Source organism: Treponema primitia (assembly GCF_046533075.1).
In the GTDB taxonomy this organism is placed as follows: Bacteria; Spirochaetota; Spirochaetia; order Treponematales; family Breznakiellaceae; genus Termitinema; species Termitinema primitia_B.
Genome location: NZ_JAJQRB010000002.1, coordinates 1 through 48,638 on the forward strand (window position 1 = coordinate 1; position 48,638 = coordinate 48,638).

The following is a 48,638-nucleotide window of genomic DNA, read 5'->3' on the forward strand; positions in this document are numbered from 1 at the left end:
GGGATAAAATGGGCAAGAAAAGTCGAAAAAGTCGAAGGGGGGGGGGGGGGGGGGGGGGGGGTAAACGAAATTGCGACGGTCATTGGGTTATCAGGGACTGGTTTTTTAACGGGAGTTTTCATAGGATTCTCCTTTTGCATTGTCGGTCTTTATAGCTTAGGCCATCCAGGAAAGCCTGCTTAGGTCCTTTAGGGCCTAAGCTTCTCCAGGATTGCCGATTTAGGGGGGCTATGTCAATAGGCCGGGAAGGTACCCGTTTTACGGCATAACCCTGCTTACTCCCCTGCCCGGCAGTGTGATCCTGCGCTTACCCCAAAATGGTTTAAAAGAATTGTTTCCGCTTCCGCATTCCATAGTCCCTGGTTGGCGGCGCAGCTTTTATGCAGTTCAGCAAAGAGCGGTTCCTTTTCACCGAGTTTTTCAAAATCCGCAAGGGCGGTTAAGGGCATATTGATATGGGTGTAGGTAACGATTTTTCCCGCCCGTAAATCCGGCAGATTCATCACCGAAGATGCAACGGCGTCAAGACCGCATATATGGGTTACCATGACCGCCGGGCGTATTTTCTTTTCCGAGGACAGCCTCAGCGCTTCCTTAAGATCTTCGGTGTTGCCGCCGGTGCTTCCCAGGATGTGTGTGCTGGTATAATGGCAGTTATAGAGGTTCATCATGGCGGAAAAGTTTTTATCCGAAGGGCCGGCAAAAAAATTAAGGCAGCCGTCAAAAGCCATAAGCCTGTCTCCTAATTCCGCAAGTTCCCGGATAGGGACATAGACAAATACATCGTCGTAGCCCTTACCGCCGGTGATATCCATAAGAGTTTTATACTGATCGTCAAAATTACGGGGATTTACATAGTACAGTTCAACACCCTGTTTTTTTGCCAGTTCAGGTGAGATAAGTTTTTTTGCCCGTTCAAGGCGGCCGTCATCAACATCGGTAACAATTATTCTGCCTGGCTTATTACCGCCGTACAGGGGATACTCAACCGCCCCAAGCCCCATGGGACCGGCCCCGCCGAGGATAAGCACATTACCCCCTTCTTTGATATCCATGGCATGACCGTAATTCTGCTTGTTGGTGTGGTACATAATATGGTAGCCGCCTATGATACAGCTTACCGGTTCGGCCAGGGATGCATAGAAGTAGGCGTCCCCGCTATAATGAAGGAGGCAGCCTAATTCCATTACCTCATGGGGAAGAATACAATATGTAGCATCCCCGCCAAAAAATTCATAAGAATAGCCCGGGGAGGCTAAGCTTCCCTTGTAATTAAGAGCGGGCTGTTGGGCAAATTTTTCACCCACCTTGAATTCCCCGCTCCATTTTGAACCGACCTTTACGATATCCCCGGCAAATTCATGGCCGATGATAATAGGATTGGTATCCACATTCTGCGGACAGCGTTTGTGTTTTTTCCCCTGTTTCGTAAGCTTGTACGTGGACATACAGATGCTGTCGCTGATTATTTTAACGAGAATCTCATCATCCTTTATTTCAGAAAGTTCAAATTCTTCCAAACGAAGATCGTCCGCTCCGTAGAGTCTGACCGCTTTTATTTTCTGTCCCATGATATACTCCCTTAATTAATTTTTTGCAGTTTGACTTGCTTTAAAAGTTCATTTACCAGATCCGGTGAAGGCGGCCTGGTGCCTTCGGTCGTACAGGCGCCCGCGGAGGCGGCCATGGCCAGGGCGAAACACGCTTCGGCGCCGAGGCCTTTCTCAAAACCATATACCAGGGCGCCTACCATGCTGTCCCCGGCGCCGACGCTTGATTGTACCTTCACCGGAAGCGCAGGGCTTCGCCAGGTACCCTGGGGATTTACAAAAAGCGCTCCCTCCGGCCCCATGGACAGGCATACCAGACTGACCCCCCGTTCAAGTAACTGTTTGCAGAGCTGAATTAAAACCGTTTCGGAAGTCTCCCTGTCCTCCATGTTGAATAACTTTAGGAGTTCAAAGCGGTTTGGTTTAATAAAATCCGGAACTTCCGTCCCGATCGATGTAAGGGCTTTTTCCAACGCTTCGCCATCGGCATCCAAGAATACCGCCGCTCCGTTTTTCCGCAGCAGGGCGCAAAGTTTCTTATAGGTGTCTTTTTGTAAACCCCTGGGGAGACTTCCGGAAAGAACAAAAAAATTTCCCTTGGTTCCAAAACCCAGTAATTTTTTTTCCAGGGCCTCATATTCTTCTGCCGTTATTTCCGGTCCCGGTTCGTTTAATTCGGTTAAGGAGCCCCCTTTATCAACAAGCTTAAGATTGGTACGGGTCACCGATGCGATCCGCACAAAGTCATGGGCCAGTCCCTGTCCTGCAATCCGCGCCAGGAGTTCATCCCCGGCGCCGCCGCCTGCAAAACCGGCAGCCATGCTGTTACCCCCCAGGGTCTGAATCATGGCGGACACATTTACTCCCTTGCCCCCGGCGTCAAGACGTACATCCTCAAGGCGGTTCAGGCTGTTGGGCCGCATTACATCTACCCTGGCGGTCTTATCCAGCGCAGGATTTAAGCTTACCGTAATGATCATGAGGGTTCTCCGCAGAGCATAACATACATATCATCAACCGTACCTTCCCTGACAAGCTTTTTGACGTCATCGCCGGTTTCAAGCTTATCCACCACATTTCCCATGATATCAAGGTGTTCGTCCCCCTTGGCGGCAATACCGATTACGAGGTAAACGACTGTTCCCTGCCAGTCTATGCCCTCGGGAAAGGCAAGCGCTACAATACCGGTGGAAATAATATCGACCTTATAGGCTTCCTCTCCGTGGGGCAGGGCAATATGGTTGCCGATGCAGGTGGTAAAAGAATTATCCCGTTTGATCATTCCTTCGATATAATGTTCAGCGGCATATCCCGAATCTACCAGCATCCTTCCGCAGCGGCGTATAACGTCTTCCCGATCCGCCTTTGGCTGATTCATCAAAAGGTTTTCCTTTTTAAGCATTTCCATAGTAAACTCCTATTTCTTCAGTTTTTCTTTACTGTATTGGGTAAGGGTATCGGAAATTTCCGCTTCCAATAACGCCCTAATTACCTTTTCATTACCCTCCCGGATCGCATCGAGAAAAGCCGGGACATCAATAAGGGCGCTTGATATGCCGCCCATCAATTCAGTTATTTCTGCGGATGTCTTTTCGGGCAGGAGCATGACGACACAGCTTTTTGCGTTTTTAAAATAATCGGACTTGAATTTTTTCCCATTTGGTTCAATCACCGCAAACACCGGCTGTGTCACCGCAGCACTGCGGGTATGGAGTAATACAATCTGCAGATCGGGAATTACCTGGGTGGAAATATTTTCCCGTTCCATAAAACCGTTATAAACAGACTCCCTGTCTTCGGGAGCAAAATGGGCGGCGGCAAAACGAGAAAGCTCCCCAAAACTGCAGTCGTCATTTATTTTCTCAACCCTAAACCCATCAAGCAGCGCCCGGGTCTGTCTGAAGATATCTTCAAGTAGTACAAGCTGTTCGCCAAGGGATTGATTTGCCCTTTGAGTAACCATTCCCCGCTCAACGAAGGCATTAGTATTGATTGTATTTTGAATCTGCTGATAGTTTTCTTCCTGAAGGATTGGCTGGATTAAAACCACCGGCTTTCCGGTACCTTCCAGGGGAATCGTTGAAATAATAAAATCGGCCTTTTCCCAGGATTCCTTGTCATCCCAGCCGCAGACATCAAGTTCCAGTTGTCCGACAAAACGTTTGCGTATCTGCGCAGCTACCATATAGGACATTCCTATGCCGGCGACACATACAACCCCTGCCCGGAGTATCCGTTTCCTGATGTTTTTCTCCCCAAGAGAGGAAAGGGCGGAGAGAAAATGTATCTCGATATAGGTGACTTCATTCACCGGAACTTTAAATCCAAGGTATTCTTCCAGGACTTTAACGGCGGCACAGGTTTTTTGAAAGGCCTCAGGGTAATTGTGTATCAATTCTTCCTGAAGTGGGTTGGGATCATCCAAACCTTCCTTCAATCTCGTTAAGGCCGATCCTAAATGTCTGCCGAGGAGTTGTACCAGTTTCTCATTTGTTTTGAGAACCGCAGCTTTGGACGGATCAAAGCGATCTATCATTTTTAAAGTCAGTGTCCGGATTAGTTCCCGCTGTTCAACGGAACCTGTTTCTACGGGGCTTTCCTGTTTGGCCCGGCAGGCCTGTATCCGGGAAGCCAGTCCCTGTATTTCCGCATTACCGCAGTTTATTAAAAAACAGTTGGAAATATCATTTACCAATGTAAATGCAAGTTTTATCTGATAATCACCCTGGCTTTTGTTTTCACAGCTCAGCAATTTTCCTGCGCAAAAACGTTTTACCATCACCATCAGATAGACGGCAATCATGGCATAGGATTCGGCGGTCATCCATTCAAGCGTATCTCTGCGGCGTTTCAGGATCTCCCCTATTCCCTGTTCGATTTCATTGCCGGGAAAGGCAAAGGCCGCGGTATAGGATTTAGCTCCCGTATCGCCGTCGGTGACAATACGGCTCACCAGGGCGGCCCGTATTGCTTCCTCGGTCCCTTCGGGCATTACCCCAAGGCCGCTTTTCCTGGTAAGCCGTATGCCGTGCCGCTTAAACCAGGGTTCTAACTCATTAAGATCATTACTGATGGTTGATTCGCTGACCTTGAGCCGTTCGGCATAATAAAAAAGTTTTTGTATTTCTCCCGAGTTGGCAAGAATTTCGATCACCAGCAGCAAGAGACGTTCCCGCTTTGAATCCGGCTGGAGACCATAATCGGCAAGTGCGGCGCGTATTCTTTCCCGCGCCTCTTCACCGCCCGAAAACGAGATACCCCTTCCGGGAATGGAAATAAGCTCCGCCTGAAAAGAAGTCAGAACGAGGTCCGCGGTTTCCAGTTCCCGAAAGATCGTGCGGCGGCTTGTTTCCAGCATTGACGCCAAGACGTCCACCTTTACCGGCTCCTTAGCATCGTTCAATATTTCCAAGAGCCGTGCAAACCGCGCCGAAATCCCTGCCAATACCATTTTATAAATTGGACGCCAGGAAAGTTTTTGCCGCTTCTATTGCCGCAGCCTCATCTTCACCTTCTGCGGTCAGCGTAAAGGTCTGCCCGCATTTGAGCCGCATTTTCATGATGCCGATAAGCTGTTTTGCATTGGCGCTCTGTTCATCCTTTTTAATGGTGATATTACTTTTAAAAGCCAACATCTGCTTGGCTAGAAGACCCGCGGGTCGTGCATGAATCCCATTGGGATCGCTTATGGTGTGGGTGAATTGCTGCATACTACTCCCTTCCTTATTTTTTCAAACCGGCAATAAGTTCCTCGTACTCAGGAGCGCCGAGGAAATCCGTAATCGTTACAAGACGCGCCCTTGGGTTAGCGTCATGAGCCCGTCCGCCTAATTCCTTATGGCAGACAATAATATCCGCATCCGCCGGGACTTCACTTACCGGGGAATGTACCACGGTAATTTCGGTAAACCCCGCAGCCAGTATTTTCTTGCGCAGTTTTGTTGCGCCCATGGCGCTTGAACCCATACCTGCGTCACAGGCAAAGACTATTTTTTTGACCTTTATAGGGGAAGTATTCGTATTTTCCCAGGAAGTTTTTATTTCGTCAACACCGACGCCCTTTGATTCAGCCTTGTTCGCCTTGACCTTCGCCTGCGTCGCTTCAAGATCCGCTTCATCCTTTCCGAAAACCTTAAGCAGCGCCATGGAGAGTACAAAAGATACGGCGCCGCCCACCAGGATACCCAGGATATTGGGGATATATGCTCCTTTGGGGGTCATCATCAGTTCCGCAAAAATTGATCCGGGAGAAGCCGGCGCAATCAGGCCGCCCTTGAAAATACTTAAGGTAAGTACCCCGGAGAAGCCGCCGCCAATCATGGCGAGGATAAGTACGGGATTCATCAGCACATAGGGGAAATAGATCTCATGTATACCGCCAAAGAAATGAATTAGTACTGCTCCGGGAGCGCTGCTTTTGGCGCTGCCCTTCCCTACGAGACTGTAGGCCAGGAGAAGTCCCAGACCGGGACCGGGGTTTGACTCGATCATGTAATAAATAGATCTGCCCATGGCTTCCGCCTGCTGGGCGCCCAGGGGTGTAAAGACCCCGTGGTTTATCGCGTTATTGAGGAAAAGAATCTTTGCAGGTTCAACAAGGACTGAGGCAAAGGGTAAAAGATTGTGACCCACCAGCCAGCCGACACCGGCGCCCAAGGCATTGGTAATTGCTTCCGCAATAGGTCCGATACCGAGATAACAGATGATCGAAAGAATAGCGCCGATAATTCCCGCAGAAAAATTATTGACAAGCATTTCAAACCCTGCGGGAACGCGGCCGTCAACCAACTCGTCAAATTTTTTAACACAATAACCGCCTAAGGGACCGGCAATCATAGCGCCCAGAAACATAGGAATACCGGCGCCCATGATAACGCCGATGGTTGCAATGGAACCAACCACACCGCCCCGGACGCCGCCCCCGGTCAGCTTACCGCCGGTATACCCTATCAGGAGGGGTAATAAATACGAAAGCATCGGCCCTACCATCGCCCCCAGTTTTTCATTGGGAATCCAGCCCGTAGGGATGAAGAGGGCGGTGATGAGCCCCCATGCGATAAATGCTCCCAGATTCGGCATGACCATAGCGCTTAGTGAGCGCCCAACTTTTTGAACAGCCTGTTTCATTGCAACCTCCATATATTTTCGTCTGATTTGATCCTAACAGAGAAAATTCGGGATTGCAAGAAAAACACCATTAGATTTGGCACAGGAAGGGGGCGCCAAAATTGGACAGAGTTCCTGAACTACGGCAAAACCCGCTTCCGGTCCCTGGGGAACAGGCTCGCTTCCTTTACGTTTGCCAGTCCTAGTATTTTCTGGGTGAGCCGTTCGCAGCCTATGGCGAAGCCGCCGTGGGGAGGACAGCCGTATTTTAAAAGGGTTATATAATTCTCCATATCTTCCGGTTTTAGACCAAAACGGGGGAGTACCTCCAGGAAGGCGTTGTAGTCATGCTGGCGTTTCCCGCCGGTGGTAATCTCCAGGCCGCGGAACAGACAGTCGAAGCTCATGGTGGAGCTTGCCTTACCGTCCCCCAAATCCAGGGGGTAGGTATAGAAGGGCCGGTGCCGGCGGGGGAACTGGTTTACAAAGATAAGCTCTATACCGTGTTCCCGGCCGGCCCAGGTACAGAGGAACCGTTCAGCTTCAGGATTGATGTCGAAGATTTTTCCGCCCCCGCCCTTACTTTTCGCAGCCTCGGAAGTGGCGATTTTCATAGCCTCGTCGTAGGGAACCGTGGGGGCTTTGGAAACCAGGGCAGGGTCGGGAACCGTGGAGTTCCAGGCGGCCACATCATTACTGTTTTTGCGGATCACTTCCTCAAAAACATTGGACAGGACTCCCTTTTCAAGTTCTATCAAATCTTTTTCCGATTCAATGAACCCCATCTCCACATCCAGGGAAACATATTCGTTCAGGTGCCGGGGGGTATCGTGTTTTTCCGCCCGGTATGCCGGGGCAATTTCGAAGACCCGCTCCAGGCCGCTGGCAACCATGGTCTCCTTATAGTACTGGGGGGACTGGGCCAGGCAAACCTTCCGGTCAAAATATTCCACCTCGAAAAGTTCGGTACCCCCCTCGGTACCCCCCGCCACAAGCTTGCTGGTTTTTATTTCCGTAAAATCCTGGCCACGCAGGTATGCCGCAAAGGCTTCAATGATGGTTGCCTGGACCTTAAAAATGGAGCGGATTTTCGGATTCCGCAGGGATAGTGTGCGGTTATCAAGGATTGATTCCAGCCCGATCTTGGCAAGATCCCCGTTCACCTGGTAGGGCAGGTCGGGGGCGGCCCGGCTGATGATTTCCAGGGATGTCACCCGCAGTTCCGTTCCGCCCGGAGCTTTTTCGTTCAGCGCAGGGATGCCCCGCGCCCGGATCACCGATTCCAGGGTCAGGCTGGGTTTTTCGGTATCTTGTAATACAAGCTGTAATACACCGGAACGGTCCCGGAGTATCACAAAGGTGATACCCCCCAGTTCCCGGATACGGTGGACCCAGCCGGAGACTTCCGCTTCTCCGGTAAGCTTGCCTTCCAATATGTCCTTCGCGAGTGTACGCACAATTCCTCCTATGCAATTTACAGCATAATTAAAGAATTTTAACCGCAAAGGCACAGAAGGCGAAGAAGGAGGGGGGGAATTTGAGATTTTCCTTTTTCGCCTTCTGCGCCCTCGCGGTCTATATTTCTGGTTTAAATATATCAGATTATTATCTTTACCGATAGTATATTGTAATAATTACGGCTGAAGTAATTTTTCCACCTGGGGTCCGACTATTTTCGGGTCCGCCCGTCCGCCGGTGGCGGCAAGCGCCTTGCCTACCAGGTACGCCCTGAGGGTGTTGGCCCGCTTGGGGTTCCCGCCGCTTAGGAGGGAGCGGAGTTCTTCCACCGTGACCTGTTCGGCGGCAAATACGGTCTGCACAATCCCGGCGATCTTTGCGGGGTCAACGATCTGCTCCCAGCCCCGTTCCTTGATGATGTCCGCGGGGTCCTTGTCTTCGGCGAGAACCGCTTCCAGGGTCTGCTTGCCGTTTTTGCTTGAAACGGTTCCTTTGGCGATAAGGACCAGCAGCGATGCTAAGCGCTGGGGCGTCAGCTTGAAGGAACCGAATTCCGAAGCTGATATCCCGTCCCGGTGGAGTATGTGTTTGATGTCCGTAAGGAGCCAGTTGGCGATCCGCCCCGCAGCATCAGTGTTTTCCAGCCCCTGGCTGCGGGCTTGTTTGACCGCAGCTTCGAAATAATCGGCCTGGGCCTTTTCTTCGCAGATAAGGTCCGCCTGTTCTTCCGTAAGGCCGTAGTCCGCTTCAAAGCGGCGCTGCCGTTTGAGGGGGAGTTCGGTTAAAGCCTCCTCCACGGATTTGAGGAACGCCGCATCCGGGGTAAAGACCGGGAGATCCGGTTCGGGGAAAAAGCGGTAGTCCTTGGCGTTTTCCTTGGTCCGCATGATGGCGGTCTCGTCCCGGTTTTCGTTCCAGAGCCGGGTTTCCTGGGTCACTTCCTTTCCCGCATCCAGCAGTTCCCCCTGGCGGACGATTTCGTATTCCAGCCCCAGCCGCACGAAGCGGGAGGAGTTGAGGTTTTTAATCTCCACCTTTTTCCCCAGCCCCTTGCCGGGAAGGTTGATAGAAACGTTGGCGTCCGCCCTAAGGCTGCCCTCTTCCATGTTGCCGTCGCAGACCCCCAGATAGCGGACGGTACGGCGCAGCTGCTGGATAAAAAGTTCCGCCTCCTCTCCGGTTTCCATGTCCGGCTCGGTGACGATCTCCAGGAGGGATACCCCGGCGCGGTTATAGTCCAGGAGAGACGCAGTTCCGGTGTGGATCATCTTCCCCGCATCTTCTTCCAGGTGACACTCGGTGATCCGCACCCGTTTTTTGATCACCCCTTCCCGGCCCTTGCCTTCAATATCCACCCAGCCCTTCTGTCCCAGGGGGGAGGCGAACTGGGAAATCTGGTAGTTCTTGGTCATGTCGGGATAGAAATACTGTTTCCGCTCAAACCAGGTTTTTTCGGGGATACTGCAATTGAGGGATTTGGCAACCATGCAGCCCATGCGCATTGCTTCAATGTTCAGCGCCGGGAGGACCCCGGGGTAGCCCATGCATACCGGACAGACATTCGTGTTGGGTTCATCCCCAAAGGCGGAACGGCAGCCGCAGAATACCTTTGTTTTAGTCAGCAGGTGGATATGGACCTCAAGGCCGATAAAGGATTGATATTTCATAATTAGCTCCAGAATTTTTGGTATCCCGCAGGATGGGGGAAGGGGTGGCTGGCCTCGTAGCTTTCCACGATATCCAGGAGGGTTCCTTCGGCAAAGGCCCGGCCTATAAGCTGGACCCCCACGGGAAGACCGCCCTCAACGCTTGCCGGGAAGGCCAGGGCGGGAAGCCCCGCTAAGTTGGCGCAGCAGGTATAAAGATCCGCCGCCTTCTGGGCGAAGGGCGTAAGGTTGCCCGGCCCCCGGCCAAAGGCCCTGGTGGGGAACACCGGAAGGAGTATGGCCTCACAATGATGCGCCGCATCCACAGTATTGGTGAGCGAGTAATCCGAACCGCCCAGGTAGGACTCGAAGTTCCGCCTGATGCCCCCCCGGATACGCTGTGCCCGGAGGTAGTACCGGTCCTGAAAACCGGATCGCAGTACGAAGGTTCCCAGGAGTATCCTGAGCTTAACCTCCGCCCCAAAGCCCGCGTCCCGGGCCTTGTCGATCAGGTCATCGGGGTTTTCCGCCCAGTCCGGCCGCTGCCCGTAACGTATGCTGTCGAACCGGGCCAGGTTGGCGCTGGCTTCGGCGGTAGCAATGGTGTAGTAGGCGGGGACCCCATATTTAAGGCTGGGGAGCTCCACATCCAGGAGGGTATGTCCCAAAGCCTTGAGCCTGGTTTTGGCAAGCTCGAAACCCCGGGCAACCTCGTCCTCAAGCACCGCCGCTTCCGCCGCAGCCCGGAGAGCCGCTTCTTTATCCCCTTCGCTTACCCCTGTCTCGGAAGCGAGGGCTTTGGCGATGGCTTCCGGGGAAAGCACACCAATAGTGCGCGGAACAGTTTTACTGTGGGTATCGCCGTATAAGGCGGGGGCGCCTTGGGGGGCGTCCTGGGAGGTCTGATCCAGAGGGTCCCCGCCGCGGATGGCGGCAAAAACCGCCCGGCACCGTTCCGTGGTATCCGCCAGGATGCCGATGGATTCCAGGCTTGAGGCGTAGGCCACCAGGCCGAACCGGGATACCGCGCCGTAGGTAGGCTTAAGCCCCACCACCCCGCAGAAAGCGGCCGGCTGGCGGATGGAGCCTCCGGTGTCGGAACCCAGGGCGTAGGGGACAAGCCCGGCGGACACCGCTGCAGCGGACCCCCCGGAAGAGCCTCCGGCCACCCGGCTCTGGTCCCAGGGGTTGTTGGTCCGCTTGATGGCGGAGTTATCCGTGGAGGACCCCATACCGAATTCGTCCATGTTAGTCTTGCCGATAACCGCCCCCCCAAGGGCTTCCAGTTTCTGTACCGCCGTGGCGGTATAGGGGGATTTTGTGTGTTCCAGGAGTTTGGAGCCGCAGCTTATGGAAAAGTCTTTCACGGCGATATTGTCCTTTACCGCAAAGGGAAGATCCTTCAGGGCGTTTTCCGGGGCAGGCGCCGATGGTACGGCGGCTTTGCTTTCACCCGAAAATTCGATAAAGGCGCCGATTTTTTCTTCCCAGGTCTTGAAATATGGTAAATAGCCTTCCGGCAATGATGTTGCCATGTACTCCTCCGTCAGGGTATGGATTTCGGATAATCGGGATAGCGGAGAACGCGATTCCTACAGAACGTTGGGAATCACGATAAACCGGCCGTCCTTATCGCCCGCATTATTTATCAGGGGTTCGGAAACTAAGGTTTCGCCGTTCGGGGGAGTATCGGACCGGAAATGATCCGCCAGGACGGTCCGTGTCATACCGGTCATCTGGGGCGCCGCCGTTTTGTCCGTACCGCCATCGGCAAAGGCCGCGGGGTCCTTGTCCGCCGCTTCCATGGCGGCAAAAAACCCAAGCATCTGCTCAAAGGCGGGAAACGCGGCGGCCAGCTCTGTTTCACCCATATTGAGATGGGCAAGCTGGGCAGTTACCTGTAAATCTTCGATTTTCATGGGGTGATCTTTGCATATCGGGGTGTTTTATGTCAAGTATATGGTATATTTATACAAAAAGGCGAAGCGAGGCTTATACGGTTCAATTCGTACCGGGTGTCATCGTAGAAAAAGAAAAGAAAATATGAGTATAGTCAAACCAGTGGATCACTTAGATAAAACCATCATTGGCAAGCCGGAACCATGGCTTATAGCAGCGGCAGCGGAGATAGACCTTGATTTCTCCGCGTTTAGCCATGTACTTACCAACGAGCTTAAAAACCACGCCCTCAAGCGACACGGAGACCCTGCAATCAGCGGAGCGGCGGCTATAGTACCGAAAGACTGATGTATCCAGGGCAGCTATTCTGGACAAAAAAATAGCTGCCGGAGGCCATCCCGACGGTTAGGCGGAACCCGTTAGGGTGCATCACCCGGAGGCAGCCAATTCCTCCCCTTTGCTATACTTTATAGTATCGTCCTAAAAGACCGCGCCGTCAAGTACCCGATATACCAGGGTAACCGAAAAGGTTTGCTTCTCTCTAAAAATTCAGTATCTTTTAAGTGTTATGAAATGTTTCTGTTTTGTTAAGAATTTCGTTGTTCCGTTTTTTGGTATTGTTTTTCCGGTCAGTACGCTTCTTTTGTCGGCCTGTAATTCTCATATGGATGCAAATTCCCCCGGGTCCCATGAATCACCCGAAAATCCCGTGCTTCCCCCTGAAAACCCGACGCCTCCTCCCACACCTGAAACCCCCGTGCTTCCTCCTGTTGCTGTAACAAGTCCTGTTATATGGTTTGTGTCAGATTCGGATGTTCCGCAGGGTGATCCTGCGGGGAAAGCGCAAACCGTCAAGGAAGGTTTAAACCAGATACGGTCGGCCCATAAGAGGGGCGCCTTTGCGGGAAACAGGAAGGCGCTTATGGTGATTACCGGAACTATCAATGCGGCGGCGGAAGCGCCCCTCTCCAATAACAGTTTGGTAAGCATCAGCGGCGCCGGAAACTACCCGCCCCTGATTCTCCGGGGCGGCAGTTCCGGGGGAGTTCTGGACGGGGAAAATCAGGCCCGGGTTCTCAATGTAACAAACAATACCGTTACTATTGCTGAGGGGCTTAGTCTGACCAGGGGCAATTCAAAAGCCCACAATGAAAACTATGGCGGCGGCGTGTACCTCGAACAATCGGCCCTTACCATGACCGGGGGAAGCATCAGTGATTGTACCGCCGAGTATGGGTCCGGGGTCTTTATCTTTGAAGACAAACAGAGCCTTCACAGTTCCTTCAACATGACCGGAGGAACCATCAGCGGCGGGTCCGGCTCGGCGGTATATGTTGACCAACATTGCTCCTTTACCTTATCCGGTGCCGGGCTTATCACCGGGAACGGAACCGACGGTAGTACCATGGCAGGAGGCGGAGTACAGATAGAAGGGTATGGAAAATTTGTCATGGACGGTGGAACCATACGGGGCAATAAGGCGTCCGCAACAGGCGGCGGCGTAAACGTAACGGCCTTCGCCGCCTTCACCATGAACGGAGGGATCATCACCGAAAACACCGCCCCCGCTAAGGGCGGAAGCGGAGTCTTTGTATCACAATACGGCGCGGTTTTTACGAAGAACGGAGGAACCGTGAGCGGGAATTTTGGAGCGCCGGATATCGAAACCTAGTTTCGCATTAGAGTCAAATCCGATAAGTAGATGCTTGCTGTCTGTTCCACGGTACCCTTGTGCTCTTCTCTTGCCTTCTTCCCTCTGTTTTCCCTATACTTATACGTGGAGGTTCCTCATGACCATACGAAAAACCATAGATATTCCGACGAACCGGGAAGTGCATTTTGACATTGTTTTGCCGGAAACCATGCCCTGCGGTAAGCGGGAAGTTATACTGGAGTTTCCCCAGGAAACGCCTAAAACCGGGAAACCACAGACCAAAGGTCCGGCAAAATCCTTGCGGGGCATCCTGAAAGGCAGAGGCATTACCGGCGAAGAATTCGAGGAAATGCAGCGCGAGGACTTGTTGACATTCTAATCATTATCATAGAATAATAAAACTATTGAAATCTCCGGGAGGCAAAAAATGCACGTATATCAACCCATCAATAATCTCAATTCCATGGTAAAAGCCTCCGCTAAAGCCTGAACAAAGCGACATAGCTGATCCGGATTTTACGGAGAATCTTTTACCCCACAGTCTAAATATATCCTCAGTTTTATAAGCAGGGGATCTTTTCTCAATCTTATAGGAGTTATCCTTGGAAGAAATAGTGTTATCCATTTCTTCGGGTAATGGGCCCGAAGAATGCGCGCATGCGGCGGCTTTTACCATGCAGGCCATGGTAAAAGAAATTAATGAGCTTGCCCGCAGTGGGACCGATATTGCCGCTGCGGTTGAAGAAACGGAAGAATCCCGGGTTGCGGGAAATATCCGTTCAGGGTTACTAAGGGTTACCGGAAAAGGGGCTGCGGGTTTCGCCGAGTCCTGGACCGGCAGTATTCAGTGGGTATGGCGCAGCGCGTACCGGCCGCACCATAAGCGGAACAATTGGTTTGTTTCGGTTAAACCCTACTACGAACTGGAATGGGGTAAGGCCATCCGTGTTTATGACGGGGACAGTTTACAATTACTACGGAGGAGAAATTATGAGTAAACCAATAACAGTTACGGGTAAATATAACCAGGCTATCGTCTATGCCAAAGCTATTGAAGCAAATTGCGAAGACAAGATACGGCAATTTCTTGACCACCCGGTTTTTGCTGATACCAAGGTCAGGATAATGCCCGATGTCCATATCGGGAAGGGCACGGTGATCGGTTTTACCGCAAGCCGGGGGGCGGTGATTGGGCCCGCGATAATTGGCGTTGATATAGGGTGCGGCGTTACTGCCTGCAACCTGGGGCGGGGAAAGATCCGCTTTGATAAACTGGACGCCTTTATCAGGAAAAATATTCCCGCCGGCATGGGAGTCCATTCCTCATTACACGAAAAATTTGACTATATGGTTTCGTTTATTGCCGAGAGAGAAGGCATAGCCGCTAATCCCACTGATATTACAAACGCTGTTGGGAAGCTCTGTGAGAAGCAGAACCATTCCCCTGAACGGGTATTCGCTTCCCTGGGGACCCTGGGTGGCGGCAATCATTTTATTGAAATCGACCTTGACGAGGACCATAACCGGTGGCTCCTGATCCATTCGGGTTCCCGCATTTTCGGCGCCCGGACGGCGGAGTATCACGAAATCATGGCTCTCCGGGAAACCTCTGAGGAAAGCCCGATCAAATACCTTGCGGGCAGTTTTGCTGAGGACTATTACGCCGATATGGTTATTGTTCAGGGTTACGCAAAACTCAACCGGGCGCTTATAGCGGAAACGATTGCGGAAGGTTTTTTCAAGGAGGGTTTTGCGTCCCTGGAATACATCGACAGTGTTCATAACTATATTGACTTTCCTGCATCCATAATCCGCAAGGGGGCTATTTCCGCGCAAAAGGACGAGAAGGTAGTAATCCCCTTCTCCATGTCCGAAGGGGCCATTATCGGCAGGGGCAAGGGAAACCCTGAATGGAATTATTCTGCGCCCCACGGTTCGGGGAGAAAAATATCCCGTTCCCAGGCACGGAAGGGGCTTTCCCTGGATGAGTACCGGAAAGAAATGCGCAGCGTATGGTCAAGCGTGATTGGCAAGGACACCCTGGAAGAAAGCCCCATGGCGTATAAACGTCCCCGGGATGTGCTTGAGTATATCGGCGAGACGGTTGATGTTGAGCACCGACTAAAGCCGGTGTACAATTTTAAGGCGGAGGAGGATTAATGGAGGCGCAACTTGCAACGGAGTTTCCCGCGCAGTACCTATGTCAGGAAACCCTTTTCCACTCTTTCTTCACATTCTTCGCGATAAAATCATCACAGAGCTCCATGATTTGTTTTTCATCACTTGAGATGCACAGGCCAGAAGATGCTCGGAAAATTCATAATACGCAGGCGACCTGAGATCCATAATGTACCCGGGAGACCTGAAAACAAGCAGGCAAAACTGGTCCGCATCCCTTTTTCCGTGAGCCGTTCCCGCACAGCGCCGAATTGAAGCGGGTCCAGAAGTTCCCTGATCCGCTTGATTTAGGCCGCTTCCTTTTCATGGTAAAAAAGTTCTTTCGCAACAATTGTGCCCGCCGGGACAAGGTCCCGTTTTTTTAGTATCCGGGTTTCCTTAAGCTCAACTTCGGTACATATCCCGCAGATACTCCACATCCCGCAGGATGGTACGGCGGTTCACCTCGGTCCTGGCTGCTAAAACCGAAGCGTTGGGATAGCGCCCGGAATGGATCATTTCATCAATAACGAGTATACGGTTTATCCGGACTTTTTTTTCAAATTGGTGGGACGGCATAGGCACTCTTTGTCTTTACAGTGTATACCATATTCAGAGTGACTTCTAATGTCATAGTAGGCTGTTTTAGCGGGAGTCCTTAGCCTGTTTTTTCCATTCTTCGATCGTTGATTCTACATATTTACGCAAAGTATTAAAATATTTTTCTCGTTCACTAAATTTATAATTAACATGATCTTTATTCCATAAGAAAGTTTTATTAATCTTATCGGAAGTGTGTTCTCTGCCGAGCCATTTTTCGGAAATAGTATCAAATTTTCTGTTTGCTTCAGCGATAAGCGCGATAGTATTTTTTTCTATAAATGCCCGATCGCTTTCTTTAGATGATTCGTCATTAATGCTGATAACAACAATACCTAATTTTGCAACATAGTCAGAAACTTTCTTTTCAATAGCAGTTTCCTTGTTTTTCAATTCGTCATTTTTAGGATTCTTCTTTCCTTTCCATGTATCACATTTTGATTTTTGGTCTTCGATGATCGCTATTCCAACATCTTTTCTAAATGAAGAAGCTCGATGATTTCCATAACCTTCATCAGTACCTTTATGTTGTTTTAATCTTTCCCATAAAGTTACTTTTGAATTTTTTCTAATCTGGTGTGTGCCAATACGCACAATCCTGGGACAAAATCCCGTATATTTATCAGTTTCATCAAAATCAAGTATAAAATAAACGCCTTTTTCCGGCCAGTACATTTTTCCATCACAATCTTTGAAAATTCTTATACCGCCAGCATTTTCAACAATTTGGTTAAGAATGCCATACAGTTTTTTTACATCATTTATTAAATCGGCATTCTTTGCATTAGAAGACGATAAACTGTCCATTTCTGTAAATTTCATGCGATTTCCTTCCCAAGAATTAAACTAAATATACATACCTTATTTTCTTGGTTTTGTCAAGCCATTATTCCTCTAAATAATTCCTCTCGCCTTGTACGATTTTCGCTTCATTTAAATCCAATAACGGAATTATATAGTTACGTATAATTTTAGTTAATCGGGCATTCTTCTGTTCCAGGCTTCTATCAAACAGTCCCAGTGATTGAGGCCTAGTTTATTTGAATCATTTGCCCACTTGTAGATTCGGTTTGAATACCCGTCAGGTAATTCACTTCTATAAGGAATAACGTCATTTGAGTGCTCCGGTTTTTGAACTGTTATTTCAATTTCACCGACAGGGTTTTTATTAGTATCATAAATATGGGCATGAGCGGGTAATTCTTTATTACCTAATTCCCCATGTTCATCCGTAGAGCGAATTTCAATTATTAGCCCATATCCATCGCTCTTTTTACAAGGATAGGACATTTCCTGCAAATGACCTAACTTTTTTTCCTCTAAGACCCTTTTCATATCACTATCGCCCTTATAATAATTCGGAATTATATAGTTATGTATATACCGTCGACAGTTTAAGGAGTATTTAATATTGTTTGGGCATTATCTGTATAAATTACTTTTAATTGAATAGTTTTCATTTGGGCCTTAATTATAGCATCCATCCGTTTTGTCTGTTCAATATACTGAGTATACCATTTCGTTACCCACTCCGTTGGGGTAACCGGATCTTCAAGACTCAAATAGAACTCATATCTTTGGATAATGAATTGAATATCAATGATAATAGAGCAGATCGTAGGGTCGGCTTCTTCTTGAATCATAATAGATTTACCTGATTGGTATTGCTGAATTTTTACAGTAACATCATCTAATGCTTCTTGTAAATCAGCTAATATTTGTTGGAAATCTGTATCAGCTTCCCGAAGCCGGAATTTCAATTGATGCTCTGCTGCAGATAATTTGGTGAATACAGACACCTGAGATGCCCCTGAAAGATCTGGTAAACTCAAAGAACACAATTTACGAAATAATTGATGGCAGGTATGAAAAGCTGCCTGTATGTCCGAATAGGTTACGGGGGATTGTTGGGCTTCAATTAATACTCTTTTCATATCAATATCCTTTTAAACAATATGCATTCTTTTCGTATAATGGTCGTTTCATACTAACAATATACCCTCCATCCCCAAATTAGTTAACATTTCACGCTACTTTTTATAAACTTATAAAGACATGTACGAAAAATTATAAGCAAGCCATTTTCTCTGCATTGGGAACTCCCATCCGGATTTTTCACATTTGGTTCCTGGAGAAATTCAAATTCGCTCCAAGTTGTAACCGCATCATCTAACCTGGCAAACGCCCAAAATCGATACTGAGGATACTGCCGCACAAGGTGGATTGTTTTTTTAAATTTACCTTTTCTTGTTGAAATAACTAACATCGAATCAGCAGTTATATGGCGATTAAATTCAGCATAATTTTTTGAAAATATAATAGGCACTTGGTAATTTTCGATTTTATTAGCTTTCCTGAAAAGCGCTGCTTCATGCCTGCCAAGCCAACAAACTATTACACTGTAAGTCGGGGGAACATTAAGGGAAGCACAGCAGAGCGCCTTGTAAAACTCATGGGGAAAGGCCTTGTAATTCACATGGGGAAGGGCAAGGCCGTTTTGTTTTACCGCCGTAAGGCAGAGGTCGAATGTTTTGTATTCATCGGGAATATATTGTAGCGCTGTTCCGTCATTCCTCACGGCAATTTCGTAGAGTTCCCGCGTTTTAAGCGCCTCCGGTACAAAGTTTAATGCGTAGCCGTACTTTCTTACCGCCAGGGCGCATAACTCGAATGTTTTGAGCAGTTCGGGCACATGTTCGAGCGCGCTGTTTGCATTTTTAACCGCCGCTAAACAGAGTTCTGCCGTCCGCAGGGGTTGAGGTACATATTGCAGCGCATTGCCGTCTACCTTGACGGCGGCAAGGCATAATGCGGCGTTAAAAAAACGCTCATTAATGTATTCAAGCGCAGAACCATCGGTTTGTACGGCGAGCAGACACAGCTTTTTGGTTTTAAGCGGTTCCGGTACATATTGTAGTGCCCATCCACTACTTTTAACGGCTTGGTAACAGAGCTCCTGAGTTTTAAACATTTCGGGAACAAACTGCAAAGCTTTTCCGTCTGCGACAACCGCATCCACGCAGAGTTCCCGGGTCTTGAGTTCCACAGAGACATGTTTAAGTTCCATACCTTGTATCTGAACCGCTTTACGGTAAAAATCCGGAGTTTTGAATTCACTGCGTATGTCCCTCAAGACACTGTTATTAGGGCAATTCTCCAGGATTTTAAGAAAAAGCCCCTCACTTTGCACGTTATCCGGCAAGTACGACAAGCAATAAAGCCAACCCTCTCCTTTGTGATTTGCCGCCACAAAATAGAGTTCTTCCGTTTTTAGATGCTCCGGCACATACCGAATCGCACTGGGCTGATTCTCCACGGCGATATAACACAATTCGCGGGTACGTAAGTGGAGTGGAACAAATTGCAAGGCATAGCCATTCCCATTTATCGCCAGCTCGCACAGTTCTTTTGTTTTAAGCGCCTCCGGTACATAAGCCAGATTAAAACTTGATATCCTTATCGCCGATAAGCAGAACTCGGACGTTTTAAACGAATCGGGTATATCAGAAAGCACAGTATTGGTACGTTGTAACGCGGTTACACAGAGTTCAAAGGTTTTAAGTTCTTCAGGAACATATTCAAGCACATTACCACCTGCCCTGACTGCTTCCATGCAGAAGTCATAGGTTTTAAAATTATCGGGTATTTTGTAGAAGTCATAGGCTACAAAATTATTGGGTAGGGTAGATTTCCAAATTTTTCTTTGTACCACCTTTAGGCAGAACTCGTAGGTTTTTAACCTGTCCGGGATGTCATCCAGATCGCAGGAGTTTTTTACCGCCGTAAGACAGACAGCTTCTGTTTTGAACGCTTCAGGCACGTATTTCAGGGCAAATCCATGATTTTGAACAGCCGCAATGCATAGTTCCTCAGTGATAAGCGTTTCCGGTACATATTCGAGGTTATAACCACCTGCCATTACCGCCATGAGGCACATTTCCGCTGTTTTAAGCTGTTCGGGGACATAGCGCAGTGCATAAGACGCTTTTTGTACCGCCAGTACGCAGAGCTCAGATGTTTTAAGCGCCTCAGTTACGTATTCCAGCGCTCCCCCGTTCATTGCTACCGCCAGACGACAGAGTTCAGGGGTTTTATCCGTCTCTGGTATTGAGCAAAGGGCTTCGCCGTTTTTCTGAATCGCCTCAAGATAAAATGCCCTATTTTTTAATGAGTCCGGCACAAATTGCAGGGCTCTCCCCTCATTTTTTATCGCCATAAGGCACAGTTCCGGTGTTTTAAATTTTTCGGGAACGTAGTTAAGTGCAGTCCGTATTCCGCCACTACTATCAACTGAATCGGGGTCAGGTATCAATTTAAAGGATACGGCGGCAAAACATAACTCGAACGTTTTAAACGCTTCCGGCAAATATTTAAGCATATGGCCGCTCTTGGCCGCCTCAATACAGATTTCCCGAGTTCTGTACGCCTCCGGTACAAACCGAAACGAATCCAGATCTTTTTTTACCGCATATTTGCAGAGTTCCTCTGCCCGCAATTCCACCGGCACATATTGCAGCCCGGGGCAAAAAAAGTCATTGATCGCAAATCGGCACAGATCCGGGGTTATAAACCTTTCGGGTACAAATTGAAGCGCGTAGGAGCTATCCTTTACCGCCAAGGTACAAAGCTCCGCCGTTTTGAGCGCCTCGTCCACAAATTCAAGGGAGTATCCGCCGTTTTGAACCGCAACAAGGCATAAGTCCATTGTTTTAAGCGCATGGGGTACAAAAAAAAGTAGAGAAGGGTTACGCTCAATCGCCCTGACCCAAAAAGCCTCAGTTTGGGGTTTCGCCGTCAGACGCTTTCCATCCGCCAAACTGCACGCAGCTTCCTCCGCTTCGGCCTCGCTGTCAAAGACGCCGGTCTCTATATTGTACCTGCTACCGGGGATGATGGAAAACATGAAATGTGGATTGAAAGGCTCATCATTACACCAGGACAGAGCACGGAATGTTTTTCCGCTGGTACACACCGCCAAAAACGATCCATCCACAAATTCAAAATAGTCCTTCATATAGTCTCCTTTACATTGTTCTTATTGAACAGGCCAAACGGAACCCCATATCAAGATGTAGCTTCAAATATTTTACTGCTTATAAAACCTATAAAGACATGTACGAAACATTATAAGCAAGTCTTCTTCTCTATACTGAGAGCAAGTACCATCTGGGGAATCCACATTCGGTTCCAAGAGAAACTTAAGTTCGGGTACAGTTGTGCATTCATCATCTAATCTGGCAAACGCCCAAAATCGATACTGAGGATACTGCCGCACAAGCTGGATTGTTTTTTTAAATTTACCTTTTCTTGTTGAAATAACTAGCATCGAATCAGCCGTTATATGGCGCTTAAATTCCGCATAATTTTTTGCAAATATAATAGGGACCTGGTAATTTTCGGCTTTATTAGCTTTCCTGAAATACGCTTCTTCTTGATTATCAATCCAACACACTATTACACTGTAAGACGAGGGAACATTAAGGGAAGCGCAACAGAGTGCCCTGTACTCGTATGCGCACCGGTCCATCATGTACGTCTTCTGGGGAGAGGCCTTGTAATTCACATAGGGAAGGGCAAGGCCGTTTTGCTTTACCGCCGTAAGGCAGAGGTCGAATGTTTTGTATTCATCGGGAATATATTGCAGTGATTTTCCGTCATTCCTCACGGCAATTTTGTAGAGTTCTCGCGTTTTAAGCGCCTCCGGTACATAGTTTAAAGCGTAGCCGCATTTTTCCACAGCCAGGGCGCATAATTCGAATGTTTTGAGCGGTTCAGGTACATATTCAAACGCGCTATTTTCATTTTTAACCGCCGCTAAACAGAGTTCCGCCGTCCGCAGGTGTTGGGGTACATATTGCAGCGCATTACCGTTTGCCTTAACGGCGGCAAAGCATAATTCGGCGCTGAAAAAACGCTCATTAATGTATTTAAGCGCAGAACCATCGGTTTGTACGGCGAGCAGGCACAATTCTTCGGTTTTGATCGGTTCCGGTACATATTGCAGTGCTGCCCCATTACTCTTAACTGCCTGGTAACAGAGTTCCTGCGTTTTAAGCACTTCCGGTACGAAGCTCAGGGCCCTGCCATTTGCGATAACCGCATCCAGGCAGAGTTCCCGGGTTTTGAGTTCCACAGGGACATGTTTAAGCTCCATACCGCGTACCTGAACCGCCTTACGGTAAAAATCCGGGGTTTTGAATTCACTGTTCATGTACTCCAAGACCCTGTCATCAGAGCAATTCTCCAGGATTTTAAGAAAAAGCCCCTCACTTTGTATATTATCCGGCAAGTGATAAAACCAATCCCCTACAAAAACCCCTTTGTAATTTGCCGCCGTAAAATAGAGTTCTTTCGTTTTTAGATGCTCCGGTACCTTCTCAATCGCGTCGGGCCAATTCTCCACAGCGATAAAACACAATTCGCGGGTACGCAAACGAAACGGAACAAATTGCAAGGCAAAACCGGTTCTCTCTATCGCCAGCTCACACAGTTCTTTTGTTCTAAGCTTCTCCGGTACACCACCCAGATTATTGCCGGATATCCTTACCGCCGATAAGCAGAACTCAGGAGTTTTAAACGAATTGGGTATATAAAAAAGCGCAGTATTGTTAAAATGCTGTAATGCAGTTACACAGAGTTCAAAAGTTTTGAGTTCTTCCGGAACATGTTCAAGCGCCTTACCGTCTGCCCTGACGGCTTCCATGCAGAAATCATAGGTTTTAAAATCATCGGGAACTTTATCCAGGGTTGATCCCCAAGATCCTCTTTTGACTGCCTTTAGGCAGAACTCGTGAGTTTTTAACCTGTCGGGGATATCATCCAGATAGCAATAGTTTTCCACTGCCGCAAGACAGATTGTCTCTGTTTTGAGCGCTTCGGGCACATATTTCAGGGCATGGCCATGATTTTGAACAGCCGCAAGGCATAGTTCCTCTGTGATAAGCGGTTCAGGCACATATTTAATTTGATTCCCGTCTTTCATTACCGCCGTGAGGCACATTCCCGCTGTTTTGAGCTGTTCGGGGACATGGTACAGTACATCAGATGCTTTTTGTACCGCCAGGGTGCAGAGTTCCGGTGTTTTAAGCGCCTCCGGTACGTATTGCAGCGCTTCCCCTTTCATTGCCACCGCAAGACGGCAGAGTTCAGGGGTTTTATCCTCCTCCGGTATTGAGTCAAGAGCTTCACCGTTTTCCTGAACCGCCTCAAGATAAAACGCCTCATTTTTAAATGTATCCGGCACATAGTCCAGGGCCCTGCCATGGCTTTTTATCGCATTAAGGCACAGATCCGGGGTTTTAAATTTTTCCGGCACAAACTGAAGCGCCATTCCGTAGTTTACTGCAAGGGTGCACAGCTTTTCTGATTTTAAATCTCCGGGCACAAATCTAAGGGATTCGCCATCATTTTTTACCGCTGCATGGCAGAGTTCCCGGGTTCTGAGTTTTTCCGGCACGAATTTAAGCGCGAAGCCCCAGTGTTCCACCGCCATAAGACACAGCTTTAGGGTAACAAGTTCGGGAGGTACATATCCCAGCGCCTCATGGTGATTGGCAATAGCTGCCAGACATAATTCCGGGGTTTTAAATTTTTCGGGGACGTAGTAAAGTACGGGCCGTATCTCGTCACTTTCATCGACAAGCTCTAATTCAGATATCAATGATACAGCGGCAAAACACATCTCCAATGTTTTAAACGTTTCCGGCACATACTTAAGCATATGGCCGTCTCCGTTGACCGCTTCGGTACAGAGTTCCTGGGTTTTGTACGCATCCGGGACAAACTCCAACGCACGTCCGTCTTTTTTTACCGCAGCTTTGCAGAGTTCCGCTGTCCGCAGTTCCTCAGGCACATATTCCAGCAGAGCGCCGTATTTATTGACCGCAAACCGGCACAGCTCCGGGGTTTTAAATTCTTCGGGAACGTAGTAAAGCGCTTCGGGGTCCTTCCTTACCGCAGTGGTACAAAGCTCCGCCGTTTTGAGCGTCTCGTCCACAAATTTAAGGGCGGACCCGTCTCTATGAACCGCCGCAAGGCATAGCTCCCCTGTTTTAAGCCCATGGGGTACGAAAAAAAACAGAGCGGGGTTACGCTCAAGCACCCTGACCCAAAAAGCCTCAGTTTGGGGTTTCGCCGTCAGACGCTTTCTATCCGCCAGGCTGCGCGCAGCTTCCTCCGCTTCGGCCTCACTGTCAAAGACGCCGTTTTCGATATCCTTGTACCAGCCGTAGTAGCGTTTGTAGATATCGTTTCTCATCACCCCAGGATTGAAACTATCATAAATACTACCGGACAGGGCGCAAAATGTTTTCCCGCTGGTACGCACCGCCCAAAACGATCCATCCGCGAATTCAAAATAGTCCTTCATATAGTCTCCTTTATACAGAATAACAGTGACATCTAATGTCATATTTAACTAAAGTTTTGTGTAAATTATGATTTTAATACTTCCCTGATATGCCGCTTGGGTTTAACCGGGTATGACGAATTAAATAACCCGGACGGTACTCCGATGGCATTAACCGCGTCTAATATTGAAAAAGCATGAGTTTTTTCCGTCCATTGCCGCTGTTGTTCTACGGTCATTGCCGCTATATTAGCTTCCTTATCTTGACGTTTATTATATGTAAAGGAAAAATAATCCTGGCCGTGAATGCAATACATCAGCAAGTCCCATTCCAGATCAAGCTGAGAGTTATATCCTGATAGGGTTGCATATATCCGTCCCATGGTTGCCAATTTTGACGCCATTGATACAACAGCTTTATTGCTATCCTGTAATCTATCTTCACGCAAAATCTGCCTGAGATAATTTTCTACACACATATCCATTAGCCAATTTATATTATAATCAACAGCCTTAAATTCTTTCCTGATATGCAGTAATAATTTTCGATTGTGGTGCAATACTGCGAAGCTGAATGATTCCGGTAATTGCCGTTGCAATGTAGTATATTGCTGCAACAATGTATTGAGAGTATCCAATCCTGCCAAAATAGCTTGTTCTATTTCAACCATTTCGTAAGAACTCCTCGCCGCCGCCTTCAAACTGTATTTTATCATTGCTTACACCGCAATTTTAATACGAGGGAGCAGAACTCATGAGTTTTTAACCTGTCGGGGATGTCATCCAGATTGCAGTAATTTTCTACCGCAGCAAGACAGACAGCCTCTGTTTTGAACGCCTCGGGTACGACTCCCAGAGCATGTCCACAATTTTGAACCGCCGCGAGGCATAGTTCCTCTGTGATAAACGTTTCCGGTACATATTCGATTCGATAACCATTTTTTATTACCGCCATGAGGCACATTTCCGCTGTTTTGAGATGTTCGGGGACATAGACCAGTGCATCAGGCGCCATTTGTACCGCCAGGGCGCAAAGTTCCGATGTTTTAAACGGTTCTGGTACATATGGCAGCACTTCCCCTTTCATTGCTACCGCTAGGCGGCAGAGTTCAGGGGTTTTATCCGCCTCAGGTATTGAGCAAAGGGCTTCACCGTTTTTCTGAACCGCTTCAAGATAAAACGCCCCATTTTTTAATGTTTCCGGCACATAGTGCAGGGTCCTGCCCGCCTTGCCCTGGATTTTTATCGCATTAAGGCACAGATCCGGGGTTTTAAATTTTTCCGGCACAAATTGAAGCGCCATTCCGTGCTGTACCGCAATAGCGCACAGTTTTTCTGATTTTAAATCCTCGGGCACAAATTCAAGGGATTCGCCATGGTTTTTTACCGCTGCATGGCAGAGTTCCCGGGTTCTGAGTTTTTCCGGTACGAATTTAAGCGCAGAGCCCCAGTGTTCCACCGCTGTAAGACAGAACTCTGGGGTAACAAGTTCAGGGGGTACAAATTCCAACGCCTCATAGTCATTGGCAACGGCGGCCAGACATAATTCCGGAGTTTTAAATTTTTCCGGAACATAATAAAGCGAGGACCGTATCCCGCCACTTTCATCAATAAGCTCGATTTCAGACAGAAATGATACGGCGGCAAAACATATTCCCAATGTTTTAAGCATTTCCGGCACGTACTTAAGCATATGGCCGTTTTCGATGACCGCTTCGGTATAGAGTTCCTGAGTTTTGTACGCATCCGGTACAAACCGCAACGCACGCCCGTCTTTTTTTACCGCATCTTTGCAGAGTTCTGTTGTCCGCAGTTCCATGGGTACATATTCCAGCAGAGCGCCGTATTTATTGACCGCAATCCGGCACAGCTCCGGGGTTTTTAACCCCTCGGGTACAAATTGAAGCGCGTAGGGGTTACTCCTTACCGCAGTAGTACAAAGTTCCGCCGTTTTGAGCGTCTGGTCCACAAATTCAAGAGCATTGCCGCCTGCACGAACCGCCGAAAGGCATAACTCCCTTATTTTAAGCGCATGGGGTACGAAAAAAATCAGAGCAGGGTTACGCTCAAGCGCCCTGACCCAAAAAGCCTCAGTTTGGGGTTTCGCCGTTATCCGCTTTCCATCCGCCAAGCAACACGCGGCTTCCTCCGCTTCGGCCTCACTACCAAAGATACCTGTCTCTATATCACTGTACCCGCCCCAGTGCTTGTAACCCTCGTTTTCCATCACCCGAGGATAGAAATAATCATAAATACTACCTGATAGAGCGCAAAATGTTTCCCCGCTGGTACGCACCGCCCAATACGAAGCATCTTCAAATTCAAAATAGTCCTTCATATAGTCTCCTTTATACAGAATAACAAGTGACATCTAATGTCATACTTATCTAAAGGCATTGCGTAAATTATGATTTAAGGACTTCCCTATTGCCAATTAAAACGTCTTTCAATTTTATTATATCTTCGCGATTTAACCCAATCTTATTTGTTAAATAATCATGTATAATTAACGAAAAATCTTCGTCCGGTTTTATTGCTTCTCCCTTTATCATGGACATCATGTTTTTAATATAAACAGAGCCTTGCTTGAAATCATTTTCTGAATATTCAGAATTAGCAACAAAGGACAGCATATAATCATTTACAATTTCATTAAAATGAGCGCCCAGCAACATCTCCAACACCATTGAAACAAACCCTGTTCTGTCTATTCCTGCTTCACAATGAAAAAGATAGGGAGGATTTTTTTCAACCATATACAATATCCCCTTTTTCAATTTTCTACCAAACAAATTGTCCATAAACTTCATATTCATATGCAATGCAATAACATTGCCAGCTTCATATAATTTTTTGTACCAGGGGCAGTTCACAATCTTTGATTTTAGTGATGTTTCACTATCAACGAGGTTTATAACCGAATTTATTCCCGCCTTCCCTACAGCAAAGGCTATTTCTTTAACCTGCATACCATCACAAACAGGATGATTGCTGCGATACAATTTTCCGTGGCCTATACGGCCTGAATATATTTCCCTGAAATTTGACGATTTCATTTTCATATTAATCCAAAGCCCAGCCGGCCTCAAGAAGCGCGTCAACCGTTTCGTAAGATTCTTCGCCGCCGCTGTCCAGTTGTATAATCCATTTATCCGCCGCAGCATTTTCCACTGTCATCATACCAAAACGAGTGCCGTCGGCGTTCTTGAACTGCGCGGCATCCACAACCATGCTCCCCAATGCCCACTGTTTTTTGCCCGTATCCGGGTACGTGCAGGTGAGCATTTCCTCCAATTCCAGCCGTGTCCGTTTTGTAAGTTCCGCGCTCCAGGGCGTCTTTTCAGGTTTCATTTTTGCCTCCCGGGTTATTTTTTTGAGCAATGACAGCCTTCATATACCAGATATCCCCGGCCAATTTATCTTTAGGATTAAGCAATTTTAAAGCCTTATCAAAATAGATATCGGCTTGAGTATGGTCCTTCATCTTATAATACGAATAGCCAAGATTATAATAATAGGGTGCCTTATAAGGGGCAATGCGCAGTGCTTCAAGTACATCGTTTATCGCTTCATCGTATTTATGAAGATTCCTGTATGTGCAGCTCCGTTTATTAAAAAGATCGGCTACCAGAGAGCCTCCGGGAATTTTGTCTATTGCCATTGTATAAGCCTTAAGAGCCTTCTTAAAATACTTTGCCGCATAAGCTTCATTGCCCTCGGCAAAGAGTCTGTTAAGAGCGGCTTCGCAAATTTTTTGGAACTGCTCCTGGGTAAGCATTTTTTCATTCACATATTGAAACCATCTACTATCCTGTTTGACCAGTACTAACATACTTTCCGGATTTTGCTCCATTAGCAAGGCAGCCTTTATATCCCCGTCCAATTCATCTTCAGACTCAAGATCAAGATCAAGCTTTAAAGCTTTATCAAAATAAATATCAGCTTGGGTATAGTCATCCATCTCATCATACAGCTCGTGAAGATCATAATAATATCGTAGTGCATTAGGGGCAATGCGCAGGGATTCAAGGTAATCGTTTATCGCTTCATCGTATTTGTGAAGCCTCTGGTATATGAAGCCCCGGTTATGAAAAAGATTGGCATCATGAGAAGCTCCGGGGATTTTGTCTATTGCCGCCGTAAAAACCTTAATAGCCTCCTGAAAATTATGTGCATTATGAGCTTCAACGCCATCGGCACTGAGCCTTTTAATAGCGGATTCGCAAATTTTTTGGTACTGCTCCTGGGTAAGTATTTTTTCATTTACATATTGAAACCATACACTGTCCTGTTCGACCAACGCCAGAATATTTTTCGGATTTTGTTCCATTACCATAGTAACAAGCTCAATGCTTAAAAGTTCAAGGACAGCAGGCGCTTCATTGAGAAAATTTTTCACTGCTTCACGACTATTAAAATCCTTGGCAGAAAGTTTCTGATAATACGAATCCTTAATTTCAACCGTTTCCCGCAGGGCAAGATTTTTAAACAGAGTAGGGTTGTAATAAAGCAAAGCAACCGGAGGCGCAAAAATATCCGGGTTGTATTTTTTTTGCCATACATCTGATAAGCCCTTATACAATGAAAAAGTCACTGGGCCGCTTATTTCCAGCCGAAAACGAAAGGTTTCTTCTAGATAATCAACATAGATGTATAAACGATACTTCCAAATCGATTTATCAAACGAAAGAGATTGTATCCATTTACCAAGGATGGAAAGTTTTATGGGGTTTTCAGGCATATCAAGACCGTATACAGGGTCATTAAAAAAAATATCCCTGAAGGGCGCTTTTTTTGAAAACCCCGTATTGTAACGTTTCCGTAAATCAAGCCCATAAAGACGAAAGTGGAAATAGGGATCCTGTTCAATTTTCCTTGAAATAAGATAGAGAAACGCTGCTTTATGGGTACACTGGCCCTTATCATATTGACAGGAACATCTATATCTTGTATGTTGACGAATATCCGCAAGGGGCGATCCTGCCGGAGCACGCTGTATGCAGGCAAGGAGTGCATAGGGCGCTATCCCCAAATAAAGCCAGGGACCAATCTGGGGATGATTTTCAATAAAGGTAAAAAAGGCTTTTCTTTTGCCGGAAGGGATTTTTTTAAATACCATCCTGACCCGGAAAGATACGGCATGCCCTATTCTCCCATGAAATTCATTCCCCTCAATAGAAAATTGGGTGATTTCATTTTTTTCCACAAATTGTTTTATCTCCTCACCGTATTCCCCTCCGCCATCCCAAAACAAATCACCCCAGTTCCATTGTTTCTTTTTAGGATTCATCCTTTTCCTCCGGACTATTCTCTTGAGCAATGGCATCTTTCAAGTCCCTGGCACGATTGGCAAAGCTATCTTCAATATTTAGCGCTAAAGCCTTATCAAGATAGATGTCGGCTTGGATATAGTCCCCCAGCTCATAATACACCTGGCCAAGAGCATAATAAGTATCCGCAGCTTTTTTATATTCAGGATCAAGCTTTAAAGCCTGTAGAAAATTTTCCCGTGCCTTCGTATACTCCTTAGTATCCAAATACACAAGGCCAAGATTATAGTAAGCTGCCGATTCAGGTTTAAGCCGCTGGGCTTCATGGTAATCATGTACCGCGCTTTCATAATCTTCAAGGCAGCGGTATGCACTACCCCGGTTATTAAAAAAACGCCAATCATTGGAAGCGCCGGGGACTTTTTGTATTGCCGTCGTATAGGCTGCAATCGCGCCTAAAAAATCATTTTCTTTCAAGGCTTTATTGCCCTTGTATTTGAGCTCCTCTATAGCAGCCTCGCAGATTTTTTGATACTTTTCCTGGCTAAGCATTTTTTCATGCACATATTGAAACCATCCGCTGCCCTCGTTGATCACTGTCATCCCAATTTCATATTTAGGATCAAGCTCTAAAGCCTTATCAAGATAGGTGTCGGCCTGGGTATAGTCTTCCATTTCATAATATACCATGCCAAGAAAATAATAAGAGTCTGCCTTATTAGGGGCAATACGCAGGGCTTCAAGGAAATCATTTACCGCTTCATCGTATTGGTGAAGCTTAAGATATGCGTTACCCCGGTTATAGAAAAGATTGGCATCATGGAAACCTCCAGGGATTTTGTCTATTGCCGCCGTAAAAGCCTTAATAGCCTCCTGAAAATCATCGGTCTCATAAGCTTCGGTGCCATCGGCACTGAGCCTTTCAAGAGTGGCTTTGCATATTTTTTGGTACTGATCCTGGGTAAGCATTTTTTCATTCACATCTTTAAACCATTCACTGTCCTGTTTAACCAATGCCAGCATACCTTCCGGATTTTGCTCCATTATCGTAATAGCAAGCTCAATACCTGCATCCCCATCAAAACATCGGGCCAGGCGAAAACCAAGAGCCTGCGGATCTTTATTTTCATCAAACTCCGCAACGGAACGGATTAAACAATATTCGGCATCGTCGAGCCAGGAACCGCCGCATGCCATTAGTTTTTTGTCATAAGCGCAGAGTTCCGCAGCATTACCGCTCATATCATAAAGCCCGGCTCTGTTCGGCTTCAACATTCCCACCGGATGTACGCCGTAATCCCGGTGATTTTTTCCCACCGCCATGGCATTGCCCTTATGCCAGGCAAAAACATCAATATTATTGCCCCCCGCATAGATACCGTCTGCCAATGGCGCCGCCCCCAAGGCGGCATACTGCCACTCATATATATTAGGCAGCCGGTATCCGGGATAGGGCTGCCCAAAAGCTTGATCAATCTGTGCATACTCATAATCCATGCGGGCATCTCGTAAAACAGCATAATCCGTTGGATTGCTGTGTTGTTCGATAAGAATATACACCGGATCAAGATCCTCCATTTCGCTGTAGGCATTACACCAAACCAGTATGTCTCGCCAGAAAATATTGGCAGCAGGCTTGAACTCATCCCCCGGCAGTTCTTCTGCATGGACAAACAGGTACCCATTGTTCTTTGCCCAGCTTAAAACCCTGTTCCACAGTCCCCGGGTGGTCTCGTAATTTGCGATCTCATAGGCGGATAGCCTTACGGTCTTTCCTATGATCGCAAACTCACGATCCTCGAACCAGGGAATGATGGGTACCATTTTTAAAGAAACAGGCTCCCGGTACTCCTTCTGTGACTGCTGGTCCCGGGCCTTTGCCTGGGATTCCAGAAAAATCGCAAGGGATGAGGTTTCCTCCATTGGAGATTTCTCCATTTTCTACCTCCGGCCCTTCAAATTAACCGCATGTAAGAACTCTTCCGGAGGGAACCCCAGAATCGTGACGCTCCCTGATTCCTCAATAGCAATTTCCATATAATTGACATCCCGCTTCTTATAATCCTTATACCGTTCGGATAGAAAATGAATTTCCTGATTGGTTGAGCCTATCCATTGATGATTAAGGGTTCTGCGTTCCTGCTCGTACCGTCCGCTTATCAGTATATCCGTCAAATCAAAAAGTGCTTTCTTTTCGGCAATTTCCGCCATTTCATACCCCGTAAAGAGTATGACGCTTATTCCCGCCTGTTTGCAGAGCCGTAACAGTTCTGTGGTTTCTTCGTATTGGTCCAGGGGCTCGCCGCCTAAAAGAGTAATACCTTCGATCCCATCAGGCGCAGCAGCAGCGACATCTATTTTTTCATAGAGCGCTTCGACGGATAGTATCACCTTGGGGCGGAAACTCCACATGGATGTATTCCAGCAGCCCTTACAGCGGAGTGAACAGCCCTGGGTCCAGATAACAAATCGGCGCCCCGGCCCGTAGATGTAACTGCATTCCTCAATGTGGGCAATGTTCATCAGTAGCTGTTCCTTACCAAAACGAGTTTAATTTTTTCTTTTACCCGCTCTTCCCGAACCGAGTAGCCCCTTTCCTTTGCCCGGAGGATGATGGTTTCCTTTTGCTTTTGGATATATTCCTGCCGTTCTTTTTCCGCTTCCTTACTGGTACTGCAGATATCGTTGTATTCCTTTTCGAGGGCTCCAAGAAAAACATGCACCCCCTTATGTTCCCGATCAGAATCCGTTTCATGCTGGAAAGAATATTTTCCGTCCTTCCAGTAAAACATCTGATGCCCCGGTATACTGCTCTTTTCCAGGGCTATTTCATAGGCATGTATCGTCGTATAGGCGCATCCCATACGGTCAAGGGCCTGCAGCAAAATATCCCTGTTGATAAAAGGGGTTCTGATAGTAATAACGGAACTCATCCCTGCCTCCCCCGGACCCGGCTTTTTTCACCCACTTCGCTCTTTTGGTAATACTCATCGGTCCGGGTTAAGGATTCCAGGCCGTCCATTTCCCCCAGCAGTTCTGTAAGCTCGTCAAGGCACATCTCGCCCTTAATACCCTCGGTGGCGGCGTGTATTTTTCCGCTTCCGTCAATGGTAATGTCAATACGTTGTTCCATTACAGTTCCTCCTGTTACACAATAAAGGGATTGTTGTAGGTTTCCTGTTTCAATTGGGGAATCTCTTTGCCTTTTTCAGTATCCACCTTTTCCGGCTCTTCGGAAGAAGCGGCTACAGCCCGGCTTTTTGCCCACAGACGCATCTGGGCAATGGCCTCGCGCATGGTCTGGGACAGGGGATAGGTTTTTTCTATGGCCCCAAGGATGTCGCCGGTTTCCACATCCCGGCCTTTATCATCATAAGCCTGGAACAGGGCTTCCTTTACCACTTCTTCAAGCTCCGCACCGGAAAAGCCCCTACTCTTTTGGGCCAGCAGCTTAATATCGAACTGCGCAGGATTTCTGTTTTTCTTCCTCAAGTGAATGGCCATAATATGTTCCCGCTCCCCTGCGGTGGGCAGGTCGGTAAAAAAGATTTCGTCTACCCGGCCCTTACGGAGCAGTTCCGGGGGAAGCTGGGCTATATTATTTGCGGTAGCCACCACAAACACGGGTTTTGATTTTTCCTGCATCCAGGTTAAAAATGTCCCCAATACCCGGGAGCTGGTTCCCCCATCGGTTCCGCCGGAACCCGAAATGCCGGACAGGCCTTTTTCAATCTCATCGATCCACAAAATTGATGGGGCAATGGCTTCGGCGATATTGAGTGATTCCCGGATATTTTTTTCAGATTCACCCACAAAGCCCCCGAATATTTTTCCCATATCAAGGCGGAGCAGGGGAAACTGCCAGAGATTGCCAATGGCCTTGGCGGTAAGGCTCTTCCCGGTTCCCGGAATACCCAACAGTAAAATTCCCCGGGGATAGGTCAGCCCGAATTCAGCGGCGCCCTGGTCAAAAGCCCGGCCCCGTTTGGCAAGCCAGTCTTTAAGGTTGTCAAGCCCGCCTATATCTTCCATGTTTTCTTTCGGGTGATAATATTCCAGGTACCCGCTTTTTTTGATGACATTTTCCTTTTCCCTGATTACCAGGGGAATTTCATCCCTGGTAAGGTTCCCGTTTTCGATAAAGGCAAGGGAAAACGCCTTGTCCGCCTCCATGACGGTGAGCCCCAGGGCGGCATTGATGATGTCGTGCAAATCTTTGGCCGGTGAATTTTTGGAGTCAATGTGATACTTCCGGCACACCTCATCATAGATGGCCTTAATTTCCGCAAAACCCGGATAGGGTATATCCAGGATGTGAACTTCCTTTTCCAGCTCCCGGGGCAAAAAACGGAAAGGCTGGGACAACACCAGAGTTTTGCCGGGACTGCTGTTAAAAGCTGCATTACGGATTCTTTTGATATTTTCCGGTTCATGTTCCGTCAGGTTCGGATGAAAATCCTCAAGGAGCAGTATCAGGCTGTCAGTATCGCTGAAAAAAGAAAATGCCCTGTCAGGGTTCCGGGCCTCAGCATCCTCTTCCACAAAGGCCATCCGGGAAACATCCCATTTTTTTATTCCCTCTATCCGGTTCCAGATAAACAGAGACCGCTGCAATGCCTTTGCTGCAAAGACCAGCATGGCCTGTATCCGCAGGGATTCATAGCTGATTATTTGGATAACCCGCAGATCAGCCTTGATTAAATAGAGTAGTTCGTTTTCTATTTTTCCCATCTTGCCCCCAAGCTATTTCCGTATCGATACACTCACCCGATCCGGTGTTACGTTTCCCATATGCTAAGACTTAACTAAGGTTTGCTCATATTCGCGGCCAATTCTTCGAGCGCGGACATATTTCGATTCATCACTTAGATATGCTCGTCCGAAATTAGTTATACGAATCCATGTATTTCCTCGCCAACATGAATTTCGAACTCGTTTAAGATATTTCAATATAATCGGATTTGATAAAATGATTTTTTTGAAAAATATATAGCGATAGTATCCACAATAGCCATATTCGTATATTGTATACAACCCCGATTGGGTATAGTTCTGGGTACCATCGGAATTGATTACTAATGATCCTTTCTGAAGATATGGGTTGATATCGAATTGCCGTTCAAAGTCGTTGTGCTTTAGATCCAAATTATGTATTAACGCCCAAAGCGTATCAACCCCAAGTATACATGGGTAATTGTCAATGTATTTTAATTCCTGCGAAGGTTCTTGTGATAATGCCCACTTGCAAAGACCCCAAATATTGTATAACCTGAAATGATGAGATGCGTATCGCGAGTGCCAATATCCAAGTGGCATATGTGTTAGTGTTTTAATATGCCGTAACAATACTACGTATACGTTGGGCCATTTTAATAGCTTGATAGTAACTAAAGCGGCGCCGATTGCTAAGCATATGAATACAATCGGGAAAGCTATATATTCAATACCTCCAAACAGCAGTGGCGATAACAAAAGCGCAAAACCGGCTAAAGAAAAATTAACTGCTGCAGAAGATTGATAATGAGGTCTGGTTTGCTCATATTCAAATTTATATTCCTTTAGTTTATTCGGATCAAGGAGAATATCCTCCCACTTGCCTCGGTGGGGTACGATTTTATCCATAGAAGCCCCCAAACCATTTCTCGTTCATTGTATACCGTCCTTTATTACTTTTTCATGGATTCTCAATTGCAGAGCATCCTTTACGTATTGCTTTTCAATTTCCAAAGGAGCCTCACTCCTATAGGCGGTTATCGGAAAATCAGACCCCGTCAATATCTTTTTGCCAAGTCCATCTACAACAATTTTCATCACAGCCATTTCCGGCATAAAGGCGGTATCGCAATACACATTGGCAAAACGGCGCAGCAGTGACATTGTCTTATTCACAGGCCGGCCATGTGCAAGAACAAATCGAACATTGGGATATGTGCCAAAAAATTGCTGAATTTATGAGGCGATTCAACCTTGTCATCTCCGGTATGTTTTAAAACAGATAATGTATGTGTATCAACATATGCAAAGAGTTCATGTACAAGCGCGATGATTTTTTCATCGGTTAAATCCCAGCAATGCGCCCTTGGGTGTAGTTTAATTCCCGTATATGGAAAGCTACCCATGGCAGACTCAACACTTACCCCTTGACGGATATAATCCGGGACAAACCATAAAAGCGGTTCCGCCCTTATGGCGCAAGTCTCTGCCGCCGCAAGGGCATCCTTAAGTTCCTGTTCTATTTCAGTATATCGAATGTCTTCCCGGCAGCTTGTTGTGGAAGAAAACAATATTGATTCAATGTCCTCTTCATGGGCTACAGCCGTAAATACGGCCTCTGCGGGATAGGATATGTTTTCAAACTGTCCTATATGAACGTGCGAATCAACCATGATGGAGTTTCTCCTTCCAATCAAGGACGATTTTTCGGTTAAGGGCCGCCACCTTACAGAAATGTTCGTTTATTTTGAGGGGGTCCCCGATGGTACCCACACGGGAAAGGTCCCGGTTTTCGTTGGCGTTGCGGACCATACACATGGCACAAAAGGATCTGTCGGCGCAGGAGAGACATTTAGGAAAATCTTTCTTCCGCAGGCCCCGCAGGTATTGTACCTTCGGTGAGTTGTCCCATATCTCCTGCAGGGTCTGTTCTTTGATGTTCCCCACAACATAGTCCTGCCAGCCAGCGCAGGGGTAGAGGTTTCCGTTGGCAACCATACATAATGAGTTAATGCAGACTCCGCAGGCTATATCATCACCCATATCACGTTTATCCGCCTGTTCAATGCCGGCGTTTGCCATTTCCACCTGGTAGTCAATATCATGGCCGATAATGTCATTGATCACCGCTTCTACTTCTTCAAGGGAGAGGCGGTTATCAAGATTGCCTGTGGTATGGTCATAGCGGGCCATCATAATATAGTCGGTTATTGCCCGTACCTTGTGTTCATGTGCCCAGTTCAGCACGTCAACATAACTGTCCTTGTTCTGCTTCATCGTGGGGCAGCTTATCTGCAGGGGTATATCGTTTTCGATAAGCTGCAGGATAGCTGTTTTGGTTTTTTCAAAGGAACCCGGCATCTTGGTGATGGAATCGTGAATATCGGCGTTCATGCTGTAGAGTGATACCTGTACGCTGGAAAGCCGGTTTGCCTTCATTTCAGCGATGGTTTCCCCGTTGAGGAGAGTGAGGTTGCTCAGGATATTGATTGAAAAGTCATACTCCTTTGCGGTTTGCAGGAAATCGGGAAAACGGGGGTGGAGCATGGGTTCGCCCCCCGAAAGGGTGAGGTTCAGCAGTCCCATATCCCGGCACTGGTCAAGGGTTTCGCGGAATAAGCCGGGATCAATATCGCTGATTTTGTTTTCGTGGGGGATATAGCAATGGATACACCGTTCATTGCAGCGGCTGGTCAGTTCTACCTGAAGGGATGTTAAATGGGGCTTGCCTTTAAAGTGTTCATCAAGAAATTCCTGGGTAGTTTTTTCCGCCCGCAGGATGACGGGGGTAAAGTCTTCTTTTATGGTTTTCGGATCGATGGCCGAATAAGAGAAGCGGGTATCCTTACGGTCCAGTTCTGCTACTGTTTCCCCGCTTACGATAAATCCGTCCGATTCAAGCATGGCGTAAAAGTCAAAAACATCTTTTTGTAAAACAGCGGCGTCAACTCCGGCAAATGAAGCCGCTATTTTTGCGGTCAATACTTCGAGCGTTTGCCCTGTTCGGGACAGGGCCTTGAGGAACACTGCCCCTACAGCATCAACAACCCGGTCGCCGAAGTCGCTTTTACTGGAGATATATCCTACATCGGGGACACCCTTTCCTTTATAAACGCGAATAAAGGTGTCAAATTTTTGCCGATAGAGCATGGTATCATTCTCCTGTTTCTTTGCACACGCAATTTTTGTCTGAAAAGCGCTCCCGCAGCCAAGGCCGTAGGAGCGCGGAGCAACCCCTTATCGGGTACTCCCCTTCAGGGATAAACGGGAACTAACTGGTTCGTTCACAGGATCTGCAAGCTGTTGGGGCAGTACCGCCATTGCTTCTGTTTGCCGGGCACCCCGCCGCAAACACACCTTGCTTACCGTTCTGGGCAAGCACTACAGGTTTTGAATATGCCATACTATTTCCTCCTTTCCGTGGCTACACGGGTAGGCTCATATTCAGGGATTCACCGAATCCCTTTTTTTAACGATAGCCCTTACGCTGTTCCAAAAGGTATCGTGAAAAACCAATTTCCTACTCAGGGGCACACAAGGCGGAAACCTGTACACGCACTTCCGCCTTTGTAGTTGTTGCTATGTAGATCTTCAATTTTCTGAAACATAGGACAAAAGAAGCAACCACCTTTCAGGGTTCGGCGATAGTCCGGGGAACTTTCTGGGCCTATTGGGTCAACCACTGCATCGGCACTTATGTTCTGATAGTCGTACCAGTCCCAACACCATTCATCTACATTCCCGCTCATATCGTATAAGCCCAGCAAATTCGGCTTTTTCTGGCCTACCGGATGGCTTGTATCGTCAGAATAGCCCCAGCAACTCCACGCTACCTCTTCCTGATCGTCACTTCCTGCGTATTCATATTCCCAGTCCGGCACATTCGGGTTCCCTCCCCGCGCAGCACATTCCCATTCCGCTGCTGTGGGCAGCCGGATGCCGTTTTTGCTTCGATCCCAGTCCATCTTGCTTAAATCGTTTTTATCACGCGCCCACTTAAAACGGCCAATCCGGTACACCGGTTCCAAACCAAGCTTCTCGCTGTAGGCGTTGCACCATATCATCGCATCATCCCAACTTATATTTGCTACCGGTTGTCCCTTGCCACCGACCGCCGGGTACAAAAATTCCTGATAATTTATTTCTGCACCAGGGTTGGCTATAACCGGCTTCACGCCGCACTGCCCCTCGGCAAGCTGGTAGTTATTTTTTAAGGCCCATTGACGTACCTCGTCCCACAGTTCCCAGGTTACCGCATATTTCCCGATACTATAGGCGCTTAGTGTTACCGTTCGGCCCTTGATGAATACCCCTGCCGTCCCAAAGCCGGGGATTACCAGTTGTTGCCCCCTGGGGATCACCGTTACCATCCCCGGTACGGACGGAGAAGGCGCTTGTGCGGGGGATGCCGCGGGAACCGGCGCTGCATTAGGCGCAGGCGCCGCCACAGCAACCGGCGCTGTATTGGCTGCCGGGACAGCACCGGCAACCGGCGCCCCGCAGGACATACAAAACCGTGCGCCATCATTGAGTTTTGTTCCGCATTGTGTACAAAAAGCCATTATTCTTTTCCCCTCTCTTTATTTGTGATCCCGTACTACCCGGAATCCGTTACTTGAATCCAAACGCTGCCAACCAATATTGTAGGCATTGGTAAGACTGTTGCCGCTTGTCCAGGGTTCTATCAAAAGTTTGTCCATGTCCGCCAATGCCAAATTGACGTGAACCAATTCAGCCTCCCAGTAGGTCGGCAGACGGTAACCCGAGTTGTTCTGTTTCTTTATTTTTTCCCAAAAACCAGTCCCCGCCGAAATTGCTTCGGTAAGGTTTCCGTGAAAACCGGCGTTTTTCAGAACCCCTCCCTGCGCATTGGCGTAATACGGAGCAATGTCGGAATATTCGCTCAGGGCATTACACCAAACAAACGCGTTCTGAATATCAATGCCGTACACCTCACCGGATCTACCCTCCCGTCCATTGCGGGTAAACACATAACCCTGGGTTACTGCCCATTCGAAAACATCAAACCACAATTCAAAGGGCACAATGTCTTTACTAATCGAAAACGGATTAAAGGTATCATCCCTTGTTCTGGTATCAATAAAGCCAAAGGCATTGTTCAGAACAAAATGTTTCCGTTTTTCAACAACGGTAATCATGGGAAACCCTGTATCCACCGCAGAGGCGGAGATTGCTGCCGCCGGTACGGTTCGGGCGTTTGCTGCGGGCGCCGGTGTTACAGGAACGGTATTCGTACCGGATGTCGGCGGGACGCTTTCGCTTTTCGCCGCTTGTATTTTGTACAGGGCCGCCTTCCCGGTATTGGTCAGAACAACGCCCAACTGCGAGAGCAGGGTATACGAGGCATCTTTGATTACCGAAGTATCCCGTATTTCCGTGAGGATACAGGTTTTAGTGAACGATGCCTTGCGTATACCGGTTTCCGTATCGACCACTGCCAGCTGCAGAAAAAATTCATTGCTTATTATTTTTACTATGGAACCGGCGAGAATATACTGCGCATTGAGTAGCCGGCCAATACGGATATAGTCTTCGTCGGAAAAATTGCCCGCCGTTGAAAAGGATTGTTCGGCGAGCAGGACATCCAAATTCAGCCGGTCCAGGACAGTCATGCGGGAGAAGATGTTGAAATCACCGGTAAGTATGCCTTGTATCAGGACCGGCATCCAGGATTCGCTGTCAGGCAGACTGGACACAGTTGGCTGCAGGATGGCGATCCGTATGCCCGCGCCATCCTTACCGTCCACAATCAGCGGCGCGTCTTGGGGAAACTCCACACGCGCCGGGTCCTGCGGCGCAGAAGCACAACCCAACAGAAGCAGCGCAGCAAAAATTGAAACAATCCTTTTCATTATCATTGTCTCCCCTGGTTTGCCTTATTTACCCAAGATCAAAAGGTCCCCTTTAGACAGCGGCCTATACAAGCCGTCAATCTGCCATAATCCGCTATTGTCCCCTTCTATTTCCGCCCCTCCTGTGTTTGTTCAATTGCCATTTCCCGGGTTGACGAATTCTCGTTTGCTGCAAAAACCAGAGCTTGCAAAATGCCGATGATATACTCCTGTTTTTCCTCATTTAGGGCAGAAAATGCATTGCATACCTTGTCAAGCTTTTCCTCTTTTGTCATGGCGGTTCACCTTATTGTAAAATACTCACAATGTAGATATATTATATCAATATGTGAGTTTCCGTCAATCCTCATTCCGTAGAAAAATACCTTGTTCAGTGAGTTTTTTTGTGGTATATTTGGCCTATGACCGTCAATGAACGCCTCAAACACGCCCGGAAAGCTCTCAATATGTCCCAGGCGGAGTTTGCCAAAGCCATTTTCATCAGCAATGGCTATATTGCGGAATTGGAATCCAATCACCGGAAGGTCAATGACCGGATTATTCACCTTATCTCGCTGAGCTTTGGGATTAGTGAAGTATGGCTGAAAAACGGCGAAGGTGAAATGCTGTACAAGACACCGGACGAAAAACTCCAGCGCATGATTAGCCTGTTCAACGATCTGCCTCCAAAGTTTCAGGATTATGTGATGGTGCAAATAGAAACCCTGCTCAACACTACCAAGACCGGGTAATCCTGGGGGGCGTTTTTTTCCAAATTTTTTTCCACGTCCAACGGTTTTCATCGGTAGATTGTATATACTAACCACATGGATAAAAGTTATATTTTTTAAGTCGAAAAAATGGCTTTTTTTGGCTCTTTGAGGGATTACAGGGGGCTGGTTAAGTTATTACAGGAAACCAAGCACTTTTGTTTACGGAACTAAGCTTCGCTTGCCATTTTAGACAAAAGAATTCTGTTCTTCCTGTTTGCCAGCCCCTGGCGTATCTTTTTAAGCAGCAGGCTCCCGGTTGGCTTGGTCAGCCCCAGGGCACGCGAGAAATTCAGCGGGGTGATATCCGGGCTGCGGTCATATAAAGCCGCCGCCGCAAACCACTTTTCCAGAGGAATACGGCTTTTGTGCATGAGGGTCCCTGCGCTTAGGGAAAGCTGATACCCGCAGACTGAACATTCAAACTGATTCCGCTTTTGCACAGGATAGTAAGCCCTGCCGCCGCAGCGGGGGCATATAAAACCCCTGGGCCAGCGTATCCTGAAAAGCCGCTCACCATAGTCCATAAGGGCCAGTATACCAGCCTGTAATAACTTAACCAAGCCCCCTACAGCCTTGGCGCCTGCGGAGATTCTTTGTGGTGATCATATTTAGGGTGACTCCTGGTGTCATACTTCTATAATTCCGTAATATTTTATTCTATAGACTTTTGTAGTATTCTATCGTATATTTTTAATATGCAACAACCATTAAGAGAAAGTAGCAAACCACAATTTTCTTCGATTACAGAAACCTTTACTGATATTGCAGAAAATATGAACAAACTTGCATCATTATTCAATGCATATTATAGGAAATTTTTAGTAGAGAGTGATTTTGAGTGTGATTTTACGGATGATTTTGCACCTGGAAAATCACGATTATTAGAAAGTGATCGTGGGGATGAAGTTATTGCTGATATCCGGACATCTATACAGCGGATATCTAAAGATGCCATGTGGTTAGCAGATCATATATCCCAACCCATTGATATCGTTACGTCAAATCGACAGTTGGTTTACTTGGCTGAATTACTGCAGCTAATAGGAGGCACTCAGTATTCATTTCAAAAAAATGGTACTATTGACAGCACTGAAAAACGCAAACTTGCTGAAATATACAAGGATTTGATTGACTGTATTAAAGCATTAAATACGTTTATTAATACAGTAAAACAACATGGACATCAGGATTTATATGATATCAATACTGCGTTACGACTTGCTCGGGAACTTGATACTTTCTCAATCTAAACCTTCATTAGTATCATCTTTTCAAGAAAGTCAAAGAAATCAATGTTAGCCTCAGCAAGTTGCAGTAGTAAATCCTTGTTATTTTTTACAAATTTTTTTATTTGGTTAATCTCAAAATAATTCAAATCAATTTTTATTTCTTGTGCTAATATGTGTGGTTTTTTGTCAATGCTCATAGGTACCATATCAGAGAGTATAACATGATCCTCTCTATTTGCCTGAAATTTAATTATTTTCCGTTTCCCCAATTTTTCCCAGCTATCAGAATCATCAAGAAATATATTTGCAGGTAAACCGCTTTTTCTTTTATATAAAGTTACTCCTGACTTCTAATGTCACCGTATGTCGATTCTGTATCTTTTTTATATGCATTTCCGCAAATACTCCCATACCCTGACCATGGCCAATGTATAAAGCCTGCAATAGGGTAAAAGGGCTTGACAAATAAAGAGAGCGGTATAAAATACTATCCTACTAATAAGTGCTTATAACAGGAGTAAAGCATTGGAGTATAAATTGGATCTAACGACCCCTGAGTCCGCGCCCGGTATTTTTGACTGGTCCATAGATGATGATCTCCCCCTGCTCTGCGCTCAAATTCCTGAGCAGTATTGGATAAATGCAACATTTTGTTTGGATGCAGTAAAGAATGATGCGCGGGTACTGCGCTATATGCCGGAGAAAAGCAAAACTGTGGAAGTCTGTAAACAATTTTAAAGCACTCTGGTATATACCCGAAAAAATGAAAACATCTGAATTCTATCTTGCCCTTTGCAGGGCCGAGGGAAAATGTCAATGATACTTTGTTATTTGACCCTGCGATGTTATTCCGCCTGCCTGTCGATGCAATGAGATACTATTTCCTGCATCGCGCCCTTTATCGTAATTTGATTTATCAATAGAGAACTTAACGGTTCTTCTCGCGGGAACAATAAGCGCCAGGGTATTTTCGACATAATCACAGGCTTGCAAATAGCGGCGTTCTCTTTGGCTGATCCATGATTCATCGGTACCCATGTTATTGAGTTTCTCAATAACAGTCCGGGAAGCGCCTTTACAGAAAGCATCACGGCTGCTACGTCCGCCTACTGCCATAGACAGCCGCTGTATTGCTTCTTTGAGGTAAACAAACATTTCATTTGCAACCGTTGCATAAACTTCATCACCAATAAACTGAATAGAAAAGGTATAATAGCTGGAGATATCATCTTCATAAATTAAATTTTGATTCCGCCTCATGACTACACCGTATAAATCCGCAACCGCAAGCGCAAGACTTTGCTGCCACAATGGAATATTTCTTTTTGTGGGGATATCGAAGGATGCCATGAAATCTCCGGCGGATATGCTGTATTCACTCATCAACAGTTGTGCTTTTTCTGCCGCTATTGCCGCCTCGTTAATCGAAGTGGATTCGGACATCGCAAAGAGTTTTCGTATTTTCTCTATAACCTTATCTTTTTCGGTTAATTCAGGCATTTCTACGCCCAAACACTTTTTCCTCAGCATTATGCAAAAAATATACCTCAGAAACAGAAATAATTCAACTTATTCGCCTTCTGCGACTTTGCGGTTAAAAAATCCTTAAGCGGAAAGGGTTATCTAGGGCGGCCTTACTGCGTCCCGCTGCGTGTCTCTCCGTTAATTGGCGGAATTTGCAGGATCATTCCCGGTAGTATAAAATCCGGATTGTTCTGGTGGGGGAATGCGGCCTTGTTGGCTTCATAGATGAGTTTCCACTTCGTCCAATCACCGTAGATGTAAGTCCGTTGGGCAATGCGGATCAAGGTATCCCCAAGGACAACCCGGTAGAAAGCGGGCAATGCGGGGGAGTTCGCCGCAGGCTGTGTCACCTCCGTCGGGGTTGCCACCTCCACTAGGGGTGTCACTTCCTCTAAGGGTGTCACTTCCTCCAGGGGTGTCACTTCCTCCAGGGGTGTCGCCTCTACAAGCAGCGCCGGTGATACTTGATCCGCTTCCGGCTGCCAATAGGCGTCCATCCACCGGGTTGTCGACAGGCGGTTTGAGTAGCTTAGGGGCTGGCCCAGGGTTTCCCGCCAGGTTCCCAGGTAGGGATACTGTTCGGCCAGGACCGGGTCGGCGTTCTGCAAATACCGGTACTCCGTTTCCGCCCCGGCATAGTCCCCCTGTTCGTACCGGGTTCTGGCCAGGCCGAGCCGGGCCAGGATGTTTCCCGGTTCCTGCGCCAGACTTTCCCGGTACAGGTTTTCTGCTTCATCGTATTGGCCGCGCACAAAAGCTATGTTTCCCAGGTTGACCGCCGCCGGGGCGTTTCTCTGTATACGGCGTAGTTCGGTTTCCGCATCAAGGAGCATTCCGGTCTTTCCGTATAAACTGCCCAAGTTATTCAGCCGTACCATGGCGGCGTTTTCCGATGGAGAAGCGGCGATCTGCTCTTGCAGTTCCCGGGCCCGGGGGCGGATTTGAAAACTGACATAGATGTCAAGAGATTCCTCGATGGCGCTGATAAGGCTGTCCTCATCCGGCAGTTCGGGCATCTTATCCGCCGCATCGCTCACGCTTACCGGCTTGTAGAGGGCCCAGGATTCTTCCATGGGGAAAAAGATTCGGTTCGATCCGGCGTCCTGCCATTGCCGGGCCCCTACCTGCCAAGCCTGATAAAAGGGAACACCCGTAAGGGTTGTTTCCAGGGGGACCCAAGCTTTCCCCCCATGGTAAATCAAATCATTGGGGAGAAAGAACTGTTCCCGCCCTTCTTCGCCGGTGAGCCCCGAATCAAAGGCCATGTAGATATGTCCCGGTATGGTGATAAACGCCGTGTCTATTCCCAATACTTCCAGCAGGGAGCAAAACAGGATGGAAAGATCGTCGCAGTCCCCGCCCCGGTAATACAGGGTCTGGTAGGGATAGTTCAGGGTATCCATGCTGCCTGCACTTTCCGACAGTTCAATATAGGAGCTTGTGGGGTCAATAACATAATTGATACCGTAGAGCTTGAGCGCTTCAAACAGGCCCAGGGCGTATTGGATATTCCGGGGGATAGGTCCTTCGGTGCTGTTAAGGGGCCGGAGCCGGGTATCGGTGACAGACTGGACATACCGGGCAAATAGTTTTGCTGCGGGGTCACGGGGGGAAACAAAGGAGGAAGCCCGGCGGTCATCGTCCCAATTCATGGCGTTCCGGTTGTAGATGGGCATTTGCAGCGGCAGCTCAGTTTGTTTCACCTGGCCCAGGGCCTGATAATTGATACGCAGGGCCGCATTGGCGGTGATGTTTTCCGTCAGGTCCATCATGGCTTCATTAAAAATGGCGGTTATCGGAACATCCACGGACTCCCCGCGTTTAAGATGCGGTATAGTATAAAACAGGGTTGGCTGCACCATGTACCGTTCCAGGTAAAACGAAAGGTTTACATTGCTTATGGCGGTATCCTCCTGGTTTGTAACCCGCACGGAGGCTAACGGGTTATTTTCGTACCAGGCGTATGACACCGGAAACACCGGTTCCTGGGTTTTCTTTTCCCCGCTTATCCTTGTTTCCCTGCGCAGTAATTCTAACAGATCCAGGCGGAGACCTACGTTAATACCCAGAGTATTGATGGAACTGGAGGGAGTAATACTGAGCCAGTTAAAAGCCGCGGCGGCATAGAGGGCAATAGCCGGGGTAAGGTACAAATCCGCCCCAATGCTTCCCCCAAGGCGCAACCGGGTGTCGGTGGTATCATCCCAGGAGTAGTTGTAGTTAAATATCCCCCCGTTTCCTTCCGCCCAGAGGGCAAGCCGGTCCATGGCGCGCCACTGGAAAAACAATCCCAGATTCCCCTCGGTAAAAACAACCGGGGACCCGGTCTCCACGGCAATTTGAAAAAAACCGCCCCCAAGCCGTAACCCCATAAAGGGCCGCCTCTGCGGGGAAAACCCAAAAGCCCACTCCGCCGCGCCCTCCGCCCCGAAACCGGGTACGAACAGATCGTCCCCCAGGGGAATGGCCGCGCCGGGGGAAAGCCGCAGGGCAAAACTATTTTCCCCATATAAAAGAGGAGCGGAGACAAGCAGCGCAAAGACAAGCGCAGGGAAGGCCCGGCAGCGTTTGTGTCCCATGCGATTACTCTCCCCGCTGCATAGCTGTCTTGGCAAGACCGCTTTTTGCGGCGGCATTTTCCGGGCTTAATGCAAGGGCCTTTCTAAACCAGGTTTCCGCTTCGGTATAATCTTTATCAAGCAGGGCAAGGTTTCCCCGGTTCGTCATGCCCGATGCGGCGCCAAGAGCGGCGGCCTGTTCAAATACGCCCTTCGCATCCTCCTGACGGTTTGCCCGCAGTAATAGTATCCCTAACTGATTAAATAAGGCCGCAGCGGGCTTGGCGCGGAGCTGATCCTCAAGGGCCGCTATCTTGGGCTCCAGCTCATTGGCAATATATATTGCAAGGGCGGTGTCCGCCCGGCGGCTTAAAGCCGCTTCCTCGGGCCGGGCGCTTACGGCCGCCACCGGGGGAACAACCGGGGGATAGGCCGCCCATGCGTCGGTAAGTCTGGTAAAATCAAGCGCTTCCCCCTTTTCAAAGGCCCGGTTCAGCCGTACGTTTCCCCCTTCCCAGCTATTCATAAAGCCGTTATTGAAATTGAGCATGGAAAGGGGCATCCACACTTCATCATTAATAACGAAAAGCTTCTCCATATTGTTAAAAAGACTGCCCGCTGTATTTTGGTTTATGCCTAAGGAATACAGGACAAGAAAATCGTCCTCCAGGGGTATAATCGCTGCGGGTATCCCCGATGATTCCAGGATGTTGGCGTAGAGCAACCCCAGATCCACCGCATCCCCGGAACGGAAGGCCAGGGTCTCCGCAGGGTATTGTATGCTGTCGACTTCAATATTAGTGTTACGTCCTGAGCCCTGCTGCCTTACACCTGCGCTCAGAAGGCCCTCGTACAGCCAGATAGAAAACTGCATATTCTGGTTTAGTCCGGTGCGCCGTCTGCTCCGGGCCAGGCCCACCACATACTTGGCGTATTCCAGGGACGCCGCTTCCGTGGGGGACACAAAGGCTGCAAGGCTTGCATGGTCCCCCCAACGATAGGCGTTACGGTTTACCACCTGCACCGTACTGCTAATAACCGCCGTCCGTTCCGCTCCCAGGAGGGTATAGCGGATTACCACTTCTCCCAGGATACGGCCATCCTCAGTAAAGTTAAGCAGCGCCGGGGCAAAGTCCGCATACAGGGGCAGTTCCGCATGGCGCCCCCTGCCGATAAAACCGATGTTCCCGCAGCTATACTCCGAGGAAGTATACTGCCCCGCCCGGAAGCTCACCCGCACATTCCGTATTTCCGCCGTTTCGTAGTTACTAATCCTGAGGGTCCCCACGCCGTTCCGCTGATAGAGGGACAGGAACAGGGGGTATACGGGCTCCTCCTGGATCAGGTCCAGATGCAAGCCCGCGGCATTTTTGGTGGAAAGGGTAAACTGGAGAGTAAGCCCGGCGTAAAGCCCCTCATACAGGGGACCGCTCTGGTACTTGTCCTGGTAGTACCGGTAACCGCCGTTCAGACCAAGGACAAAAAAGGGTGTAAAACGGAACCCCGCCTCCGCCCCGGCCCGCCAATACCAGGAGGAGGAACTACCGGTTTCCTGGTGCCCATACTGCTGAATAACCTGGGTAAGCCCAAGAGCCCCATCCAGGGTAAGGGCAAGCCGGGAGAAGGGATAGACGAAAAGCCGCGCCCCCGCCCCGGCGGAATAGAGCTGGATATCCCCCTCCGCCCCTTCGGCAAGATCCGCGTAGGCATACCCCCCTTCCAGGCCCAGGGAATACCCAAGCCCCCAGGGGTTGGTAAGGATACTGGAAACATCCAGGTCAAAGAGCAGGTCCCCCCCGTAGCCCATGGCATAGAGCTCGGCTATTTCGCCCTGAGGGATAAGCAGGAAGGGCCGGGGCCGCAGGGTAAAATCCAGGGCCGGAAGCCGGGTAAGAACCAGGAAGAAGAGGAAAAGGAGGGCATTATATTTCCGGAAACTCATGTCTATTTTGCCCTTTCATAGGATAATAATATCACAATTTGTAATAATCTTCAATATAACTATATTTTTTCAGGAAAAGAAGGGTGCCTGGCACCCGACCCGGAATGTCCATAAGGACAATGCCCTGGTCCACCGGTTCCGGTACTATGACCCGGAAAATAACTTGCCATTCAATGGACTGACCTCTATAATTGATGTGGAGCTGCCGAAGGCGGAGCAGTTCCTGACAGCGCCGGTTTCAGGGATGGCGCCGATTGAACGCTGGGCGGTATTTTTCCGGTATGCCCGGGAAAGCGCGCAGCGGGGCCTGATCAACGAAATACTCGACCAGGAGGAGGGAATACGGATGGCGACGGAAGA

The 48,638-nt window shown here is 48.1% G+C and carries 47 protein-coding genes; 8 read left to right on the forward strand and 39 right to left on the reverse strand.

Annotation, left to right across the window (positions count from 1 at the left end):
• Positions 1-275: 275 nt before the first annotated feature.
• The 10 genes from LQZ19_RS00310 to LQZ19_RS00355 all read right to left on the reverse strand — a co-directional run bounded on the left by LQZ19_RS00310 (position 276) and on the right by LQZ19_RS00355 (position 11,679).
• A complete protein-coding gene (locus LQZ19_RS00310; protein ID WP_411045630.1) occupies positions 276-1,571 on the reverse strand; it encodes a zinc-binding dehydrogenase in 1,296 nt (431 codons plus the stop codon).
• Positions 1,572-1,582: 11 nt separating this feature from the next.
• A complete protein-coding gene (gene pfkB / locus LQZ19_RS00315; RefSeq protein WP_411045631.1) occupies positions 1,583-2,530 on the reverse strand; it encodes a 1-phosphofructokinase in 948 nt (315 codons plus the stop codon).
• Complete coding sequence (locus LQZ19_RS00320; protein ID WP_411045632.1) at positions 2,527-2,958, reverse strand: PTS mannitol transporter subunit IIA; 432 nt, start codon at positions 2,956-2,958, stop codon at positions 2,527-2,529. The genes pfkB and LQZ19_RS00320 overlap by 4 nt, the downstream gene beginning before the upstream one ends.
• A 9-nt stretch (positions 2,959-2,967) precedes the next feature.
• Positions 2,968-5,001 (reverse strand): BglG family transcription antiterminator, encoded by a 2,034-nt coding sequence (locus tag LQZ19_RS00325; protein ID WP_411045633.1) that lies wholly within the window; start codon positions 4,999-5,001, stop codon positions 2,968-2,970.
• Position 5,002: 1 nt separating this feature from the next.
• Positions 5,003-5,260: an HPr family phosphocarrier protein gene (locus tag LQZ19_RS00330; RefSeq protein WP_411045634.1), complete on the reverse strand. Its 258-nt coding sequence runs from the start codon at positions 5,258-5,260 to the stop codon at positions 5,003-5,005.
• Between the two features lie 13 nt (positions 5,261-5,273).
• Positions 5,274-6,677: a PTS mannitol transporter subunit IIBC gene (locus LQZ19_RS00335; RefSeq protein WP_411045635.1), complete on the reverse strand. Its 1,404-nt coding sequence runs from the start codon at positions 6,675-6,677 to the stop codon at positions 5,274-5,276.
• 119 nt (positions 6,678-6,796) lie between these two features.
• Complete coding sequence (aspS, locus tag LQZ19_RS00340; protein WP_411045636.1) at positions 6,797-8,113, reverse strand: aspartate--tRNA(Asn) ligase; 1,317 nt, start codon at positions 8,111-8,113, stop codon at positions 6,797-6,799.
• 177 nt (positions 8,114-8,290) lie between these two features.
• Positions 8,291-9,781: an Asp-tRNA(Asn)/Glu-tRNA(Gln) amidotransferase subunit GatB gene (gene gatB, locus LQZ19_RS00345; RefSeq protein WP_411045637.1), complete on the reverse strand. Its 1,491-nt coding sequence runs from the start codon at positions 9,779-9,781 to the stop codon at positions 8,291-8,293.
• Between the two features lie 2 nt (positions 9,782-9,783).
• Entirely contained in the window at positions 9,784-11,295 is a 1,512-nt protein-coding gene (locus tag LQZ19_RS00350; RefSeq protein ID WP_411045638.1) for an amidase family protein, read from the reverse strand.
• A gap of 57 nt (positions 11,296-11,352) precedes the next feature.
• Positions 11,353-11,679 (reverse strand): Asp-tRNA(Asn)/Glu-tRNA(Gln) amidotransferase subunit GatC, encoded by a 327-nt coding sequence (locus LQZ19_RS00355; RefSeq protein ID WP_411045639.1) that lies wholly within the window; start codon positions 11,677-11,679, stop codon positions 11,353-11,355.
• 142 nt (positions 11,680-11,821) lie between these two features.
• On the opposite strand from LQZ19_RS00355, the gene LQZ19_RS00360 reads away from it, so the two are divergent.
• From LQZ19_RS00360 to LQZ19_RS00380, 5 genes are all read left to right on the forward strand, one after another.
• Entirely contained in the window at positions 11,822-12,007 is a 186-nt protein-coding gene (locus LQZ19_RS00360; RefSeq protein ID WP_411045640.1) for a hypothetical protein, read from the forward strand.
• 451 nt (positions 12,008-12,458) lie between these two features.
• Complete coding sequence (locus LQZ19_RS00365) at positions 12,459-13,331, forward strand: hypothetical protein (protein ID WP_411045641.1); 873 nt, start codon at positions 12,459-12,461, stop codon at positions 13,329-13,331.
• Between the two features lie 118 nt (positions 13,332-13,449).
• Positions 13,450-13,692: a hypothetical protein gene (locus LQZ19_RS00370; protein ID WP_411045642.1), complete on the forward strand. Its 243-nt coding sequence runs from the start codon at positions 13,450-13,452 to the stop codon at positions 13,690-13,692.
• 223 nt (positions 13,693-13,915) lie between these two features.
• Complete coding sequence (locus LQZ19_RS00375; protein WP_411045643.1) at positions 13,916-14,311, forward strand: hypothetical protein; 396 nt, start codon at positions 13,916-13,918, stop codon at positions 14,309-14,311.
• Positions 14,304-15,473 (forward strand): RtcB family protein, encoded by a 1,170-nt coding sequence (locus LQZ19_RS00380; RefSeq protein ID WP_411045644.1) that lies wholly within the window; start codon positions 14,304-14,306, stop codon positions 15,471-15,473. The genes LQZ19_RS00375 and LQZ19_RS00380 overlap by 8 nt, the downstream gene beginning before the upstream one ends.
• Positions 15,474-15,875: 402 nt before the next feature.
• Here the strand turns inward: LQZ19_RS00380 and LQZ19_RS00385 are convergent, their stop codons facing one another.
• The 24 genes from LQZ19_RS00385 to LQZ19_RS00500 form a co-directional block, all read right to left on the reverse strand.
• Positions 15,876-16,049 carry a hypothetical protein gene (locus LQZ19_RS00385; protein WP_411045645.1) on the reverse strand — a complete coding sequence of 58 codons (174 nt, stop codon included), beginning with the start codon at positions 16,047-16,049 and terminating at the stop codon, positions 15,876-15,878.
• A 66-nt stretch (positions 16,050-16,115) separates the two neighbouring features.
• Positions 16,116-16,892 (reverse strand): GIY-YIG domain-containing protein, encoded by a 777-nt coding sequence (locus LQZ19_RS00390; RefSeq protein WP_411045646.1) that lies wholly within the window; start codon positions 16,890-16,892, stop codon positions 16,116-16,118.
• 153 nt (positions 16,893-17,045) lie between these two features.
• Entirely contained in the window at positions 17,046-17,405 is a 360-nt protein-coding gene (locus LQZ19_RS00395; RefSeq protein WP_411045647.1) for a hypothetical protein, read from the reverse strand.
• A 59-nt stretch (positions 17,406-17,464) separates the two neighbouring features.
• A complete protein-coding gene (locus LQZ19_RS00400) occupies positions 17,465-18,004 on the reverse strand; it encodes a hypothetical protein (RefSeq protein ID WP_411045648.1) in 540 nt (179 codons plus the stop codon).
• Between the two features lie 83 nt (positions 18,005-18,087).
• Positions 18,088-21,084 carry a DUF4116 domain-containing protein gene (locus LQZ19_RS00405; RefSeq protein WP_411045649.1) on the reverse strand — a complete coding sequence of 999 codons (2,997 nt, stop codon included), beginning with the start codon at positions 21,082-21,084 and terminating at the stop codon, positions 18,088-18,090.
• Between the two features lie 72 nt (positions 21,085-21,156).
• Positions 21,157-24,438, reverse strand: a complete 3,282-nt coding sequence (locus tag LQZ19_RS00410) for a DUF4116 domain-containing protein (protein WP_411045650.1) — start codon at positions 24,436-24,438, stop codon at positions 21,157-21,159.
• Between the two features lie 65 nt (positions 24,439-24,503).
• Positions 24,504-25,088, reverse strand: a complete 585-nt coding sequence (locus LQZ19_RS00415; protein ID WP_411045651.1) for a hypothetical protein — start codon at positions 25,086-25,088, stop codon at positions 24,504-24,506.
• Between the two features lie 41 nt (positions 25,089-25,129).
• Positions 25,130-26,755 (reverse strand): DUF4116 domain-containing protein, encoded by a 1,626-nt coding sequence (locus LQZ19_RS00420; RefSeq protein WP_411045652.1) that lies wholly within the window; start codon positions 26,753-26,755, stop codon positions 25,130-25,132.
• Positions 26,756-26,822: 67 nt separating this feature from the next.
• Positions 26,823-27,473 (reverse strand): tyrosine-protein phosphatase, encoded by a 651-nt coding sequence (locus tag LQZ19_RS00425; RefSeq protein WP_411045653.1) that lies wholly within the window; start codon positions 27,471-27,473, stop codon positions 26,823-26,825.
• 7 nt (positions 27,474-27,480) lie between these two features.
• Positions 27,481-27,768, reverse strand: a complete 288-nt coding sequence (locus LQZ19_RS00430; protein WP_411045654.1) for a hypothetical protein — start codon at positions 27,766-27,768, stop codon at positions 27,481-27,483.
• Positions 27,758-29,707, reverse strand: a complete 1,950-nt coding sequence (locus LQZ19_RS00435) for a tetratricopeptide repeat protein (protein WP_411045655.1) — start codon at positions 29,705-29,707, stop codon at positions 27,758-27,760. The genes LQZ19_RS00430 and LQZ19_RS00435 overlap by 11 nt, the downstream gene beginning before the upstream one ends.
• On the reverse strand, positions 29,697-31,625 hold the full coding sequence (locus LQZ19_RS00440; RefSeq protein WP_411045656.1) for a tetratricopeptide repeat protein: 1,929 nt from the start codon (positions 31,623-31,625) through the stop codon (positions 29,697-29,699). The genes LQZ19_RS00435 and LQZ19_RS00440 overlap by 11 nt, the downstream gene beginning before the upstream one ends.
• Before the next feature lie 3 nt (positions 31,626-31,628).
• Complete coding sequence (locus tag LQZ19_RS00445; RefSeq protein ID WP_411045657.1) at positions 31,629-32,210, reverse strand: 4Fe-4S single cluster domain-containing protein; 582 nt, start codon at positions 32,208-32,210, stop codon at positions 31,629-31,631.
• Positions 32,210-32,620 carry a hypothetical protein gene (locus LQZ19_RS00450; protein WP_411045658.1) on the reverse strand — a complete coding sequence of 137 codons (411 nt, stop codon included), beginning with the start codon at positions 32,618-32,620 and terminating at the stop codon, positions 32,210-32,212. Before LQZ19_RS00450 ends, LQZ19_RS00445 begins: the two co-directional genes overlap by 1 nt.
• On the reverse strand, positions 32,617-32,820 hold the full coding sequence (locus tag LQZ19_RS00455) for a DUF2997 domain-containing protein (protein ID WP_411045659.1): 204 nt from the start codon (positions 32,818-32,820) through the stop codon (positions 32,617-32,619). Before LQZ19_RS00455 ends, LQZ19_RS00450 begins: the two co-directional genes overlap by 4 nt.
• 14 nt (positions 32,821-32,834) lie before the next feature.
• Entirely contained in the window at positions 32,835-34,418 is a 1,584-nt protein-coding gene (locus LQZ19_RS00460) for an AAA family ATPase (protein ID WP_411045660.1), read from the reverse strand.
• Positions 34,419-34,481: 63 nt separating this feature from the next.
• Positions 34,482-35,309 (reverse strand): hypothetical protein, encoded by an 828-nt coding sequence (locus LQZ19_RS00465; RefSeq protein ID WP_411045661.1) that lies wholly within the window; start codon positions 35,307-35,309, stop codon positions 34,482-34,484.
• 24 nt (positions 35,310-35,333) lie between these two features.
• Positions 35,334-35,576 (reverse strand): hypothetical protein, encoded by a 243-nt coding sequence (locus LQZ19_RS00470; RefSeq protein WP_411045662.1) that lies wholly within the window; start codon positions 35,574-35,576, stop codon positions 35,334-35,336.
• Positions 35,573-36,073 (reverse strand): hypothetical protein, encoded by a 501-nt coding sequence (locus LQZ19_RS00475; protein WP_411045663.1) that lies wholly within the window; start codon positions 36,071-36,073, stop codon positions 35,573-35,575. The genes LQZ19_RS00470 and LQZ19_RS00475 overlap by 4 nt, the downstream gene beginning before the upstream one ends.
• A complete protein-coding gene (locus LQZ19_RS00480) occupies positions 36,066-37,550 on the reverse strand; it encodes a radical SAM protein (protein ID WP_411045664.1) in 1,485 nt (494 codons plus the stop codon). Before LQZ19_RS00480 ends, LQZ19_RS00475 begins: the two co-directional genes overlap by 8 nt.
• Before the next feature lie 121 nt (positions 37,551-37,671).
• The gene (locus tag LQZ19_RS00485) at positions 37,672-37,803 is read right to left on the reverse strand and encodes a hypothetical protein (protein ID WP_411045665.1); all 132 of its coding nucleotides are present in this window, start codon (positions 37,801-37,803) and stop codon (positions 37,672-37,674) included.
• Between the two features lie 121 nt (positions 37,804-37,924).
• A complete protein-coding gene (locus tag LQZ19_RS00490) occupies positions 37,925-38,962 on the reverse strand; it encodes an SUMF1/EgtB/PvdO family nonheme iron enzyme (protein WP_411045666.1) in 1,038 nt (345 codons plus the stop codon).
• Positions 38,963-38,980: 18 nt separating this feature from the next.
• A complete protein-coding gene (locus tag LQZ19_RS00495; protein WP_411045667.1) occupies positions 38,981-40,273 on the reverse strand; it encodes a hypothetical protein in 1,293 nt (430 codons plus the stop codon).
• 107 nt (positions 40,274-40,380) lie between these two features.
• Positions 40,381-40,548, reverse strand: coding sequence for a hypothetical protein (locus LQZ19_RS00500; RefSeq protein WP_411045668.1), 168 nt, complete (start codon positions 40,546-40,548; stop codon positions 40,381-40,383).
• Between the two features lie 126 nt (positions 40,549-40,674).
• On the opposite strand from LQZ19_RS00500, the gene LQZ19_RS00505 reads away from it, so the two are divergent.
• A complete protein-coding gene (locus LQZ19_RS00505; RefSeq protein WP_411045669.1) occupies positions 40,675-41,004 on the forward strand; it encodes a helix-turn-helix domain-containing protein in 330 nt (109 codons plus the stop codon).
• A gap of 188 nt (positions 41,005-41,192) precedes the next feature.
• Here the strand turns inward: LQZ19_RS00505 and LQZ19_RS00510 are convergent, their stop codons facing one another.
• Positions 41,193-41,585 (reverse strand): transposase, encoded by a 393-nt coding sequence (locus LQZ19_RS00510; RefSeq protein WP_411045670.1) that lies wholly within the window; start codon positions 41,583-41,585, stop codon positions 41,193-41,195.
• Positions 41,586-41,720: 135 nt separating this feature from the next.
• Here LQZ19_RS00510 and LQZ19_RS00515 point away from each other — a divergent pair, with 135 nt between their 5' ends.
• Entirely contained in the window at positions 41,721-42,275 is a 555-nt protein-coding gene (locus LQZ19_RS00515; RefSeq protein ID WP_411045671.1) for a hypothetical protein, read from the forward strand.
• Here the strand turns inward: LQZ19_RS00515 and LQZ19_RS00520 are convergent.
• Positions 42,272-42,460, reverse strand: coding sequence for a hypothetical protein (locus LQZ19_RS00520; RefSeq protein ID WP_411045672.1), 189 nt, complete (start codon positions 42,458-42,460; stop codon positions 42,272-42,274). The genes LQZ19_RS00515 and LQZ19_RS00520 overlap by 4 nt on opposite strands.
• Positions 42,461-42,779: 319 nt before the next feature.
• On the opposite strand from LQZ19_RS00520, the gene LQZ19_RS00525 reads away from it, so the two are divergent.
• Positions 42,780-42,992 carry a hypothetical protein gene (locus LQZ19_RS00525; protein WP_411045673.1) on the forward strand — a complete coding sequence of 71 codons (213 nt, stop codon included), beginning with the start codon at positions 42,780-42,782 and terminating at the stop codon, positions 42,990-42,992.
• 75 nt (positions 42,993-43,067) lie between these two features.
• On the opposite strand, the gene LQZ19_RS00530 is transcribed toward LQZ19_RS00525, so the two are convergent.
• The 3 genes from LQZ19_RS00530 to LQZ19_RS00540 form a co-directional block, all read right to left on the reverse strand.
• Positions 43,068-43,766: a DUF2786 domain-containing protein gene (locus tag LQZ19_RS00530; RefSeq protein ID WP_411045674.1), complete on the reverse strand. Its 699-nt coding sequence runs from the start codon at positions 43,764-43,766 to the stop codon at positions 43,068-43,070.
• A gap of 122 nt (positions 43,767-43,888) precedes the next feature.
• Entirely contained in the window at positions 43,889-46,357 is a 2,469-nt protein-coding gene (locus LQZ19_RS00535) for a tetratricopeptide repeat protein (RefSeq protein ID WP_411045675.1), read from the reverse strand.
• A 4-nt stretch (positions 46,358-46,361) separates the two neighbouring features.
• A complete protein-coding gene (locus tag LQZ19_RS00540; RefSeq protein WP_411045676.1) occupies positions 46,362-48,278 on the reverse strand; it encodes a tetratricopeptide repeat protein in 1,917 nt (638 codons plus the stop codon).
• Positions 48,279-48,638: the final 360 nt, after the last annotated feature.

Excerpts from the sequence above, each read along its gene's own strand:
- LQZ19_RS00310 (WP_411045630.1), bottom strand. The coding sequence starts at position 1,571 with ATGGGACAGAAAATAAAAGCGGTCAGACTCTACGGAGCGGACGATCTT.
- pfkB (WP_411045631.1), bottom strand. The coding sequence starts at position 2,530 with ATGATCATTACGGTAAGCTTAAATCCTGCGCTGGATAAGACCGCCAGG.
- LQZ19_RS00320 (WP_411045632.1), bottom strand. The coding sequence starts at position 2,958 with ATGGAAATGCTTAAAAAGGAAAACCTTTTGATGAATCAGCCAAAGGCG.
- LQZ19_RS00325 (WP_411045633.1), bottom strand. The coding sequence starts at position 5,001 with ATGGTATTGGCAGGGATTTCGGCGCGGTTTGCACGGCTCTTGGAAATA.
- LQZ19_RS00330 (WP_411045634.1), bottom strand. The coding sequence starts at position 5,260 with ATGCAGCAATTCACCCACACCATAAGCGATCCCAATGGGATTCATGCA.
- LQZ19_RS00335 (WP_411045635.1), bottom strand. The coding sequence starts at position 6,677 with ATGAAACAGGCTGTTCAAAAAGTTGGGCGCTCACTAAGCGCTATGGTC.
- gatB (WP_411045637.1), bottom strand. The coding sequence starts at position 9,781 with ATGAAATATCAATCCTTTATCGGCCTTGAGGTCCATATCCACCTGCTG.
- LQZ19_RS00350 (WP_411045638.1), bottom strand. The coding sequence starts at position 11,295 with ATGGCAACATCATTGCCGGAAGGCTATTTACCATATTTCAAGACCTGG.
- LQZ19_RS00355 (WP_411045639.1), bottom strand. The coding sequence starts at position 11,679 with ATGAAAATCGAAGATTTACAGGTAACTGCCCAGCTTGCCCATCTCAAT.
- LQZ19_RS00370 (WP_411045642.1), top strand. The coding sequence starts at position 13,450 with ATGACCATACGAAAAACCATAGATATTCCGACGAACCGGGAAGTGCAT.
- LQZ19_RS00380 (WP_411045644.1), top strand. The coding sequence starts at position 14,304 with ATGAGTAAACCAATAACAGTTACGGGTAAATATAACCAGGCTATCGTC.
- LQZ19_RS00385 (WP_411045645.1), bottom strand. The coding sequence starts at position 16,049 with ATGCCGTCCCACCAATTTGAAAAAAAAGTCCGGATAAACCGTATACTC.
- LQZ19_RS00390 (WP_411045646.1), bottom strand. The coding sequence starts at position 16,892 with ATGAAATTTACAGAAATGGACAGTTTATCGTCTTCTAATGCAAAGAAT.
- LQZ19_RS00395 (WP_411045647.1), bottom strand. The coding sequence starts at position 17,405 with ATGAAAAGGGTCTTAGAGGAAAAAAAGTTAGGTCATTTGCAGGAAATG.
- LQZ19_RS00400 (WP_411045648.1), bottom strand. The coding sequence starts at position 18,004 with ATGAAAAGAGTATTAATTGAAGCCCAACAATCCCCCGTAACCTATTCG.
- LQZ19_RS00405 (WP_411045649.1), bottom strand. The coding sequence starts at position 21,084 with ATGAAGGACTATTTTGAATTTGTGGATGGATCGTTTTTGGCGGTGTGT.
- LQZ19_RS00410 (WP_411045650.1), bottom strand. The coding sequence starts at position 24,438 with ATGAAGGACTATTTTGAATTCGCGGATGGATCGTTTTGGGCGGTGCGT.
- LQZ19_RS00415 (WP_411045651.1), bottom strand. The coding sequence starts at position 25,088 with ATGGTTGAAATAGAACAAGCTATTTTGGCAGGATTGGATACTCTCAAT.
- LQZ19_RS00420 (WP_411045652.1), bottom strand. The coding sequence starts at position 26,755 with ATGAAGGACTATTTTGAATTTGAAGATGCTTCGTATTGGGCGGTGCGT.
- LQZ19_RS00425 (WP_411045653.1), bottom strand. The coding sequence starts at position 27,473 with ATGAAATCGTCAAATTTCAGGGAAATATATTCAGGCCGTATAGGCCAC.
- LQZ19_RS00430 (WP_411045654.1), bottom strand. The coding sequence starts at position 27,768 with ATGAAACCTGAAAAGACGCCCTGGAGCGCGGAACTTACAAAACGGACA.
- LQZ19_RS00435 (WP_411045655.1), bottom strand. The coding sequence starts at position 29,707 with ATGAATCCTAAAAAGAAACAATGGAACTGGGGTGATTTGTTTTGGGAT.
- LQZ19_RS00440 (WP_411045656.1), bottom strand. The coding sequence starts at position 31,625 with ATGGAGAAATCTCCAATGGAGGAAACCTCATCCCTTGCGATTTTTCTG.
- LQZ19_RS00445 (WP_411045657.1), bottom strand. The coding sequence starts at position 32,210 with ATGAACATTGCCCACATTGAGGAATGCAGTTACATCTACGGGCCGGGG.
- LQZ19_RS00450 (WP_411045658.1), bottom strand. The coding sequence starts at position 32,620 with ATGAGTTCCGTTATTACTATCAGAACCCCTTTTATCAACAGGGATATT.
- LQZ19_RS00455 (WP_411045659.1), bottom strand. The coding sequence starts at position 32,820 with ATGGAACAACGTATTGACATTACCATTGACGGAAGCGGAAAAATACAC.
- LQZ19_RS00460 (WP_411045660.1), bottom strand. The coding sequence starts at position 34,418 with ATGGGAAAAATAGAAAACGAACTACTCTATTTAATCAAGGCTGATCTG.
- LQZ19_RS00465 (WP_411045661.1), bottom strand. The coding sequence starts at position 35,309 with ATGGATAAAATCGTACCCCACCGAGGCAAGTGGGAGGATATTCTCCTT.
- LQZ19_RS00475 (WP_411045663.1), bottom strand. The coding sequence starts at position 36,073 with ATGGTTGATTCGCACGTTCATATAGGACAGTTTGAAAACATATCCTAT.
- LQZ19_RS00480 (WP_411045664.1), bottom strand. The coding sequence starts at position 37,550 with ATGCTCTATCGGCAAAAATTTGACACCTTTATTCGCGTTTATAAAGGA.
- LQZ19_RS00485 (WP_411045665.1), bottom strand. The coding sequence starts at position 37,803 with ATGGCATATTCAAAACCTGTAGTGCTTGCCCAGAACGGTAAGCAAGGT.
- LQZ19_RS00490 (WP_411045666.1), bottom strand. The coding sequence starts at position 38,962 with ATGGCTTTTTGTACACAATGCGGAACAAAACTCAATGATGGCGCACGG.
- LQZ19_RS00495 (WP_411045667.1), bottom strand. The coding sequence starts at position 40,273 with ATGAAAAGGATTGTTTCAATTTTTGCTGCGCTGCTTCTGTTGGGTTGT.
- LQZ19_RS00500 (WP_411045668.1), bottom strand. The coding sequence starts at position 40,548 with ATGACAAAAGAGGAAAAGCTTGACAAGGTATGCAATGCATTTTCTGCC.
- LQZ19_RS00505 (WP_411045669.1), top strand. The coding sequence starts at position 40,675 with ATGACCGTCAATGAACGCCTCAAACACGCCCGGAAAGCTCTCAATATG.
- LQZ19_RS00515 (WP_411045671.1), top strand. The coding sequence starts at position 41,721 with ATGCAACAACCATTAAGAGAAAGTAGCAAACCACAATTTTCTTCGATT.
- LQZ19_RS00520 (WP_411045672.1), bottom strand. The coding sequence starts at position 42,460 with ATGGTACCTATGAGCATTGACAAAAAACCACACATATTAGCACAAGAA.
- LQZ19_RS00535 (WP_411045675.1), bottom strand. The coding sequence starts at position 46,357 with ATGGGACACAAACGCTGCCGGGCCTTCCCTGCGCTTGTCTTTGCGCTG.
- LQZ19_RS00540 (WP_411045676.1), bottom strand. The coding sequence starts at position 48,278 with ATGAGTTTCCGGAAATATAATGCCCTCCTTTTCCTCTTCTTCCTGGTT.